General features: G+C 64.2%; 48 protein-coding genes, 1 tRNA gene and 1 rRNA gene (1 of these 50 only partly in view). 31 read left to right on the forward strand and 19 right to left on the reverse strand.

Translation table 11 applies throughout. The features are described from left to right. Positions 1 to 844, forward strand: partial view of an AraC family transcriptional regulator gene (locus ASG84_RS06585; RefSeq protein ID WP_057476185.1) — the 3' portion only. Its footprint begins 131 nt before the window's first position; 844 of the gene's 975 nt are visible here — the last part of the coding sequence; the start codon falls outside the window, past its left edge; its stop codon occupies positions 842 to 844. 16 nt (positions 845 to 860) lie between these two features. Here the strand turns inward: ASG84_RS06585 and ASG84_RS06590 are convergent, their stop codons facing one another. The 3 genes from ASG84_RS06590 to ASG84_RS06595 form a co-directional block, all read right to left on the reverse strand. After that, positions 861 to 1,592, reverse strand: coding sequence for an AAA family ATPase (locus tag ASG84_RS06590; protein ID WP_057476186.1), 732 nt, complete (start codon positions 1,590 to 1,592; stop codon positions 861 to 863). A 3-nt stretch (positions 1,593 to 1,595) separates the two neighbouring features. Then, entirely contained in the window at positions 1,596 to 1,772 is a 177-nt protein-coding gene (locus ASG84_RS27910; protein WP_200936515.1) for a hypothetical protein, read from the reverse strand. A 52-nt stretch (positions 1,773 to 1,824) separates the two neighbouring features. Beyond that, positions 1,825 to 1,901: transfer RNA gene (locus ASG84_RS06595), tRNA-Leu, on the reverse strand. Between the two features lie 120 nt (positions 1,902 to 2,021). Between ASG84_RS06595 and ASG84_RS06600 the strand changes: the two genes are divergently transcribed. Continuing rightward, on the forward strand, positions 2,022 to 2,654 hold the full coding sequence (locus ASG84_RS06600; protein WP_057476187.1) for an ANTAR domain-containing response regulator: 633 nt from the start codon (positions 2,022 to 2,024) through the stop codon (positions 2,652 to 2,654). 173 nt (positions 2,655 to 2,827) lie between these two features. Beyond that, complete coding sequence (locus tag ASG84_RS06605) at positions 2,828 to 4,162, forward strand: ABC transporter substrate-binding protein (protein ID WP_057476188.1); 1,335 nt, start codon at positions 2,828 to 2,830, stop codon at positions 4,160 to 4,162. 144 nt (positions 4,163 to 4,306) lie between these two features. Here ASG84_RS06605 and ASG84_RS06610 read toward each other — a convergent pair whose 3' ends face one another. Genes ASG84_RS06610 through ASG84_RS06625 form a run of 4 tightly spaced genes read right to left on the reverse strand, consistent with a single transcriptional unit; the run spans position 4,307 to position 8,534 of the window. Further along, on the reverse strand, positions 4,307 to 5,110 hold the full coding sequence (locus ASG84_RS06610; RefSeq protein WP_057476189.1) for an ABC transporter ATP-binding protein: 804 nt from the start codon (positions 5,108 to 5,110) through the stop codon (positions 4,307 to 4,309). Then, positions 5,110 to 6,204: an ABC transporter ATP-binding protein gene (locus ASG84_RS06615; RefSeq protein WP_235581558.1), complete on the reverse strand. Its 1,095-nt coding sequence runs from the start codon at positions 6,202 to 6,204 to the stop codon at positions 5,110 to 5,112. Before ASG84_RS06615 ends, ASG84_RS06610 begins: the two co-directional genes overlap by 1 nt. Next, on the reverse strand, positions 6,197 to 7,186 hold the full coding sequence (locus ASG84_RS06620; RefSeq protein ID WP_032404006.1) for a branched-chain amino acid ABC transporter permease: 990 nt from the start codon (positions 7,184 to 7,186) through the stop codon (positions 6,197 to 6,199). Before ASG84_RS06620 ends, ASG84_RS06615 begins: the two co-directional genes overlap by 8 nt. A 7-nt stretch (positions 7,187 to 7,193) precedes the next feature. Then, the gene (locus ASG84_RS06625) at positions 7,194 to 8,534 is read right to left on the reverse strand and encodes a branched-chain amino acid ABC transporter permease (protein WP_057476257.1); all 1,341 of its coding nucleotides are present in this window, start codon (positions 8,532 to 8,534) and stop codon (positions 7,194 to 7,196) included. A 260-nt stretch (positions 8,535 to 8,794) separates the two neighbouring features. On the opposite strand from ASG84_RS06625, the gene polA reads away from it, so the two are divergent. Further along, the gene (gene polA / locus ASG84_RS06630; RefSeq protein WP_057476258.1) at positions 8,795 to 11,536 is read left to right on the forward strand and encodes a DNA polymerase I; all 2,742 of its coding nucleotides are present in this window, start codon (positions 8,795 to 8,797) and stop codon (positions 11,534 to 11,536) included. A gap of 92 nt (positions 11,537 to 11,628) precedes the next feature. On the opposite strand, the gene trxA is transcribed toward polA, so the two are convergent. The 3 genes from trxA to ASG84_RS06645 all read right to left on the reverse strand — a co-directional run bounded on the left by trxA (position 11,629) and on the right by ASG84_RS06645 (position 13,798). Further along, positions 11,629 to 12,000, reverse strand: coding sequence for a thioredoxin (gene trxA / locus ASG84_RS06635; RefSeq protein WP_057476190.1), 372 nt, complete (start codon positions 11,998 to 12,000; stop codon positions 11,629 to 11,631). Between the two features lie 86 nt (positions 12,001 to 12,086). Then, positions 12,087 to 13,085 (reverse strand): GlxA family transcriptional regulator, encoded by a 999-nt coding sequence (locus ASG84_RS06640; RefSeq protein WP_057476191.1) that lies wholly within the window; start codon positions 13,083 to 13,085, stop codon positions 12,087 to 12,089. A gap of 206 nt (positions 13,086 to 13,291) precedes the next feature. Further along, a complete protein-coding gene (locus tag ASG84_RS06645) occupies positions 13,292 to 13,798 on the reverse strand; it encodes a 2'-5' RNA ligase family protein (RefSeq protein ID WP_057476192.1) in 507 nt (168 codons plus the stop codon). Between the two features lie 10 nt (positions 13,799 to 13,808). Between ASG84_RS06645 and ASG84_RS06650 the strand changes: the two genes are divergently transcribed. Then, a complete protein-coding gene (locus ASG84_RS06650) occupies positions 13,809 to 14,906 on the forward strand; it encodes an isocitrate/isopropylmalate dehydrogenase family protein (RefSeq protein WP_057476259.1) in 1,098 nt (365 codons plus the stop codon). A 12-nt stretch (positions 14,907 to 14,918) separates the two neighbouring features. Here ASG84_RS06650 and ASG84_RS06655 read toward each other — a convergent pair whose 3' ends face one another. Then, positions 14,919 to 15,746 (reverse strand): class I SAM-dependent methyltransferase, encoded by an 828-nt coding sequence (locus tag ASG84_RS06655; RefSeq protein ID WP_057476193.1) that lies wholly within the window; start codon positions 15,744 to 15,746, stop codon positions 14,919 to 14,921. 214 nt (positions 15,747 to 15,960) lie between these two features. Between ASG84_RS06655 and rpsA the strand changes: the two genes are divergently transcribed. Then, the gene (gene rpsA / locus ASG84_RS06660; RefSeq protein WP_027497255.1) at positions 15,961 to 17,439 is read left to right on the forward strand and encodes a 30S ribosomal protein S1; all 1,479 of its coding nucleotides are present in this window, start codon (positions 15,961 to 15,963) and stop codon (positions 17,437 to 17,439) included. Positions 17,440 to 17,601: 162 nt separating this feature from the next. On the opposite strand, the gene ASG84_RS06665 is transcribed toward rpsA, so the two are convergent. Then, entirely contained in the window at positions 17,602 to 17,811 is a 210-nt protein-coding gene (locus ASG84_RS06665) for a hypothetical protein (RefSeq protein ID WP_032378969.1), read from the reverse strand. A 130-nt stretch (positions 17,812 to 17,941) separates the two neighbouring features. Here ASG84_RS06665 and coaE point away from each other — a divergent pair, with 130 nt between their 5' ends. Then, positions 17,942 to 19,159, forward strand: a complete 1,218-nt coding sequence (gene coaE / locus ASG84_RS06670) for a dephospho-CoA kinase (RefSeq protein ID WP_057476194.1) — start codon at positions 17,942 to 17,944, stop codon at positions 19,157 to 19,159. 15 nt (positions 19,160 to 19,174) lie between these two features. On the opposite strand, the gene ASG84_RS06675 is transcribed toward coaE, so the two are convergent. After that, positions 19,175 to 19,720, reverse strand: a complete 546-nt coding sequence (locus ASG84_RS06675; protein WP_057476195.1) for a DUF402 domain-containing protein — start codon at positions 19,718 to 19,720, stop codon at positions 19,175 to 19,177. 78 nt (positions 19,721 to 19,798) lie between these two features. Between ASG84_RS06675 and uvrB the strand changes: the two genes are divergently transcribed. Together uvrB and ASG84_RS06685 are read left to right on the forward strand one after the other, a co-directional pair. Then, positions 19,799 to 21,961, forward strand: a complete 2,163-nt coding sequence (gene uvrB, locus ASG84_RS06680; RefSeq protein WP_057476196.1) for an excinuclease ABC subunit UvrB — start codon at positions 19,799 to 19,801, stop codon at positions 21,959 to 21,961. A gap of 30 nt (positions 21,962 to 21,991) precedes the next feature. Beyond that, a complete protein-coding gene (locus ASG84_RS06685; RefSeq protein ID WP_057476197.1) occupies positions 21,992 to 22,858 on the forward strand; it encodes an SCO6745 family protein in 867 nt (288 codons plus the stop codon). 6 nt (positions 22,859 to 22,864) lie between these two features. Here ASG84_RS06685 and ASG84_RS06690 read toward each other — a convergent pair whose 3' ends face one another. Then, positions 22,865 to 23,722 carry an ABC transporter permease gene (locus ASG84_RS06690; RefSeq protein WP_057476198.1) on the reverse strand — a complete coding sequence of 286 codons (858 nt, stop codon included), beginning with the start codon at positions 23,720 to 23,722 and terminating at the stop codon, positions 22,865 to 22,867. Next, positions 23,719 to 26,571: an alpha/beta fold hydrolase gene (locus ASG84_RS06695; RefSeq protein WP_057476199.1), complete on the reverse strand. Its 2,853-nt coding sequence runs from the start codon at positions 26,569 to 26,571 to the stop codon at positions 23,719 to 23,721. The genes ASG84_RS06690 and ASG84_RS06695 overlap by 4 nt, the downstream gene beginning before the upstream one ends. A gap of 182 nt (positions 26,572 to 26,753) precedes the next feature. Here ASG84_RS06695 and ASG84_RS06700 point away from each other — a divergent pair, with 182 nt between their 5' ends. Next, positions 26,754 to 27,206, forward strand: a complete 453-nt coding sequence (locus ASG84_RS06700) for a universal stress protein (protein WP_057476200.1) — start codon at positions 26,754 to 26,756, stop codon at positions 27,204 to 27,206. A 70-nt stretch (positions 27,207 to 27,276) separates the two neighbouring features. On the opposite strand, the gene ASG84_RS06705 is transcribed toward ASG84_RS06700, so the two are convergent. The 3 genes from ASG84_RS06705 to ASG84_RS06715 all read right to left on the reverse strand — a co-directional run bounded on the left by ASG84_RS06705 (position 27,277) and on the right by ASG84_RS06715 (position 31,760). Beyond that, positions 27,277 to 29,562 (reverse strand): HelD family protein, encoded by a 2,286-nt coding sequence (locus ASG84_RS06705; protein ID WP_156399410.1) that lies wholly within the window; start codon positions 29,560 to 29,562, stop codon positions 27,277 to 27,279. 184 nt (positions 29,563 to 29,746) lie between these two features. Continuing rightward, positions 29,747 to 30,937 (reverse strand): DoxX family protein, encoded by a 1,191-nt coding sequence (locus ASG84_RS06710; protein ID WP_057476202.1) that lies wholly within the window; start codon positions 30,935 to 30,937, stop codon positions 29,747 to 29,749. A gap of 133 nt (positions 30,938 to 31,070) precedes the next feature. Further along, complete coding sequence (locus ASG84_RS06715; RefSeq protein WP_057476203.1) at positions 31,071 to 31,760, reverse strand: MBL fold metallo-hydrolase; 690 nt, start codon at positions 31,758 to 31,760, stop codon at positions 31,071 to 31,073. Positions 31,761 to 32,020: 260 nt separating this feature from the next. Here ASG84_RS06715 and uvrA point away from each other — a divergent pair, with 260 nt between their 5' ends. Beyond that, the gene (gene uvrA, locus ASG84_RS06720) at positions 32,021 to 34,951 is read left to right on the forward strand and encodes an excinuclease ABC subunit UvrA (protein WP_057476260.1); all 2,931 of its coding nucleotides are present in this window, start codon (positions 32,021 to 32,023) and stop codon (positions 34,949 to 34,951) included. A 79-nt stretch (positions 34,952 to 35,030) separates the two neighbouring features. Here uvrA and ASG84_RS06725 read toward each other — a convergent pair whose 3' ends face one another. Then, the gene (locus tag ASG84_RS06725; RefSeq protein ID WP_032404077.1) at positions 35,031 to 35,417 is read right to left on the reverse strand and encodes a DUF1844 domain-containing protein; all 387 of its coding nucleotides are present in this window, start codon (positions 35,415 to 35,417) and stop codon (positions 35,031 to 35,033) included. A 381-nt stretch (positions 35,418 to 35,798) separates the two neighbouring features. Between ASG84_RS06725 and infC the strand changes: the two genes are divergently transcribed. The 20 genes from infC to ASG84_RS06825 form a co-directional block, all read left to right on the forward strand. Further along, a complete protein-coding gene (gene infC / locus ASG84_RS06730; RefSeq protein WP_052058412.1) occupies positions 35,799 to 36,539 on the forward strand; it encodes a translation initiation factor IF-3 in 741 nt (246 codons plus the stop codon). 116 nt (positions 36,540 to 36,655) lie between these two features. Then, entirely contained in the window at positions 36,656 to 36,850 is a 195-nt protein-coding gene (rpmI, locus tag ASG84_RS06735) for a 50S ribosomal protein L35 (RefSeq protein ID WP_008715923.1), read from the forward strand. A gap of 86 nt (positions 36,851 to 36,936) precedes the next feature. After that, entirely contained in the window at positions 36,937 to 37,326 is a 390-nt protein-coding gene (gene rplT, locus ASG84_RS06740) for a 50S ribosomal protein L20 (RefSeq protein ID WP_032378959.1), read from the forward strand. Positions 37,327 to 37,364: 38 nt separating this feature from the next. Beyond that, positions 37,365 to 38,171 (forward strand): TrmH family RNA methyltransferase, encoded by an 807-nt coding sequence (locus tag ASG84_RS06745; RefSeq protein ID WP_057476204.1) that lies wholly within the window; start codon positions 37,365 to 37,367, stop codon positions 38,169 to 38,171. Between the two features lie 140 nt (positions 38,172 to 38,311). Beyond that, positions 38,312 to 39,379, forward strand: a complete 1,068-nt coding sequence (gene pheS, locus ASG84_RS06750; protein WP_057476261.1) for a phenylalanine--tRNA ligase subunit alpha — start codon at positions 38,312 to 38,314, stop codon at positions 39,377 to 39,379. 54 nt (positions 39,380 to 39,433) lie between these two features. After that, a complete protein-coding gene (gene pheT, locus ASG84_RS06755; RefSeq protein ID WP_057476205.1) occupies positions 39,434 to 41,920 on the forward strand; it encodes a phenylalanine--tRNA ligase subunit beta in 2,487 nt (828 codons plus the stop codon). 68 nt (positions 41,921 to 41,988) lie between these two features. After that, positions 41,989 to 42,540: a hypothetical protein gene (locus ASG84_RS06760; protein WP_057476206.1), complete on the forward strand. Its 552-nt coding sequence runs from the start codon at positions 41,989 to 41,991 to the stop codon at positions 42,538 to 42,540. Between the two features lie 52 nt (positions 42,541 to 42,592). Continuing rightward, on the forward strand, positions 42,593 to 43,648 hold the full coding sequence (gene argC, locus ASG84_RS06765) for an N-acetyl-gamma-glutamyl-phosphate reductase (protein ID WP_057476207.1): 1,056 nt from the start codon (positions 42,593 to 42,595) through the stop codon (positions 43,646 to 43,648). Then, positions 43,645 to 44,883, forward strand: coding sequence for a bifunctional glutamate N-acetyltransferase/amino-acid acetyltransferase ArgJ (gene argJ, locus ASG84_RS06770; protein ID WP_057476208.1), 1,239 nt, complete (start codon positions 43,645 to 43,647; stop codon positions 44,881 to 44,883). Before argC ends, argJ begins: the two co-directional genes overlap by 4 nt. Beyond that, complete coding sequence (argB, locus tag ASG84_RS06775; RefSeq protein WP_057476209.1) at positions 44,880 to 45,794, forward strand: acetylglutamate kinase; 915 nt, start codon at positions 44,880 to 44,882, stop codon at positions 45,792 to 45,794. Before argJ ends, argB begins: the two co-directional genes overlap by 4 nt. Next, complete coding sequence (locus tag ASG84_RS06780; RefSeq protein WP_057476210.1) at positions 45,791 to 46,996, forward strand: acetylornithine transaminase; 1,206 nt, start codon at positions 45,791 to 45,793, stop codon at positions 46,994 to 46,996. Before argB ends, ASG84_RS06780 begins: the two co-directional genes overlap by 4 nt. Further along, positions 46,993 to 47,928, forward strand: coding sequence for an ornithine carbamoyltransferase (gene argF / locus ASG84_RS06785; RefSeq protein WP_057476211.1), 936 nt, complete (start codon positions 46,993 to 46,995; stop codon positions 47,926 to 47,928). Before ASG84_RS06780 ends, argF begins: the two co-directional genes overlap by 4 nt. Further along, positions 47,925 to 48,440 (forward strand): arginine repressor, encoded by a 516-nt coding sequence (locus ASG84_RS06790; protein ID WP_057476212.1) that lies wholly within the window; start codon positions 47,925 to 47,927, stop codon positions 48,438 to 48,440. Before argF ends, ASG84_RS06790 begins: the two co-directional genes overlap by 4 nt. Positions 48,441 to 48,491: 51 nt before the next feature. Further along, complete coding sequence (locus tag ASG84_RS06795) at positions 48,492 to 49,691, forward strand: argininosuccinate synthase (protein WP_057476213.1); 1,200 nt, start codon at positions 48,492 to 48,494, stop codon at positions 49,689 to 49,691. Then, complete coding sequence (argH, locus tag ASG84_RS06800) at positions 49,688 to 51,136, forward strand: argininosuccinate lyase (protein ID WP_057476214.1); 1,449 nt, start codon at positions 49,688 to 49,690, stop codon at positions 51,134 to 51,136. The genes ASG84_RS06795 and argH overlap by 4 nt, the downstream gene beginning before the upstream one ends. Before the next feature lie 109 nt (positions 51,137 to 51,245). Next, positions 51,246 to 54,263 (forward strand): AMP-binding protein, encoded by a 3,018-nt coding sequence (locus ASG84_RS06805; RefSeq protein ID WP_057476262.1) that lies wholly within the window; start codon positions 51,246 to 51,248, stop codon positions 54,261 to 54,263. A gap of 118 nt (positions 54,264 to 54,381) precedes the next feature. Further along, a complete protein-coding gene (locus ASG84_RS06810) occupies positions 54,382 to 54,588 on the forward strand; it encodes a Trm112 family protein (protein ID WP_032378947.1) in 207 nt (68 codons plus the stop codon). A gap of 239 nt (positions 54,589 to 54,827) precedes the next feature. Then, positions 54,828 to 55,481: a DNA-3-methyladenine glycosylase gene (locus ASG84_RS06815; protein ID WP_082520829.1), complete on the forward strand. Its 654-nt coding sequence runs from the start codon at positions 54,828 to 54,830 to the stop codon at positions 55,479 to 55,481. A gap of 38 nt (positions 55,482 to 55,519) precedes the next feature. Beyond that, positions 55,520 to 56,794, forward strand: a complete 1,275-nt coding sequence (tyrS, locus tag ASG84_RS06820; RefSeq protein ID WP_057476216.1) for a tyrosine--tRNA ligase — start codon at positions 55,520 to 55,522, stop codon at positions 56,792 to 56,794. 582 nt (positions 56,795 to 57,376) lie between these two features. After that, positions 57,377 to 57,435: ribosomal RNA gene (locus tag ASG84_RS06825) — 16S ribosomal RNA — on the forward strand; the annotation flags it as partial.

Consider the following 57,435-nt stretch of genomic DNA (forward strand, 5'->3'; position numbering starts at 1 on the left):
GGACGCGCTCTGGTTCCACACCGTCGTCAGCGGTCGATGCCGGTTGTCTGTGCCCGGCACCCCCACTCGCGATCTCGTTCCCGGTGACTTCGCACTGGTGCCGCACGGCCGCGGGCACGTGCTCGCCAGCGATGACGATGCAGCCTCGAGTGCGCCTGTCGTTTACGACCTTCCACACGACTACGTCAGTGATCGATACGCGGTCATCCGAAGCGGCAGCGGGGACGCGAGCGCGACGCTCATGTGCGGCGCAGTGCGACTGGATCATCCGGCGGCGCAGCAACTCATCGGTGTGTTGCCTGCGCTGGTCGTCATCGATGCGGATTCGGGCCCGCGGCAGTCGCGGATGCAATCGCTGTTGGCAATGGTTGCCGACGAGGCGACCTCGCTGGAGCCCGGGGGAGAAGCGGTCATCACCAGACTGTCCGACGTGTTGGTGATTCAGGCTCTGCGGTCGTGGATGGCCGACGACGAGCGGGCACGGTCCGGTTGGCTCGGCGCACTCGCGGATTCTCGGATCGGGGTCGCGCTCGCCCTCATTCATCGAAACCCGGACGCGCAGTGGACGGTTGCCGCACTGGCTACCGAGGTGAACATGTCTCGTTCGGCGTTCTCTGCGCGATTCACCGAGCTGGTGGGTGAATCGGTGATGCGCTACCTGTCGATGTGGCGGATGCAGATTGCTCACGACTGTCTCAGGTCGGGCGATGTCTCGGTGGCCGAACTGGCTCGGCGGAGCGGATATCTGTCCGAGGCGGCGTTCGGAAAGGCATTCAAACGCGAAACCGGAGTCTCCCCGGGGAGCGTGCGTCGTCGGCAGGAGGTCTCGCTGACGGCAGGCTGACCGACAGGGTTGCAGTTCAGCCGAGCAGGTGGCGGAGATAGCTGTTCGGGTCGTCGAGGTATCGACGCCAGTGCTGAACCAATTCGAGTTCGCCCCAGGTACTTCGACGCAAACCGTGTTCGCCCACTTCGACGATGTCCGCGCCCGGTGTCGACGCCAGGATCGGAGAGTGTGTGGCACAGACGATCTGGGCCCCCTCGTCGCCCAGTTCCGACATGAGCGCGACGAGCTGCAGGCTTGCGGTGAAGGACAGTGCCGACTCCGGCTCGTCCAGGACATAGAAGCCGGGTTCGGCCAACATCGCACCGAACATGGTCAGGAAGCCTTCGCCGTGACTCATCTCGGCTGTGTTCTCTTCCCAGAAACCCGGCACACCGCCGAGATTTTCGGCCATGTCGAATGCGGTCTCGGCGCGCAGAAAGAAGCCGCGCTTCTGCAATCGCGGGCCACGCAGTATCCGAGAACCTCGCGGCGTGGTGTCCAACTCGAGTACTTCGCCGAGGATGCTGGTCACCTCGTCGAGTCGACGCGATTGCTGCGCCGCCCGTCCGCCGCGGGCATCGATCCCGAATCCCTCGGCGATCGCCTCGACGATGGTCGATTTACCGGAACCGTTGTCGCCCACGAGAATTGTGACCGGTGCCAGGAATTCGAGTCCGTCGCGGGCGAGGTCGGCGACGGCAGGCACGGTGAAGGGCCACTCCGAACCGATGTCGTCGGCGTCGACGTAGGCGCGCTCTACGAACATGATTCAGGCGGTGACCAGGCGGTCGACGTAACCGGTCTCGTGGGTGGCGTCCGCGCTGCAGGTGTAGTAGACCCACTGAGCGGACCGGTCCGCCGAATCTCCGAAGCGATGGTCGACTTTTTGCGCGCACAGTTTGCCCGCGCTGGTGTCATGGCATCGAAGACTGCTGGGTATGTACATCGCTCCACTGTAGGCGCGATCGCAAGCGATATTGACCGTCGCCGTTCTGCTGTGGTGCCCTCGGTGAGACTCGAACTCACACTGGACGGGTTTTGAATCCGTTTCCTCTGCCAATTGGGATACGAGGGCTGGCGTCTTTCAAGCAACGATTGACGAGTTTAGAAGATGCGCTTTCGGCGGCGCGCACCGGTACCCTTCAGATGCTCGACAGCCCCGATGGGCGATGACTGTCAAAGGAGACCGATACAGATGAACGCTCCTGGTGCGCACGGTACTGGCAAGCCCCCGCTTCGTGTGGTGGTGGCAGAGGACGAATCCCTGATTCGACTCGACCTCGTGGAGATGCTCCGCGAGGAGGGCTACGACGTGGTCGGGGAGGCCGCGGACGGTCAGCAGGCGGTGGACCTGACCGTCGAACTGCGTCCCGATCTGGTCATCATGGACGTCAAGATGCCGCGTCGAGACGGGATCGATGCGGCATCGGAGATCGCCGAGAAACGTATCGCCCCCGTCGTCATTCTCACCGCGTTCAGTCAACGTGAGCTGGTCGAGAAGGCTCGCGATGCCGGAGCGATGGCGTATCTGGTCAAGCCGTTCAGCAAAGCAGATCTGATGCCGGCGGTGGAGTTGGCAGCGAGTCGTTTCAGCGAGATCTCTGCGCTCGAATCCGAGATCGTCGATCTGCAGGATCGACTGGAGACACGCAAGTTGATCGAGAAGGCCAAGGGCATCCTCATGGAGTCGCAATCGCTCACAGAACCGCAGGCGTTCAAGTGGATTCAACGTGCTGCGATGGATCGCAGAACGACGATGAAGGCCGTTGCCGATGTGGTGATCGAGACACTCGGTACTCCTGCGAACAAGCCTGCAGCAGAGGGCTGATGGGCTCGCGAAAGCTACGGCCACGTAAAACTTCGTCTCCGTAGGTCACAGTCAGGTCACGAGCGTCGTTCTAGGCCTTGCGAATCGACTCCGAGCATTAGCGTCTGATCCACACGTGAGCCACATGTAACTCAGGTGCGCTTCAACGACGAGCAATTTCAAGGAGAACCTAGATGGCAATTCGGACCTATGTCCGCACAGCTGCGGTGCTGAGCGTCACCTCGCTCGCACTGTTCGGCTGTTCGTCGAGCGACGACTCCGGCTCGACCGATACCACCAGTGCCAGCGGCGGCAGTGCAGCCGCGGAAACGACCGTCTCCACCGACTGCACGCCCGAGCAGGCCACCGCCGGGGCAACCCCCGATACGTCGCCTCTGGTGGTGGGAACCCTTCTCCCCGAGACCGGAACCCTGGCCTTCCTCGGCCCGCCCGAGGTTGCCGGCGTTCAGTTGGCCGTCAACGACGTCAACGGCGCAGGTGGCGTCCTCGATCAGCCCGTCACCCTCATCCCCGGTGACTCCGGCGATACGACGACCGATACCGCCAACACCACGGTCGACCGCTTGCTCGCCGGCGGCGCGAACGTCATCGTCGGTGCAGCATCGTCCTCGGTGTCCCTCAAGGTCATCGACAAGATCGCCAGCGCAGGCGTCGTGGAATTCTCGCCCGCCAACACCTCGGACCAGTTCGTCTGCTACCCGGACAAGGGACAGTACTTCCGCACCGCTCCCACCGACGTACTGCAGGCACAGGCACTCTCGCAGCTGATCGCCGAGGACGGCGCACAGCGCGTGGCCATCCTCGCTCTCAACGACCCGTACGGCACGGGTCTGGCCAAGAACACCGCGGACAACCTCGAAGAGGCCGGCATCGCGGCAGACCAGATTCAGACGACCATCTACGACCCGAACGCACAGTCGTTCAACGCCGAGGTCGACGGTGTGAAGAACTTCAACCCGGATGCCGTCGCCATCATCGGCTTCGAAGAGTCCGCGAAGATCATCACCCGCATGCACGAGATCGGCATCGGCCCGTCCGACGGCACGTTGGTCTACGGCGTCGACGGCAACATGGGTAACGCCCTGGGTGAGTCGGTAGCAGCAGGGCTGTTGGACACGATGCGCGGCACCACCCCGCTGACGGATGTCGGCACTGCATTCCAGGACCGCCTCAAGGCCGTGAACCCGGGACTGGTGGACTTCAACTACGCCGGTGAGTCCTACGACGCGGTTGTCATCTCGGCACTCGCTGCCGAGCAGGCGAAGTCGACGGCAGGCACCGATATTGCTGCCAACATCAACAGCGTCACCAAGGACGGCACAAAGTGCACCAGCTTCGCCGAGTGCCTTCCGCTCGTCAAGGCCGGAACCGATATCGACTACGACGGAATCACCGGTGCGCTGAACTTCAGCGACGCAGGTGAGCCCGCCACGGGTTCGTACGGCAACCTGGTCTTCGGGCCGGACAACACGCTGACGACGGACGGATACATCGTCGTCGGTGAGTGATCTGTAACTGCCACACACGCACTGGGCCCGAGTCCTCGATCAGGACTCGGGCCCAGTGTTGTGTGCGCACCGGCCGATATTCGTACAAAGACGAAGCCCCGGTTCGACATCCAGTCGAACCGGGGCTTCGTCGTCGAAGAAGGTCTACGTCTTCTTCTCTTTGCTACCCGCCAGTGTGCCGAGATACAACTCGATCACCTTCGGGTCGTTCATCAACGCCGGCCCGGTATCGGTGTACGCGTTGCGGCCCTGATCGAGAACGTAACCGCGGTCGCAGATCTGGAGGCAGCGACGGGCGTTCTGCTCGACCATGATGATCGAGACGCCCGCCGCGTTGATCTTCTTGCAGCGGATGAACACCTCGTCCTGGAACATCGGCGACAGTCCGGCCGACGGTTCGTCGAGCAGCAGAACCGACGGCTCCATCATCAGTGCACGTCCCATGGCGACCATCTGTCGCTCGCCACCGGACAGTGCGCCTGCCTTGACCTTCTTGCGCTCTCCGAGCAGGGGGAACAACTCACTGACGAACTCGAAACGCTCGTTGAACTTCTTGGGACGCAGGTAGATTCCCATTTCGAGGTTCTCTTCGATGGTCAGTGACGGAAACACGTTCTGGGTCTGTGGAACGTATCCGACGCCTTTCGTGACCAGCACGTGCGCCTCGGCAGAGGTGATGTTGTCCCCGCGTAGCTTCACGCTGCCCTCACGGACGGCAACGAGCCCGAAGAGCGTTTTGAGCAACGTCGACTTACCGGCCCCGTTGGGCCCGATGATGCCGACGATCTCGCCGTCGTTGAGGAAGAAGTTGCATTCGCTGAGAATGTTGACACCGGGGATGTACCCGGCCACCAAGCCGTCGGCGCGCAACAATGCACCCTCGGCCAGGCGAGCGTGCTCCTCGGGTGTGGCGGCGAATTCCGCCGGCGTCAATGTCTGTTCGCTCATCAGTTGTCCTCCTTGGCCCGGTGCGAGCCGCCCTCGGCGACGCCGGGCGTCGCTGGGCTGACGAACTCCGGTTCCGAAAGATCGCCTCCCGCTTCGAGTTCTTCCTTCTCGGCCTGTTTCAGTGCCTCCGCCAGTTCGGCGGTCGCTCCGACCGGATTGCCGTCGGCGTCGAACTCGAGAGCCTGATCGTGGTGGCTGCCGAGGTAGGCGTCGACGACTGCACCGTTGTTGGAGAGTTCCTCAGGCGTGGACTCGGCGATGATGCTGCCCTGAGCCATCACCACCACCCAATCGCTGATGTCGCGGATGACGTCCATGTCGTGTTCGACGAACACCACGGTCATACCGTCGTCACGCAGCGACTTGATGTGCCCCAGAAGTGATTGCGTGAGAGCGGGATTGACCCCGGCCATCGGCTCGTCGAGCATGACCACCGACGGATCGGTCATCAGCGCACGTGCCATCTCCAGCAGTTTGCGCTGACCGCCCGACAGCGAGCCGGCCAGGTCGTCGGCCTTGGCGTCGAGTTTGAAGCGCCCCAGCAATTCGTAGGCGCGTTCGGTGATCTGACGCTCCTGGGCCTTCCACGTCCACGGCATGAACGTGTTGATCATGCGCTCGCCGCGCTGACCCGTTGCGCCCAGCCGAACATTGTCCAGCACAGTCAGTTTCGACAGCGCCTTGGTCAACTGGAACGTGCGGACCACTCCCTTGCGGGCCACCTGGTGCGGGTGCATCCGGCCGAGCTCCTGGCCATCCATCGACCAGGTCCCGGTGTCGGGGCGATCGAATCCGGTGAGCAGGTTGAACAGTGTGGTCTTGCCCGCACCGTTCGGACCGATCAGGCCGGTGATGCAGCCCCGCTGAATCTCGAGGTGCGCCACGTCGACGGCTTTGAGCCCGCCGAAGGTACGGGAGACTCCGTCGACCACCATGGTGGCGTCGGGTTTCGGCGCCCCGGGTTCGTTGGGCACGCCGGCGAACAGCGACGCGCGTTGATCGCTCGACAACGCCTGGGCAGCGCGTGATTCGAGTGTGCTGGCTTTCTTGCTCGGTGCAGCCGTTGCAGCAGCATCCTTGCTCAGGTCAGGCATTGAGTTGAACCTCTCGCTTGTTGCCGAGAATGCCCTGAGGTCTGAACACCATCAACACGGCGATCAGGATTCCCAGGAGCACGAATCGCGTGGCACCGACCTGGGCACCGGTGAGGTTGAGCACCGGGTCGTCGCCCGAGATCAACTGCCGCAGAATCGCATCGGGAATGGACAGCAGGAACCAGAAGAGCATCGCGCCCAGTACCGGGCCGAACACTGTTGCCGCCCCACCGAGAATCAGTGCGCCGAAGGCGAAGAACGTCTGCGCGGTCGAGTAGAAATCGGGGTTGATGGACTGGGTCTGCAGTGCGTTGAACACACCGCCCATACCGCCGATGACGCCACCGAGAACCAGTGCCTGCATCTTGTAGACGAAGACGTTCTTGCCCAGTGAGCGGGCCGCGTCCTCGTCCTCACGGACGGCCTTGAGGACGCGTCCCCATGGGCTGTGCGTCAGGAGGTAGATAACTCCGCACAGGAGCAGCACCAGTGTCCAGCCGACGAGCATGGCCCACAGGTCGTTGCCCAGGAAGCGCACGCCGAGGAAGCTGTACGACTTGCCGCCCTCGAACGGGCTCATGCTGGTGAACGGGCCGGCGAAGCCGGTGATGCCGTTGGTCGACTTGGTCACCGAATCCGTTGCCGTCGAACGGAACACCAAGCGCAGAATTTCCGAGGCCGCGATGGTGACGATCGCGAGATAGTCGGCTCGCAGTCGCAGAGTAGGAATACCGAGAACGAGAGCCAGCAACCCCGCCGCGGCCAGACCGACCAGAATGCCGAGCCACAGTGGCTGTTCGTAGGTGATCGTGGTGATGCCGACGCCGTAGCCGCCGAGAAGAGCGAAGCCGATCTGGCCGAAGTTGAGCAGGCCGGCGTAGCCGAAGTGGAGGTTCAGGCCGATGGCGAGCAGAGCGTAGAAGATGGCAGACGGGCCGACCAGCTGAGCGAGTGAGATCTGAAGTGCGCCGATGATATCCATGTGGTGGTCACCCGATCCTTTGTCGCGAGCCGAGGATGCCCTGTGGTCGGACGACGAGGATGAGAATCAAGACGAGCAACCCTCCGATGTATTTGAGATCGGGATTGATGACCAGTGTCGACCACTGCACGAGCAGACCCACGATGACGCAACCGAGGAAGGCTCCGTATGCCGTTCCCAGTCCGCCGAGCGTGATGCCGGCGAACATCAGCAGCAGGAGCTTGAATCCCATCTCCCACTGGACGCGTCCGCCGAGTTCGGAGAGCCCGAACAGCACGCCACCGAGTGCGGCCAGGCCGCCACCGAGGCACCAGACGAACGTGACCACGCGCTCGACGTTGATGCCCGAGGATGCGGCGAGGTCACGGTTGTCGGCCACCGCTCGCATGGCCTTACCGATCTTGGTGCGCTGCAACATCAGTGCAACGCCGACCAGTACGACGACGCTGATGACGATGCACGCGAGGTTTACGTTGGTGATCGACAGCGGGCCCCAGTCGTTCTCGGTCTGGGCCTGGTAGTCGTCGAACGGCTCGGAGCGATCCGAGAAGAAGATGAGGATGAGGTAGCGCAATGCGATCGCAAGTCCGATCGTCACCACGAGCTGTGCGATCAGGCCGGTTCGACGCTTGCGCAGCGGTCGCCAGATCAAGGCATTGTTGAGCCAGCCGATCGCGACTCCGACGATGATGGCCAGCACCGTTGCCGGAATGAGTTGTATTCCGAGGCTCACGTTGAAGAACCACGCCGCGACCGCCCCGAGAGTGACGAGTTCACCGTGCGCGAAGTTGGTGAGGCCGGTGGTGCCGAAGATCAGGCTCAGCCCAACCGCTGCCAGAGCGATGACCAGGCCGAAACGGAAGCCGTCGACTGTGGTGCGGACGAACTTCTCGTAGAACGGAATGCTGGTGGCAGTTCTGGCTTCACCGAACGAGAAGATGACGGTGTTGGAACGCCCGGCCTGAACGTCGCGCTGGACTTCTGCCTGGACACTCACCCCGTCGGGAAGCGTTTCCTCCACTACCTGGAATGTGTATGTCCCGGGGGACAATTCGAGCGTCCACCGGCCACCGGTTTCGCTGGTGGTTCGAGCGACTTCGGCGCCGCTCGCGTCGAGCGCTGCGACATCGACGCCTTCGAGGCGTTCTCCGCCGTTGTTGAGAGATCCCGCGACGCTGACGGCGTCTGCGGGCGGTGCCTGCTCGGCACTGGTCCCCGGCGCGGCCGGGGGAGTGGGCGTAGGTTCCTGGGCCAATGCCGGCGCACTGAACAGCAGCGCGGCGATCGAGCTCAGAACGGCGAGTAGGAGTGTTCGCTGCAGGAGCCGAACGGCAGATCTTGCGCGCAACCTCGGCGGTTGCACCTTTCTGGTCCATCGAACATTTGGAGCCACGCACGTCCTCCGGACGGTTGTCGTTGAGTCACGGGTTGGGGATTCACTGCAATTGTCGGACTCTATCCGTTGGAACGACGCAAAATCGGCGACTGAGATTTCCGGAAAGTATCGGTTGTGTTTCGCGGTGCACGATGGCCGCCGTGAGTGCGATCGCGTCGTGGCTCGTGCATCCGGCTACAGGTTGTCGGACCGGCTCCCTAGACTGGTCAACCGTGAGCCCAGTAACGGAGAAAAGCGCAGCGCCCGCAGCCGAGACCGATGCGAAAGCGGGCGGGGAGCGGCCGACGCTGCTGCTCATCGACGGCCACTCGATGGCGTTCCGGGCCTTCTTCGCCTTGCCCGCGGACAACTTCAAGACCACCAGCGGTCAGTCCACCAATGCCGTCTACGGGTTCACCTCGATGTTGATCAATCTGCTGCGGGACGAGAAACCGACGCATATCGCGGCGGCGTTCGATGTTTCTCGGCAGACCTTCCGCGCAGAGCGGTTCCCCGAGTACAAGGCCAACCGCAGCAAGACCCCCGACGAGTTCGCCGGGCAGGTCGACATCACCAAGGATGTTCTCGGAGCCATGGGTATTCCCGTGATGGCAGAGGCCGGATTCGAGGCGGACGACATCATCGCCACTCTGGTGACGCAGGCAGAGGCGCTGGGCTATCGCGTGCTCGTGGTCACCGGTGACCGGGACGCTCTGCAGTTGGTCACCGACAACGTGACGGTCCTGTACCCACGCAAGGGCGTCTCGGACCTGACCCGGTTCACCCCCGAGGAGGTGGCCGGCAAATACGGGTTGACGCCTGCGCAGTATCCGGACTTCGCTGCCCTTCGTGGAGATCCGAGCGACAACCTCCCCGGCATTCCGGGAGTCGGGGAGAAGACCGCGACCAAGTGGATCATCGAATACGGTTCGCTCACCGCGCTTGTCGACAACGTGGACAAGGTCAAAGGGAAAGTCGGCGATGCGCTGCGCGCCAACCTGTCGAGTGTGGTGCTCAACCGCGAGCTCACCGAGATGGTGCGCGATGTGCCGTTGCCGTACACCCCCGATCAGCTCGAACTCGCCCCGTGGGACCGCGAGAAGATCCACGCGCTGTTCGACGATCTGGAATTTCGCATTCTTCGAGACAGACTGTTCGAGACGCTCGCGTCGGTCGAGCCGGAAGCCGAGGAAGGCTTCGACGTCCGCGGCGGCATCGTCGCTCCGGGTGAGTTGGCGGCGTGGTTGGAAGAACATGCGTCCGACGGTCGACGCAGTGGTCTCTCCGTGCTGGGACCGCGCAGGCCCTTCGACAGCGATGCAACGTCGGTGGCGATCGCTGCGGCCGACGGTGAAGGCGCGTTCGTCACGACGACGGCCCTCGACGAATCCGACGAGCGCGCACTCGCTGCCTGGCTCGCAGATTCGGCGCAACCCAAGGCTCTGCACGAGGCCAAGTGGGCGTTGCACGCGGTGCGGGGGCGTGGCTGGATTCTCGCGGGGTTGACCACCGACACTGCGCTCGCCGCGTATCTCGTGCGGCCAGGTCAACGGTCGTTCAATCTCGACGACCTGTCGCTGCGCTATCTCAAGCGAGAGCTCCGCGTCGAGGACGCAGGTGAAGGCCAGATGTCGCTCCTCGATGCCGAGGACACCGCTGATGCGGCATTCGCGGAGGGCGAGATCCTCAAGGCACGGGCCGTCATCGACCTGGCCGAGGCCCTGGACGCCGAACTCGCTGCCATCGAATCGACCACGCTGCTCTCCGAGATGGAGCTGCCGTTGCTCACGGTCTTGGCAGACGTCGAAGCGACCGGAATCGCCGTCGACAGCGACCACCTTCGCTCGCTGCAGTCCGGTTTCGCCGCGCAGGTCGACGAGGCCGCGAACTCCGCGTACGGCGTGATCGACAAGCAGATCAACCTCGGGTCACCGAAGCAGTTGCAGGTGGTGCTGTTCGAGGAACTCGACATGCCCAAGACCAAGAAGACGAAGACCGGTTACACCACCGATGCCGATGCGCTGCAGGGGTTGTTCGAGAAGACCGAGCATCCGTTCCTGAAGTTCTTGCTCGATCACCGAGACGCGACACGCATGAAGGTGACGGTCGACGGCCTGCTCAAATCCGTCGCGGACGACGGACGTATCCACACCACGTTCAACCAGACCGTTGCGGCGACCGGTCGACTGTCGTCCACCGAACCGAACCTGCAGAACATCCCGGTGCGCAACGAGGCCGGTCGGCACATCCGAGACGGCTTTGTCGTCGGTGCCGGCTACGACTCGTTGCTCACCGCCGACTACAGCCAGATCGAGATGCGCATCATGGCGCACGTGTCCGGAGACGAGGGCCTGATCGAGGCCTTCAACACCGGTGAGGACCTCCACAGCTTCGTCGGTTCCCGCGCGTTCGGGGTGCCGATCGACGAGGTCACCCCCGAACTGCGTCGTCGAGTGAAGGCGATGTCCTACGGACTGGCCTACGGGCTCAGCGCATTCGGCCTCGCCGCGCAACTCAAGATCTCCACCGAGGAGGCGAAGCAGCAGATGGAGGCGTACTTCGCGCGATTCGGCGGCGTCCGCGACTACCTGCGCAACGCCGTCGAGGAAGCGCGCAAGGTGGGGTACACCTCGACGCTGTACGGCAGGCGCCGGTACCTGCCGGATCTCAACAGCGACAACCGTCAGCGGCGAGAGGTAGCCGAGCGCGCTGCACTCAACGCCCCCATCCAGGGCACCGCCGCCGACATCATCAAGGTTGCGATGATCGATGTGCACCGCTCACTCGCCGAGTCGACCCTGAAGTCGCGCATGTTGCTGCAGGTGCACGACGAACTGGTGCTCGAGGTCGTCGACTCCGAGCGCGAGGAGGTCGAGGCTCTGGTGCGGAACAAGATGTCGTCGGCGATCGAACTCTCGGTGCCGCTCGAAGTGTCGGTCGGTACCGGCCGAAGCTGGGATGCCGCAGCTCACTGAATCGGGCCAGCTCACCGATGCAACCCGTGGCACAACGAAGGGCCGCTCACCGAACTCGGTGAGCGGCCCTTCGCGTCGTGCTGTGTGACGAGCTACTCCGCGGCGGGAGCCTGCTCGGCGATCTGCTGGCGCACTACGTCCATATCGAGTGACTTGATCTGTCCGACGAGGTCTTCGAGCGCCGGCGCAGGCAGTGCACCGGGCTGTGCGTAGACGAGAATTCCCTCGCGGAACGCCATGATGGTCGGGATGGACTGGATCTGCGCTGCCGCAGCAAGACCCTGCTCGGCCTCGGTGTCGACCTTGGCGTGTACGACGTCGGGGTGTGCGTCCGAGGACTTCTCGAATGTCGGAGCGAACTGGCGGCAGGGGCCGCACCAGGATGCCCAGAAATCGACCAACACCACGTCGTTGTTGGTGACGATGTCGTCGAAGTTCTGCTGAGTCAAAGTCTGAGTGGCCACGCGGTCCCTTTCGATTGATTGCGCTTCTGGTGTGTCTCAACGCAGGTACTCGTCGGAATCTTCCCGACTGTGTCGGAGCGCAGGTGTCAAACGGGCTGGGGCGTGGCCCGGAACGTCCTTCGATACGAGTTCGGGGTGGTGCATCGCAATCTCACGAAATGCTGCCTCAGGGCGGCGGCGTTTCCGAAGCCGACCACCTCGGCGATCGAATCCATCGGAAGGTCGGAGTTCTCCAGCAATTGTTGTGCTGCCAACACGCGTTGATCGTTGAGCCACCGCGCGGGCGTCGTTCCGGTTTCGGCCGCGAACTTGCGGGCGAAGGTTCTCGCCGACATGTTCACTCGCGCGGCGAGTCGGCCGATGGTCAGTTCTGAGTCGAGGTTCTCGGTCATCCAGTCCAGCAGCGGGGCCAGCGTCTCGGTGTGAGTGGTGGGCAGGGGACTGGTGACGAACTGGGCTTGGCCACCGTCTCGGTGTGGCGGGACGACCATTCGGCGGGCGATCCCGTTGGCCACGACGCTGCCCTGGTACTTCCGCACGATGTGCAGACACAGATCGATTCCCGCTGCGGTGCCCGCACTGGTGAGCACGTTGCCGTCGTCGACGTAGAGAACGTTCGGATCGACCTGTGCGAGAGGGTATTCCGCGGCGAGCAAGGCGGAGTGTCGCCAGTGCGTGGTGCATCGTCTGCCGTCGAGCAGCCCAGCTCTGGCGAGTACGAAGGCGCCGTTGCACAGGCTGGCGACCATGGCACCTCGGTCGACGGCCGCACGAAGCTTCGCCAGGAGTGGCTCGATGGACGAGTTGTATCCGACTCCGCAGACATAGGTCCCGTCTTCGGCGGCTTCGGTGCCACCGGCCGGAATGATGATCAGATCGGCATCGTCGAGTCGATCGAGATCGTGAGGCACGCCGATGGTGTAGCCGAAGCGTGTACGGATCGGTTCGGGTACTCCGGCGATCAGTGAGAAGTCGTAGGTAGGTAGACCCTCGTCCGAACGATCGAAACCGAACACCTCGCACGCGACGCCCATCTCGAACTGTTCGGTCAACGGCATCAACGCAACGACCACCCGTTTCAGCATGCGACCAGTATGGCAGAAAGTCGCGGATATATGACGTTACTGCCACTCGTGGGGACTCTCTGCTGGTAGGACGCTAGGAGCATGACAATTGTATTGGTAGTTGTGCTGTCCTTCTTGGCCATCGATGCCCTCGTGATCGCAGGCTTCGCTCCCGACACTCATTCGGAGGTGACTCAGTTCGGGGACTTCACCTTCTGATGCTGCGGTCAGCCGATTCGCCACTCGCGCTTGGCCTCGCCGTCCCAGCGACGTAGGGCCACGGCAGACCCCATCAGGTCCTCGATGCTGTTCGACAGCAACTGCACGGCGGCTCCTGCCTCCACGGTTGTCAACCGCCGAGCCAGTGTCACGTGCGGCGTCCAGCGTCCGGTGTCGACATTGTCGAACGATCCCGGGCCCACGGCGGCGTGCACCCTGGCGTGTAGGTCGAGCAGTTCGACGCTCGGCACGACCAGACGTGCCAGGGTTGCGCTCCGGCCGCCGAATACGACGAGGCCCCCGAGTCGCACATCGAGCGGGTCGAAACGAATCGCTGCGCCGTCGTCCACCGCGTCTGGCATCGATGCTGCCACCGCGACGGTGATGTGCGGTCGATTCGATTCACCGCGGTGCCTGTTCTGGCTCGGGAGGCCGGCATCCGACAGTGCCGCCCACTCGCGGCGAACCGAAGCATCGAGGGCGGGATCGAGTAGGAGTTCTGCAGACTGCACCATAGGGGTCATGATGTCGCAGACGAACGGCCGGAATGTAAGGGCGCTACGAATCGGAGCCATGACCGGCGACGGAATCGGTCACGAGATCGTGCCTGCGACGATCCGGGTGGTCGACGCGGCACTGGCGGCTGTCGGTGGACCGGCCGTCGACTGGGTGCACCTCCCTCTGGGGCGCGATGCCATCGACGAGCACGGCACGGCGATACCCGCGCGCACACTGCAGGAACTGGGTGAGCTCGAGTGCTGGATTCTGGGGCCCCACGACAGCGCCTCGTACCCGGAGCCGTTTCGTTCGCAGCTGACCCCGGGCGGGCGGATTCGGAAGGATTTCGACCTGTTCGCGAACATCCGGCCTGCGAGAGCCCTTGCCGGCGTGCGGGCCATGTCGCCGAACATGGACTTGATCGTGGTCCGGGAGAACACCGAGGGGTTCTATGCCGATAGAAACATGTTCGTGGGCAGCGGAGAATTCATGCCGACTCCCGACGTGGCACTCGCGGTCGGGGTGTTCACCCGCCGGGCATGCGAACGCATTGCGCGTGAGGCATTCCTGCTCGCAGACAGACGCCGCCGCACGCTCACCATCGTCCACAAGACCAACGTGCTGTCGATGACGACGGGATTGTTCCGCGATGCGTGCCGCGCCGTGGGCCAGCAGTTCCCGCACGTCGAGGTCACCGAGGAACACGTCGACGCGCTGGCCGCGCACCTGGTCCGGCGCGGTCAGGACTACGACGTCATCGTGGCCGAGAACATGTTCGGCGACATCCTGTCGGATCTGACGGGAGAGCTGTCCGGCTCGCTCGGTACCGCCCCGTCGATCAATTCCTCGCAGACCCAGGCCATGGCGCAGGCATCGCACGGATCTGCCCCGGACATCGCGGGCAAGAATCGCGCCAACCCGACGGCCCTGTTCCTGTCGGCAGCAATGCTGCTCGAGTGGCTCGCCGATCGGCACGGGAACGATCAACTCGCTGCAGCCGCCGGGCGGATCCGACACGCGGTCGACGACACCGTCGAATCCGGCGTCGCGACAGCCGACCTCGGTGGGCAGGCCTCGACCAGCGCCTTCACCGAGACTGTCGAGGCGCGGGTGCACCGGCGCTGATCGACGACGGACTCAGTCCGGTTTTCGGCTGCTGAAGATTGCGGTGCCGGGAAAGAGCTGCCCACGTAGCGGGCTCCACTGCCCCCATTCCCGGTCCAACCACTCGGGCCAATCCGGCTCGACGATGTCGCGCACCTCGAGGCCGGCGGCGACCAGTTCACGCACTCGATCACCGATCGTGCGGTGATGCTCCACGTAGTTCGGGATGCCGTCAGCGTCGTATTCGACGTACGGGGTCCGGTCGAAGTACGGAATCGTCGCGGTCAGCCCGCCGACCCCTGGATCGTCGGGGAATACCCAGCGCATCGGGTGATTGACGGCGAACACCCAGATGCCGCCCGGTCGAAGCACTCGCGCGACTTCCTTCATGACGTTGGCGGAGTCCGCGACGAACGGAACCGCGCCGAAGGCCGAGCAGACGATGTCGAATCGTTCGTCGCCGAACGGCAACGATTCGGCACTGGCCTGGACCAGCGGAACCGTCGAACCGCCCGCGGCCATGGCGTCGACGCCTCGCTGCAACATGCCCATCGAGATGTCGAGACCGACCGCACGGGCACCCTGAGCACCGAGCCAGCGTGCGCACGGTGCACTGCCGCAGCCCACTTCGAGGACGTCTTTGCCTGCGACGTCGCCCAACAGGTGCACATCGCCCTCGTGCAGTCCCTCCGGGCACCAGACAAATTCGCCGGTGTCGGTCGACACACCGAGAAACGCGCCGTGCGTACGGTGGTAGTTGTCGGCGTCGGAGTCCCACCAGAGTCTGCTGGCGCGATCGCTCGCGGCCGAATCGACACGGCCGCGGCCGGGAGTGGACGACTGCGCAGGAAGATCGCTCACACGCCGACTCTAACCGGGTTTGTGCTGGTACTGCGGCATCGCGTACCCTGATCACCGCGAGTGTGCTCATGCTGCGCTCAGGTCGGGTCCGCCCGTCCTCGGCGTTCGCGGAGGCGGCAGGAATATCGCCGTCGACTCTCGTGCTGCACATGTTCTACAAGTCCGACCGAACATCCATCAACCGATACCCAACCCGTCCGGAGCAACTCAACACATGCCCTCAACCACAACCTCACCGCAGGTGGCCGTAAACGATATCGGCTCCGCAGAGGATTTTCTCGCAGCCATCGACGCGACGATCAAGTACTTCAACGATGGTGACATCGTCGAAGGCACCATCGTCAAGGTCGATCGCGACGAGGTTCTACTCGACATCGGTTACAAGACCGAAGGCGTCATCCCTTCTCGCGAGCTCTCCATCAAGCACGACGTCGACCCCAATGAGGTCGTCTCCGTGGGAGATGAGATCGAAGCACTCGTCCTCACCAAGGAGGACAAGGAAGGCCGCCTGATCCTGTCCAAGAAGCGAGCTCAGTACGAGCGCGCTTGGGGCACGATCGAGGAGCTCAAGGAGAAGGACGAGGCCGTCAAGGGCACCGTCATCGAGGTCGTCAAGGGTGGACTCATCCTGGATATCGGTCTCCGCGGCTTCCTGCCTGCCTCGCTCGTCGAGATGCGTCGTGTCCGCGACCTCCAGCCGTACGTCGGCAAGGAGATCGAGGCCAAGATCATCGAGCTCGACAAGAACCGCAACAATGTGGTCCTGTCGCGTCGCGCATGGCTCGAGCAGACCCAGTCCGAGGTCCGCAGCGAGTTCCTGCACCAGCTCCAGAAGGGCCAGGTCCGTAAGGGCGTCGTGTCCTCCATCGTCAACTTCGGTGCCTTCGTGGACCTGGGTGGCGTCGACGGCCTGGTGCACGTCTCCGAGCTGTCCTGGAAGCACATCGATCACCCGTCCGAGGTCGTCGAGGTCGGCACCGAGGTCACCGTCGAGGTTCTCGACGTCGACCTGGACCGCGAGCGTGTGTCTCTGTCGCTCAAGGCAACTCAGGAAGATCCGTGGCGCCAGTTCGCTCGCACCCACGCGATCGGCCAGATCGTGCCCGGCAAGGTCACCAAGCTGGTTCCCTTCGGTGCATTCGTGCGCGTCGAAGAGGGCATCGAGGGCCTCGTGCACATCTCCGAGCTGGCCGAGCGCCACGTGGAGGTTCCGGACCAGGTCGTGGGTGTCGGCGACGACGCTCTCGTCAAGGTCATCGACATCGATCTCGAGCGTCGCCGGATTTCGTTGAGCCTCAAGCAGGCCAACGAGGACTACGCAGAAGAGTTCGATCCGTCCAAGTACGGCATGGCCGACTCGTACGACGAGGGTGGCAACTACATCTTCCCCGAGGGCTTCGACTCCGAGACCAACGAATGGCTCGAAGGTTACGAGAAGCAGCGTGAAGAGTGGGAAGGTCGCTACGCCGAGGCAGAGCGTCGCCACAAGATGCACACCGCTCAGATGGAGAAGACGGCCAAGGACGAAGCTGCCGAAGCCGCCAACACCAACTACTCCTCCGAGTCGGGTCAGGCCCCCGCCGACGCAGAAGGCGACGCTCCCGCAGCGTCGGCTCCGGCCTCGACCGGTGGATCGCTGGCCAGCGATGCGCAGCTTGCTGCACTTCGCGAGAAGCTGTCCGGCAACGCCTGATAGAAGTTGTCCACCCGTGAGGGTGTGACCGCAGCCCCGGTTCTCTTCGTGAGAGCCGGGGCTTTCTCGTTCGAATGCAGTCGGGCGGACACGTTCGGCTCGCGAGACGACAATGGACCCGGTTCCGATGAACCGGGCCCATGTGTGAGGGGGAAGTGCGAACTACGCGGCGGTGGCTGGACTCCACTGACCGACGCTCTCCGTGCGCTTGCGCATGCTGGCGAAGCTGTGGCGGGCGGGGGTGAGGAGATTGGTGAACCAGTTACGCCGGTGGTCGGCCAACGCCGAGGCAACTTCCGGAATGAGAACGCAATGTACGCCTGCATCCATGCCAAGGCGGTGCCGACCCGGTTGGATCTGATTGCTTCGCATGGGTGTCCTTTTCAATAGCAGTGGGTCGGCACATAGAGGTCGCGCTTGGTCGAAGATAACCGACAGACCTCCGAAACCGGTGCATTTGGGGCTGGTGTGCTTCGGCGTGTTCGAGTGTCAGACTGGGTGCATGCTGAGACTGGGACTGACCGGCGGAATAGGTGCCGGAAAATCGACCGTGGCCAAGGTGCTGACCGAGCTGGGTGGAGTTCTCGTCGACTCCGATGTGCTCGCCCGCGAAGTCGTGGAACCGGGAACGCCAGGGCTGCAACAACTGACGGATACCTTCGGAGCAGACATTCTCGCCCCCGACGGTTCGTTGGACCGTCCGGCGTTGGCGGCCGTGGCGTTCGGGAACGAGGAATCCCGGAAGAAGCTCAACGGCATCGTCCACCCGCTGGTCGGTAAGCGTACTGCCGAGATCATCGACGGTGCGGCCTCGGATGCCATTGTGGTGCAGGATATTCCGCTGCTCGTCGAAGGCTCGATGGGTCCGTTCTTCCACCTTGTCGTGGTCGTCTGGGTCGACGCCGAAGAACGAGTACGCCGGCTCACCGGGCAACGGAACATGCCCGAGGCCGACGCCCGTGCGCGAATCGCCGCGCAAGCAAGCGATGACGCACGCCGAGCCGCAGCAGACGTATGGATCGACAACACCGGTGCGCCGGGCAGCGTCGACGAGCAGGTTCGGCTCCTGTGGAACGAGCGCCTGATTCCCTTCGAGCGCAACATAAGAGAGGGCATCGTCGCCCGCACGCATCCGGAACAGGTAACGGCAGACCCGGCATGGGAGTTGCAGGCTCGCCGAATCATCGGTCGCTTGGCTCTGGCCTGTGCGGACGAAGCCGTCCGAATCGACCATGTGGGATCCACCGCCGTGCCCGGTCTCGACGCCAAGGACGTCATCGACATTCAAATCACGGTGCATTCTCTAGACGATGCGGACGCGGTCGGCGATCGGTTGCGTCTTGCCGGGTTCCCCGGAGTCGAGACCAGTAACTTCGACGATCCGAAGCCTGCATACGGAATGGGTGGCGAGGCCGACCCGGCGGTGTGGGGCAAGCGTTTTCACGGCAACGCCGATCCGGGTCGACCGGCCAATGTTCATGTTCGAGTCGACGGTTGGCCGAACCAGAAGTTCGCTCTGTTGTTCCGTGACTGGCTACGAGTGGACTCAGCGGTCGCGACGGAATACGCGGGAATCAAGCGGCGCGCCTCGGAGGCGGCTGCAGGGATTACGGACTATCGATCTGCGATCGAAGCGTACGAGAACGCCAAGGCACCGTGGTTCGACGTTGCCTACCGTCGGGCGTGGCAGTGGGCGGAGCAGACGAACTGGACGGCATGAACCGGACGGTATCCATCAGGATGGTTTGCCGTTCCACTCCGTCGGCATACCGACGGACGCGAGCCAGGCGTTCAGGTCGTAATCGTGCCGCGTCAGCCCTTCGATGGCCGTGATCGATCTGGACAGAGCGAGCTCGGCGGTCGGGGTGTCCAGGTGCTGCGCCACCCTTGCGTCGAACAACTCGTCGACGTCGAGCAGGTCGTAATCGCGGCCGGTGCGGACACTGAGGTCCAGATAATGGTCGACGGAGGTCCACTCGGTAGTGCCGGCCGTGTACTCGCCGATGTCGACGTAGTAGTCCTGGTCGCGTGCGTGCGCGGGTAGGTAGTGGAACACCGAGGCGCGGAGCCCGAGAGCAGGCAGGAGCCAGGACTCCAGGTAGTCGAAGTGGGCATGGTCCGAGGGTCTGGCCATGTACAGCCCCCACGGCTCGACGCGATATTCGTCCACGACGCGCACGAATCCTTTGGGGTCCACGTTGGTTTTGGCAACGAGGTCGAACGTCTCGTGCTTGGGGGCATGGACGACGGTGTGCGCACCGGCTGACGTGTGAGCGACCATGCCTGTAGAAGCTACCGGGAACCGACCTCAGGAGTCTGTCCTACGGAACTTGTCGGTGGTCGCGTCTACGCTTGTGTAATGGCGTTTGCATCCGAACATCCCGTCGTCGCGCACTCCGAACATCGTCCGGTGGGCGCGATCGAACGCACCGGACCGGCGTTCGAGGTCGTCAGCGAACACGTACCGGCCGGCGATCAGCCGACCGCTATCGCCGAGCTCGAACGGCGGATCAAGGCGGACGAGAAGGACGTCGTGCTTCTCGGTGCCACGGGTACCGGCAAATCGGCCACCACGGCCTGGCTGATCGAGAAGCTGCAGCGTCCCACCCTGGTGATGGCGCCGAACAAGACCCTGGCTGCGCAGTTGGCGAACGAGTTGCGAGACATGCTGCCCAACAATGCAGTCGAGTACTTCGTCTCGTACTACGACTACTACCAGCCCGAGGCGTACATCGCTCAGACCGATACCTACATCGAGAAGGACTCGTCGATCAACGACGATGTCGAGCGGCTGCGGCACTCGGCCACTGCATCTCTGCTCTCACGACGCGACGTGGTGGTGGTGGCCTCGGTGTCCTGCATCTACGGCCTCGGAACTCCGCAGTCGTACGTCGACCGGTCGATCGAGCTCGAAGTCAATGTCGAAGTCCAGCGTGATGCACTGCTGCGGCTGCTGGTGGACGTGCAGTACACCCGCAACGACATGGCGTTCACCCGCGGATCGTTCCGGGTTCGCGGCGACACCGTCGAGATCATTCCGTCGTACGAGGAACTGGCAATTCGTATCGAGTTCTTCGGCGACGAGATCGAGGCGCTCTATTATTTGCACCCGCTGACCGGGGACATCGTCCGGCAGGTCGATTCCGTACGCATCTTCCCGGCCACTCACTATGTTGCCGGGCCGGAGCGGATGGAACGAGCCGTCAAGGACATCGAAGCCGAACTCGAAGCGCGTCTGGCCGAGTTGGAGGGCAAGGGGAAGCTGCTGGAGGCACAACGGTTGCGGATGCGGACGCAATACGACCTGGAGATGATCAAGCAGGTGGGGTTCTGCTCGGGAATCGAGAACTACTCGCGCCACATCGACGGCCGCGGGGCCGGCACAGCACCGGCGACGTTGATCGACTACTTTCCCGAGGATTTCCTGCTCGTCATCGACGAGTCGCACGTCACCGTGCCCCAGATCGGAGCGATGTACGAGGGCGACATGTCGCGCAAGCGAAACCTGGTCGATTTCGGGTTCCGTCTCCCGTCGGCGACCGACAACCGTCCGCTGACGTGGGAAGAGTTCACCAAGCGGATCGGTCAGACGGTCTATCTCTCCGCCACCCCAGGAAAGTACGAGTTGGGTCAGACCGGCGGGGAATTCGTCGAGCAGGTCATCAGGCCGACCGGACTTGTCGATCCCCAGGTGGTCATCAAGCCGACCAAGGGACAGATCGACGATCTGGTGCATCAGATTCGGGAGCGCGCGGAGAAGGACGAGCGCGTGTTGGTGACCACCCTGACCAAGAAGATGTCGGAAGATCTCACCGACTACCTTCTCGAACTGGGCATTCGCGTGCGTTACCTGCATTCCGACATCGACACGCTTCGCCGAGTGGAGCTGCTCCGGCAACTTCGACTCGGCGAGTACGACGTACTGGTGGGCATCAACCTGCTGCGTGAGGGCCTCGACCTTCCGGAAGTGTCGCTCGTCGCGATTCTCGACGCCGACAAGGAAGGCTTCCTCCGCAGCGGTACGAGCCTCATCCAGACAATCGGCCGTGCCGCCCGAAATGTGTCCGGCGAAGTGCACATGTACGCCGACAAGATGACGGACTCGATGACGTACGCAATCGAGGAAACCGAACGTCGGCGCGAGAAGCAGATCGCGTACAACAAGGAGCGGGGAGTAGATCCACAGCCGTTGCGCAAGAAGATCGCCGACATCCTCGATCAGGTGTATCAGGAAGCCGAGGACACCGACAACGTCGTCGAAATCGGTGGTTCCGGCCGCAACGCCAGCCGGGGGCGACGCGCGCAGGGCGAAGCAGGGCGGTCCGTCAGCTCCGGGGTCTACGAGGGTCAAGACGTGTCGTCGATGCCGCGCGCGGAGCTGGCCGATCTGATCAAGAACATGACCGACCAGATGATGAACGCTGCCCGCGAACTGAAATTCGAGCTCGCAGGGCGGTTACGAGACGAGATTCAAGATCTGAAGAAGGAACTGCGCGGAATGGACGCGGCAGGGCTCAAATAGGGCAGGTGGGAGACGCGATACGGTTCAGCAATGGACGCAACCACCGCCGGCCGCACCTCTCGCGCGCTCGAACTGATTCACTCGATGACCTACTTCCTTCCGGAGACGCAGGACGCCTTGGTGGCGGCGGGGTTGCCGCCGCGGGCCTGTTATTTCGCGGGGCGTGCAGCGCCTCTGGGACGGGTCGGCGCAGGTGTCGTCACCGCCACGTTCTACAACTTCAACCGTGAACAGGTGGCACCGCTCATCCCGGCCGCCTGGGACATCGCATCACCCGACGAGATCATGGCGATCCGGTACGAGACTCTCGACGCTGCCTTCGGTCGACTGCTCGGCCCCGAGGTTCTGACGTCCGCGGACATGTCCGAGGCTGCCGATCTGGCATCGATCGCTGCCCGTGGGATCCCCGGTGACGACGGTCGACCCCTGTTCGCCGCATACGCCGAGCTCGACTGGCCCACAGCGCCGCACCTGGTGTTGTGGCATGCCCTGACCCTGATCCGCGAATACCGCGGCGACGGCCACATTGCGGCGCTGCAGACGGCGGGCCTGAGCGGTCTCGAAGCGCTGATCACCCACACCGCCACCGGCTACGGCTTCGAGAAGGAGTTCGCGCGCAAGCGTCGCGGATGGTCGACCGAGCAGTGGGACGGCGCGGTCGCGTCTCTGGCCGACCGAGAGCTGCTCTCGTCCGACGGTGCCCTGACTCAGGACGGGAAAGATCTCCGCACGTTGGTCGAGGACATCACCAACGACCTCGCGGTTGCGCCGTGGGCCGCCCTCGGCGAGGACGGGGCCGCTCGGCTGGTCTCGCTGGCGACGCCGTGGCGTGAGTCGATCGTCGGCCTGGGCGTCATTCCCGAGGGCGTCTTCGGACCCGCGATCAAGAAGAAGTAGGCCGCCTCAGCTGGTGATGTCCTTGGTGGCGAAACGTCGCCATGCGATCAACCCGAACACTGCCGCGTACGTGATGGCCGAGTACGATCCCACCACCATGTCGTTCCAGTCGATACTCGTTCCGAAGGCGTCGATCCACGAGTTCGCGTAGTGCCCGGGCAGATAGTTGCGAAGCGATCCCAGTGCCGTGATCTGATCGAGAATCTGCATGAGGATCGACGTCATCACCGCGCCGCCGACGGCCCCGAGCGGGGCGTCGGTCAGCACCGACAACAGCATCGCCAGGCCGGCTACCCACAGCAGGTTGATGCCGATGTAGGCAACTGCGATAAGCAACCGCACCAGTGAGGTTCCGTACGACAGTCCCTCACCGAGCGGCGTGATGAGCGACTCTGCGCCGTAGAGCACGGTGCCGATCAGCAGCGACACCCCGACGAGCACGACGATCGCCACGCTGGACAGCGTGGCGGATACCAGTGCTTTCTGCGTGAGCAGTCGGCTACGGGGCACGGGAATGGCCAGCAGGTATCTCAGACTGGACCACGAGGCCTCGCTGGCCACCGAGTCGCCGAAGAACAGCGCCACCACGACGATCAGCAGGAACCCCACCGACATGAACAGTGCGAAGACCGTGAAGTTCATGCCTCCGCGGGTACCGAGTTCGATCAGTCCACCGGCGTCCGCGTCGTCACTCGAGCTGCCGACGGTGAAGGCGATCGCGAGGATCACCGGGAGCAGGGCAAGAAAACCGATGGCCAACTGAGTTCGACGGCGACCCAGCTGCCTGCGCAACTCGGTACGGAAGGGCAAGGTGCTGCCGCCGGTGTAACCGGCAGCGCGCCCGTCTGCGTGTGCGGTGCTCATGAGCGATCCTTGCTGGCGTCGAACCCTGGGGTGTCTCGGTGGACGAGGTCGAGGAACACGTCTTCGAGGCGAGTCGATTGCGAGAATCCGCGCACCGAGACCCCTCCGGTGACGAGTTCCCTGATCACGACGGCGGAGTCGGCGTCGGTCAGGTCGACGGTCACCGTTCCGTCGTCGACGATCACCGCGCCGTCGTGGCCGGAGGCGTCGAGCACCGACCGCGCGCGGGTGGCGTCGTCGACCCTGATCTCCGTTTGCCCGCCCGCTGCGGTCAGTTCGCGGACGGTGCCGGAACTGATCACCGATCCGCGATTCATGACGACCACGTGGGTACAGGTCTGTTCGACCTCGGCGAGTAGGTGGCTCGACACCAGCACCGTTCGGCCGGTCTTCGCGTAGTTGATCAGCACGTCGCGCATCGTCCTGATCTGCGGTGGATCGAGTCCGTTGGTCGGTTCGTCGAGGACCATCAGATCCGGCAGCCCTAGCATGGCCTGGGCGATCGCGAGCCGCTGCCGCATGCCTTGGCTGTACGACTTGACCTTGCGTTCGATCGCGGTGCCGAGGTCTGCGATCTCGAGGGCTTCCTCGAGATGAGCGTCCTCGATCGGGCGGCCGGTCGCTTCCCAGTACAGCCGCAGATTCTGCGTTCCGGTCAGGTGGGGAAGGAATCCTGATCCCTCGACGAACGAGCCGAGTCTGGACAGCACCGGCGCGCCTGGAGTCACCTTGTGCCCGAAGACACGGATGTCACCGCCGGTGGGAGTGATCAGGCCCATCAGCATCCGTAGCGTGGTGGTCTTTCCGGCACCATTGGGCCCGAGGAGGCCCAGAACCTGGCCCTGCTTCACCTCGAAGCTGACACCGTCGACCGCGCGGAAGCCGTTGGAGTACGTCTTGGCCAGGTCGGTGATCACCAGGGGAGTGTCGATCAGACTCTCGTCCACTTCGGCGACCGCGCGGCGTCTGGTCCGTACGACTCCGGCCACGATTGCGCCGGCGACCGCGAACAGAACGACCCCGATGCCGACCAGCGGTGCCACCGGAACGGTGCTGTTGGCGCTCTCCTCGGCGGGGACGGTGGGCAGCGCAATGGTGTTGTCGGTCATGGCCACGCTGAACTGGGCCGGTTCGAGCGGAACGGCGTACGCCTGATCGGTGGTGGAGATGCTCAGTTCGAGGCGGTGACCCTGCTGCACGATGTAGCTGATGCCAGGCAACGCAACTGTGACGTCGACGGGATCGATGCCCTGGGTGTCGGGTAGGCGGATGGCCGAGACCGCGCCCCCGGGAAGCGTTCTCGTGCCGTTCGGTGCCACGTCGTAGAGCTTCGCGAACAGCACGGCTTGATTCGGTGAGGCCAATGACGCCACTCGTAGGTTCACTCGAGGTGCACCGGTGATCGTCTCGGAGGATTCGACGGGATCGCTGGTGAATGTGGCCGACTGGCCCGGCAGATCCGCGGTCAGCGCTGCTCCGGCCCCGGTCGATCCGAGAGTCGAGAGCACCGAGCCCAATCCGGGAACCGACGAGATCGCCGACGGCGACGCGCCGGGTGGACGAATGATCGACTGGTTCTCGGCCCGGGGAGTGAACGTGACGGATTCGGTCCGGGTGGCGTCGGAGTCGGCCGTCAGTCCTGGGTAGTCGGGAGCCGTCATCCGGCGGTTGCGGTCGCCACCGCGTTCGTCGGCGGCCCGCTGAGTCGAGTAGACGAACGGGTTCGTACCGGTGGCAGAGTCGCTGTCGCGCAACGTCGTGTCGAAGAAGTCGGCGATGGCTCGATCGCTCGTGGCGTCCGTTCCGCCGGCATCGTGGCCGCCGTCGAACCAACGCACGGTCACGTTTCCACCGGCCGCCGCGATCTGACGCGCCGTCGCATCGGCCTGATCCAGTCCGAACAGTGTGTCCTGGGTGCCCTGCACCAGCAGAGTCGGTGCCGTGATGTTCGACGCCACCGCGACGGGTGAGTGTGCGGTCAGCAGATCGAGGAGCTGTTGGCTTGGGATCCCTGTCACCGCGGATTGCGTGTAGGCGTCGCAGAACTCGGGTGCGAACCTGCCGCATGCGGACGCGCCGTCACCGGCTCCCGATGTTTCGGTGCCGGCACCTTCACCGTCGCCGGGCGGCGTGCTCGCTGCGCCCGCTCCGAAGAACACACCGGCCCAGCCACGCTTGAGCACGCCGGGTCCGCCGTACTCCGCCGCGGCAGGAGTGACCGTGTCGCGGAGGGCTTCTCGGCCCTGGGTGGAGGTGACGCCGTAGTTGGGGAACAGGGCCTGACCCAAGTCGTTCCAGGTGATCGCGGCGGCGATGGAATCGATGCGGGGGTCGGTGCCGCCTGCACTCAGTGCCAGCGCGCCGCCGTACGAACCGCCGGCGACTCCTATGTGCGGGTCGCCGGGAGCGTCGAGTTCCACTTCCGGTTGTTCGGCGAGCCAGTCGATGAGTCCGCGAGCGTCCGCGACCTCGCGATCGGGGTCGTTGATCGAGATCGAACCTGTGCTGTCGCCGAACCCGCGTGCGCTGTAGGCGAGGACGGTGTACCCGCGGGCCGCGAGGTCGCGTGCCTCACCGTCGACCGAGTCCTTGCTGCCGCCGAACCCGTGGGCGAGAAGCACCGTCGGCGCTGGTGTGAGCGCCGGGGCGTAGAGCCGTGCGTCGATGTCGACGGTGCCCGTCGACTCGGGGCTGTCCGGTAGCGTGATGCGCGCATCACGAGTGGATGTGTCGGCGCTCGAATCCTGGGGGAGGAGTACGAATGCGAGAGCGGCTACCGCCAGAACTGCAATCACAGCGGCACCGACAGTCATGGCCCGTCTCGACAGTGGCGGGCGGGGAATCGGCATGCAAACCAATGTATGTGAGTGGCGCGGATCGTGTTGTTCCCCAACTTCACGTGCCGATCGGCCGGTTCCGGCTAATGTCAGCGAATCAGTCCCCGGACCACGTCTTTCGGTTCTGTGACTTGCCCCAATCGAGTTCGACCAGAAGTGTCACATCTGTGTGTGACCGACAAATGGAGGAATGAATGAGCGCCTACCGCACCGTCGTCGTCGGGACCGATGGCTCCGAATCGTCACTGCGGGCAGTGGAGAAGGCCGCGGCTCTGGCGGGAGACGCCGATGCCACCCTGGTTATCGCTTGCGCGTACTACCCGGCCGATCCGAAGGACACGTCCGCTGCCGCCGATGCACTGCGCGAGGACGCCTACCAGATCACCGGATCGGCACCGACGCGGGAGATTCTGCGCACTGCGCGTGAGCACGCCACCAAGGCCGGTGCGAAGAACATCGAGGAGAAGGCGATCGTCGGTTCTCCCGTCGAGTCGCTGCTGGCGCTCGTGGACGAGGTGAAGGGCGATCTGCTCGTCGTCGGCAACCGCGGACTGAACTCGTTGACCGGGCGCCTGTTGGGTTCGGTTCCGTCGGACGCCGCTCGCAAGTCCACCTGCGATGTCCTGATCGTGCACACCGTCCGCTGATTTCGGCCTGAACACATCAGCGGCCCGGTTCGTCGAATCGACGGAGCGGGCCGCTGATGTGTGCGTGTCTCTAGGCTTCCGGCTCGAAAGGCTGCAACGCCGAGAGTTCCTTCGGCAACGCGTCGGCGTGCACCACGCCGAGTCTCTGGGTGGCTCGGGTCAGTGCCACGTAGAGGTCGTTCATTCCCTTGGCCGACTCGGCCACGATGGCACTCGGCTCGACGATGAGAACCGAGTCGAACTCGAGCCCTTTCGCGTCCTTGACCGAGGACACGGTCACCACGTCCGATGCCAGATGTCGGAAGTCCGAGACGCGACCGGCCGGAACGAGCACTGCGCTCAGTCCAGGTCGCGGGTGCTCTGCGACTCGCTTCTCCACTGCGGAGAACACGTCTGCCTCCAGCACCTGTTGCGCCCACGGTCTGACGCCGGTGCTGCGGATGGAACGGGGCTCGGACTGCTCGGGATCGATCGCGGCCAGCACGTCGTGCGCCACCACCATGATCTCCGACGGCGTCCGGTAGTTGACCGTCAGTTCGGTCCGCTTCCAGCGCTGTGCCACATAGGGTTCGAGTACCGAACTCCAGGAGGACGTTCCGGCGGGATCGCCGGTCTGTGCAGTATCACCCACCAGTGTCATCCACCGATTCGGTATGCGTCGCATCACCATTCGCCACGCCATGGTCGACAGCTCCTGAGCCTCGTCGACTATCACGTGCCCGTAAGTCCAGGTTCGGTCGCCGGCTGCCCGTTCGGCGGTGGTGAGGCGTTGACCCGAATTCTGTCGCCGCGCAAGCTGATCGGCATCGATCAAGTCGTAGGCCATCAGAATCTCCGGATCGAGTTCGTCCTCGAGGTCCTGTGGTGCCGAGCCGGTCAGGATGTCCAGAGCGCCCTGGGCATCGGCGATCTGGCCACGCCACTGACGTTGAGCCTGCTCACGCTCGGCCGCATCGTCCACGCCGAGCAACTCGGCCAACTCGTCGAGCAGGGGAGCGTCGGCCGCGGAGAAACCCCGACCCGCACGGAGAAGCGAGGCGCGCTCGTCCGCGTCCAGTTCCGGTGCGGCCGAGGCGATCTTTTCGGGCGAGGCGAACAGGTCGTGGAGAACCTGTTGGGGAGACAGGTCCGGCCACAGTTCGTCGACAGCGGCCATGACGTCGTGGTCTTCGCGCATCTCGTCGCGCATGTCAGCGATGTCGTCTGCGCTGAGCAGGCTGGATCCGTCGACCAGGTTCTGGCCCAACTTCGCTGCCAGTTGATTGGCCAGTTGGTCGATCACCGATGATACGAACAACGGCCGAGCGAGGTTGTGCGGTCGACGCGACGATCGGGCGCGTCCGCGGGCTCGGGTGACGATCTTGCGGTCGAGGGTGATGTCGTAGGTGTCGAATGTCAGCCGACGCGGCTGTGCAGGAACTTCCTGCCGGTCGCGTACCGCTCGGGTCAGTACCTCGACCATCGACAATCTGCCCTTGACCTCGGTGGCCAGGGCCGAATCCTCGCGTCGCGCACGGACTCCCGGGTAGAGGTCACCGATCGTGGACAACAGCACACCCGTCTCGCCGAGCGAGGGCAGCACCTGTCCGATGTAGTCGAGGAACGTCGCGTTGGGTCCGATGATGAGCACGCCGCTCTTGCCCAGCTGCTGACGGTAGGTGTAGAGCAGGTACGCGGCGCGGTGCAGCGCGACGGCGGTCTTACCTGTGCCCGGCCCGCCCTGAACGACCAGCACACTGCGATGTTGCGACCGGATGATCGCGTCCTGCTCGCTCTGGATCGTTTCCACGATGTCGTTCATCTGGCCGGTACGCGCAGCATCCAAGGCCGAGAGCAACGCACCTTCGCTTGCGACTCCGCCTGCTACGGCAGCATCGCTCGACGTTCGAGCAGATTTCAGGTCCAGGAATTCGTCGGCGATCGACGTCACGCGGCGGCCACGGGTGCGAATGTGCCTGCGTCGCAACACGTTTTCCGGTGCGGCCGGCGTTGCCAGGTAGAACGGCCGGGCCATGGGTGCCCGCCAGTCCAGCAGCAGTGTTTCGTAGTCGTTCTTGTCGTCGAGGATTCCGACGCGGCCGATGTAGCGTTCGGGACGGTCGTCGACCTTGGGATCGAGAGAATCCGGATCGAGGTCGATGCGTCCGAAGCACAACCCGTTCTCCGCGGCGTCGTATTTGGCGATGTCTTCGGTGTACATCTGGTTGAACGATTCGCGTTCGCTTCGCGCCTGCGGTGTTCCGCCGGTCTCCAACAGCACGGCCCGCAGTCGGTTCGCCGCGTATTCGCGCAACGCGTCGAGCTGCGTATACAGCCTCGTCAGATGCGCTTGCTCGAAGTCTTCTTCGATCGGCATGTCGGAGCCGTTCGATGTGTGGCCGTCGTCCGGCAAAGGGTCTCCTCGGGAGTTCGGCCGAGGCGAAGATATCGCCTCGAAATAAGCCAGAGCAGTCTACGCCGCACAACGGCCCCGCCGCAGAACCGCTGGTTCCGGGGCAGGGCCGCTGTGCGCGAACGTGCGTTCGTTCTCTCGGCGAGGACTACTTGGCGTACTGCTGGATCTTCTTGTCCAGGTTCTTCTGAGCCTTGGCGACTCGCTTCTCGAGCTTGGCGCGAGCCTGCTCGGTCACCTTCTCGAGCTCCTTGCTCTGCTTCTCGGCGCGCTTGCGAGCGCGCTTGCCGAGTGTCTCCACCCGATCGGACGCCAGATCGGCCCACGTGACTCCACGCTTCTGCGCCTCGTCGGCGAGGACGGAGCCCTTCTCGGAAGCCAGGTCGGCGAGCTTGGATGCCCGCTTCTGTGCAACGCCTGCCAGCTCGACGCGACGATCGGCGGCGACGTCGACGAGCTTCGAGCCGCGCTTCTGCGCCAGCTCGGCCAGGTCGGTTCCGCGATGCGCTGCCTTGTCGGCCAACTTGGATCCGCGCTTCTGGGCTTCGTCGGCCAAGTCGCTGCCGCGGTCGGCGGCGAGTTCGGCCAGTTTGGATCCGCGCTTCTGCGCTTCTTCGGCCAGTTCGGAACCCTTGTCGGCTGCGATGTGGGCCCAACGGTTCAGAGCCGGCTGAGCGACGTCGGCCAGCTCCGAGCCCTTCTCGGTGGCGATGTCGGCGAGCTTGGCCAACTTCGGCTGGGCTGCATCGGCGAACTTGGCAAGTTTGGGCTGAGCTGCATCGGCGAGATCGGCACTGCGGCTCGCAGCGATGGATGCGATTTCCTTGACACGCTCGCCGGCGTCGTGGGTGGTGTGCCCGGGCAGCGCCGAGACAACCGACTCCTGCGCGCGACGGGCTGCCCGACGGCTACGCCATGCCACGGACGGCTTGCCCTCGGTGTCGACGGCCGCAATGAGGAGTCCGCCGAGGAGGCTCAGGTTCTTGAAGAAGTGGATGCGCTGTGCAGCCTTGGTCTCCGGGTCGGTTTCGTTCCAGAAGGCATGACCGGCCAGCGTCGTCGGAACGAGGCTTCCGGCCAACGCGATCGATGCGATGCGCGGTGCCTTGCCGGTTGCCAACAGAATGCCGCCCGCAACCTGGATGCCGCCGTTGATACGAACAAGCGTCTCCGGGTCCTCGGGCACATTCGCGGTGACCTCGTTCGGCAGTGCGTCCTTGCCCTGCTCGATCAGTGGAGTGGCGACCTTCGCCTTGCCACTGGGGTTACGGAGTGCGTCGACGCCCCCGGCGATGAAGATCGTAGACATCAACGGACGGGCGATACGGCGGACCAGCATTGACAGCCTCCTGCGTAGTTTCTCGTGTCTTCGGCGTTAGGACATCGCACATCGGTCGGTGAAACCAACCGGGGTGCGTCCTTTTGTCACACTATTCATACCCCGTGTTCGACGGTCTCAAGCGCGCCGATCGTCACCAGCCCCGTTCGCGCCATTCGGCCAGGTGAGGGCGCTCGGCACCGAGTGTGGTGTCCTTTCCGTGGCCCGGGTAGACCACGGTGTCGTCGCCGAATCGGTCGAACAGTTTTGCCGTGACGTCGTCGAGAAGGTGGGTGAAATCCTCGGGGCTTCCAGTTTTTCCGACGCCCCCGGGGAACAGTGAATCTCCGGTGAAGAGGTGGGTGCGGGTGCCGTCGGTGTCGGTCAGCGCGAGTGCGATCGAACCGGGAGTGTGTCCGGTCAGGTGCACCACGTCGAACGTGAGCTCTCCCACCGTCACCGTGTCCTCATCGGCCAGCAGGCGGTCCGGAGCGACCGGCAGCGGTTCGGCGTCGAGAGCGTGGGCGGCCGTCGGCGACTCGGTACCGCCCGCGATGTCTGCCAGCGCCTGCCAGTGGTCTGCGTGCTGATGCGTCGTCACGATGAGCGAGAGCGTCGGAGCGTTCTCGTCGATGAGCAGAGAGATGCGTTCGGCCTCGTTGGCGGCGTCGATCAGCACCGAATGACCCGTTGCGGAACAGACGACCAGGTAGGTGTTGTTGTCCATGGGGCCGACCGACATCTTCGTGATCGTCGCGCCGGGAATCGTGCGCCGCTGCGGCTGCGAACCCTGAGAGACGACGCCGGTGTAGTTGTCGTCGATGACCATGAGGTGCTCGTCCATTTCGAGGACGCTACCGTCGGCGGCCCGACGAGGGGCGGCTGGGTCGCGCACGTGGAAAAGTGTGTCGGTGCCTGGATCTACCATTGCTACTGCGTGAGGTTCGTCCCTCACCGAAACAGGTTTTCGACGTGGGGTCCTCGGTTACACGACGCGTAACCGGTGCATCGGCACCACACGTCATCACGCGACTCGACAGTTGCGCAGTGCTGCATCGAGCAGCGACTCGACTGGACGGGCTCGTTCGGAAAGAAGGGAACACAGTGGCGGATCGCCTGATAGTGCGAGGTGCACGGGAGCACAATCTGCGGGGAGTCGACATCGACCTGCCTCGCGATGCGCTGATCGTGTTCACAGGTCTGTCCGGCTCGGGCAAATCGTCTCTCGCCTTCGACACGATCTTCGCCGAAGGTCAGCGTCGCTACGTGGAGTCGCTGTCCGCGTACGCGCGGCAGTTCCTCGGCCAGATGGACAAGCCGGACGTCGATTTTATCGAGGGGCTCTCGCCTGCGGTCTCCATCGATCAGAAGTCGACCAACCGCAACCCGCGGTCGACCGTCGGCACCATCACCGAGGTCTACGACTACCTCCGATTGCTGTACGCCCGCGCCGGCACGGCGCACTGCCCGGTGTGTGGTGAACAGATCGCGAAGCAGACTCCGCAGCAGATCGTCGATCAGGTGCTGGACATGGAAGAAGGCCTGAAGTTTCAGGTCCTCGCTCCGGTGGTCCGTACCCGCAAGGGTGAATTCGTCGACCTGTTCGACTCGCTCAACACGCAGGGTTACTCCCGTGTGCGCGTGGACGGCGTCGTGCATCAGCTCACCAGTCCTCCTGTTCTCAAGAAGCAGGAAAAGCACGACATCGAGGTCGTCGTCGACCGACTGACCGTCAAGTCCAGCTCGAAGCAGAGATTGACGGATTCGGTCGAAACGGCCCTGCGACTGGCGGACGGCATCGTCGTTCTGGACTTCGTCGACCGCGACGAGAACGCTCCGGACCGCGAGCGCCGATTCTCCGAGAAGCTCGCGTGCCCCAACGGTCACCCGTTGTCCATCGACGATCTCGAACCGCGGTCCTTCTCGTTCAACTCGCCGTACGGTGCCTGCCCCGACTGCGTCGGACTCGGTGTGCGCAAGGAGGTCGACCCGGAGCTGGTCGTTCCCGACGGCGATCTCAGCCTCGCCGACGGAGCCATCGCACCGTGGTCGATGGGCCAGACCTCGGAGTACTTCGGCCGCCTGCTGTCCGGGCTCGCCGACGCGATGGGGTTCGACCTCAATGCACCGTGGAACAAGTTGCCCGCCAAGGTCAAGCGAGCGGTCCTCGAAGGCAGCGACCACCAGGTGCACGTGAAGTACAAGAACCGCTACGGCCGAACGCGCTCGTACTACGCCGAGTTCGAGGGTGTGATGCCGTTCCTGCACCGTCGTCTCGAGCAGACCGAGTCGGAGCAGATGAAGGAACGCTACGACGGGTACATGCGCGACGTACCGTGCCCCACCTGCAACGGCGCCAGGCTGCGGCCGGAGATCCTGTCGGTCACGATCGCGGCGGGCGACTTCGGGCCGAAGTCGATCGCCGAGGTGTGTGAGCTGTCGATCGCCGATACCGCAAACTTCCTGAACAGCCTGACGTTGGGTCGCCGTGAGGAGGCGATTGCGGGTCAGGTGCTCAAGGAGGTGCAGGCGCGCCTCGGGTTCCTACTCGACGTCGGTCTGGAATACCTGTCCCTTGCTCGAACGGCCGGCTCCCTGTCCGGCGGCGAGGCCCAGCGCATCCGGCTCGCCACCCAGATCGGATCGGGCCTCGTCGGCGTTCTCTATGTCCTCGACGAGCCCTCGATCGGTCTGCACCAGCGAGACAACCGTCGGTTGATCGACACGCTGACCCGGCTCCGCGACCTCGGAAACACACTGATCGTCGTGGAGCACGACGAGGACACCATCCGTACCTCGGATTGGATCGTCGACATCGGTCCGTTGGCCGGTGAGCACGGCGGCCGCGTCGTGCACAGCGGTTCGTACGAGGACCTGTTGACCAACGAGGAATCGCTGACCGGCGCGTACCTCTCCGGGCGGATGGAGATTCCGCTGCCGGATACCCGTCGCGTCGTCGACAAGAAGCGTCTGGTGACCGTCGTGGGTGCCCGCGAACACAACCTGCGAAGTGTCGACGTGAGCTTCCCGCTCGGTGTGCTGACCTCGGTGACCGGGGTTTCCGGTTCGGGTAAGTCCACCTTGGTCAACGACATCCTCGCGACCGTGATGGCCAACAAGCTCAACGGTGCTCGGCAGGTTCCAGGACGACACACCCGGATCAACGGACTCGACCAACTCGACAAACTCGTCCGCGTCGACCAGTCGCCCATCGGCCGCACACCGCGGTCCAATGCTGCGACCTACACCGGCGTCTTCGACAAGATTCGGACGTTGTTCGCAGCGACCACCGAGGCCAAGGTGCGCGGCTATCAGCCCGGTCGATTCTCGTTCAACGTCAAGGGCGGCCGGTGCGAGGCATGCTCGGGCGACGGCACGCTCAAGATCGAGATGAACTTCCTGCCCGACGTCTACGTTCCGTGCGAGGTCTGTGAAGGTGCGCGGTACAACCGCGAGACACTCGAAGTCCATTACAAGGGCAAGACCATCGCCGAGGTCCTGGATATGCCGATCGAGGAGGCCGCGGACTTCTTCGAAGCGATCACGTCGATCCACCGATACCTCAAGACGCTCGTCGAGGTCGGTCTCGGGTACGTGCGGCTCGGCCAGCCGGCAACCACGTTGTCCGGAGGTGAGGCGCAACGCGTCAAGTTGGCGGCGGAATTGCAGAAGCGGTCCACCGGACGCACGGTCTACATTCTCGACGAGCCGACCACCGGCTTGCACTTCGAGGACATTCGGAAGCTGCTGGGCGTGGTGAACGGCCTCGTGGACAAGGGCAACACGGTGATCGTCATCGAGCACAACCTCGATGTCATCAAGGTTTCCGACTGGGTGATCGACATGGGCCCCGAGGGTGGCTCCGGCGGCGGAATGGTTGTGGCGCAGGGTGACCCAGAGGCCGTAGCGGCTGTGCCGGAAAGCTACACGGGTAAGTTCCTGCAGGAAGCGCTCACTCGTGAGTCGGTTGTCTCGCAGCCGGTGAAAGCCGCCCCGAAGAAGCGCAAGCCACGGAAGGTCGCCGCGGTCCGGTAGCGCCCGTCTACTCAGAACGCCGCATCCGGTAGTGCACCGGATGCGGCGTTCGTGTTCGGGGTGTCGTCGTTGCTCTCGCTCAGTGCACCGGGCCGGTGTACTTCTCGCCGGGGCCCTTTCCTGGCTCGTCCGGGTGGGCCGATGCCTCCCGAAATGCGCGCTGCAGTGCCTGCAGTCCATCGCGAATGGGTCCGGCATGGGGGCCGAGGTATTCGACCGACGCGGTGACCAGGCCTGCCAGTGCGGTGATGACGCGTCGTGCCTCGTCGAGGTCCAGGTACGGGCTCTCGGCAGGATCCGGCTCGGAGAGTCCCAACTTCTCGGCTGCGGAACTCATCAGCATGACCGCAGCGCGGCTGATGACCTCGACCGCGGGGACCTCGGCGAGTTCACGGACTTCGGGCTCGGTGCCGACTGGGTCGACACCCGCGGGATCGCCATCGGCGGGAGTGGGGGAGCTGGTCATGCCTACGAGAATCCCACGCCGCCTGCGGCCGGGGGAATCGGGTGCCGACGAGTTCGGGGGCGATCGGGCTCGATTGTGGGTTTGTCGAATCGGCTGGTACTGTGACCCGACGACCGTCTTCGGCGTGCGCTCCTCGATGGAGTTCACCGCACGGAGGCAGCAAGTGGAGCCCGACTCCCACCGGCACGTAGCCTTCAACAAGCTACTTCCGGTCCGGTCGCACGACGGAGATCGTCATAGGTCTTCGAGGTGCTTCCTCCCAGTGAGGAGACTGTACGACGCCAGTTGTCGTGCGGGTCGACCGGTCGACATCGGGCCCTGCTATCGGTTCACGCCGAGAGCGGGGTTTTTTCTTTGTAGCGGTTCGCATCGCTGCGGGGAATGTCGAGGATCGACGGCAACGGGCTGTGCCAGTGGCAGGCGGTCGGGTTACACACCACACCGCACTACCTAGGAGGCCCCATCAGCACTGAGACCCGCATCAACGATCGCATCCGAGTTCCCGAGGTCCGGCTTGTCGGACCGGGCGGTGAACAGGTGGGGATCGTGCGTGTTGAAGATGCACTCCGCTTGGCTCTCGAAGCCGACCTCGATCTTGTCGAGGTAGCTCCCGACGCACGTCCGCCGGTCTGCAAGATCATGGACTACGGGAAGTTCAAGTACGAGGCTGCGCAGAAGGCGCGCGAATCGCGCAAGAACCAGACGCTCACCGTCATCAAGGAGCAGAAGCTCCGCCCCAAGATCGACGCGCACGACTACGAGACCAAGAAGCGCAACGTCGTTCGCTTCCTCGAAGCCGGCTCGAAGGTCAAGGTCACCATCATGTTCCGCGGTCGCGAGCAGTCGCGACCCGAACTCGGTTTCCGTCTGCTGCAGCGCTTGGGCGCGGACGTCGCGGAGCTCGGCTTCGTGGAGACCTCGGCCAAGCAGGACGGCCGCAACATGACGATGGTGCTGGCACCGCACAAGGGTGCCAAGACTCGCGTCAAGGCACAGGAGAGCGCAGCGGCACCGCCCGCGCAACGCGCACCGGCTCCCGCGCCGGAACAGCCCGCCGATGCAGCCCCGGCTGCCGAGGCACCGGCCGCAGCAGCTCCGGCTACTCCGGCGCAGACCAACTGAGCTTCGTGCTCTACCAGTAAGACAGCCCTACAACTGCTTCGGTGCACAGGTTTTCCGTGGCGCTGTACGGCTGTGCCAAGCAACACCGAAGAGCTATTACAGAAGAAGAGGATTTCATGCCCAAGCAGAAGACCCACAGTGGTGCCAAGAAGCGATTCAAGGTGTCCGGCAGCGGCAAGATCCTGCGCCAGAAGGCCGGCCGTCGCCACCTGCTCGAGCACAAGCCCACCAAGGTGACTCGTCGCCTCGATGGTGTCGCCGTTGTCAAGAAGGCCGACGTGCCGCGGATCAAGCGCCTTCTCGGTATCTGATCCGGCCCGCCGCCGACTGATCTCGGTCGGCTTCATCCCTTACCATTCGGGGTTTACACACACCCCCAGATCGACAGGATTCACCAGTGGCACGCGTAAAAAGGGCCGTCAACGCCCAGAAGAAGCGCCGTTCGATTCTCGAAGCGTCCAAGGGCTACCGCGGACAGCGCTCACGTCTGTACACCAAGGCCAAGGAGCAGCAGCTCCACTCGCTCACCTACGCGTACCGGGACCGCCGCGCGCGCAAGGGTGATTTTCGCAAGCTGTGGATCACGCGTATCAACGCTGCAGCACGGGCCAACGACATCACGTACAACCGCTTCGTCCAGGGCCTGAAGGCCGCGGGCGTCGAGGTCGACCGCAAGATCCTCGCTGAGCTCGCTGTGTCGGATGCCGCGGCATTCGCAAGCCTGGTCGCCATCGCCAAGGCTGCATTGCCTGCCGATGTCAACGCTCCTGCCGGAGAAGCAGCCTGAGCGAGTCGCCGTACGACGATTCAACTTCGAAACGACCCGTGGATTCGCTGACCGAGCGAACACCGCGGGTCGTTTCGGCCGTCAAGCTTGCGCGCGCCGCGGAGCGCAAGAAGACCGGGCAGTTCCTCGCCGAGGGATTCAACGCGGTCTCCGAGGCCGCGAAGTCCGGGCTGGTCCGCGAGTTGTTCTTCACCTCGGATGCCTTCGAGCGGCACCACGCCTTGATCATGTCCGTCGAGGCCGGCGGCGCCCGGGTCTTCCCGATCACCGACCGAGCCGCGAAGGCGCTGTCCGACACCGTCACACCCCAGGGGCTCGTCGCAGTCACCGGACTGATCGACGTCTCGCTCGATCGCGCGCTGGCCGACAGCCCGCGCCTGGTAGCGGTACCGGTCGAGGTCGCGGAACCGGGCAATGCTGGAACTGTCATTCGCGTCGCCGACGCGGCCGGCGCGGATTCGGTCGTGTTGCTGGGCGATTCGGTGGACCCCCACAACGGCAAATGCGTCCGCGCGTCGGCAGGCAGTGTCTTCCATCTGCCGATCGCTCGGGAACGTTCGATCGAATCCGGCATCGAGGCGTTACGTGGTGCGGGTCTGTCGATCGTGGCTACGGCTGCCGACGGAGAGGTCGACCTCGACGATGCCGACCGTCTACTCGAGCAACCGACCGCGTGGTTGTTCGGCAACGAGGCGCACGGACTGCCCGAGTCGGTGGCTCGCGACGCCGATCATCGGATTCGGATTCCTATCCATGGTCGCGCCGAGAGCCTCAATTTGGCAACGGCCGCAGCGATCTGCCTGTATGCGAGCGCTCGCGCGCAGCGACGCTCCGGGATTTCCTGAGCGCCTCTCGCCTAGGATCGATACCTGTCTGCTTCGCGCAGGAGTGAAGCCTGCGCAACGACCCTTGTTGCGCAGGAGTGAAGCCTGCGCAACGACCCTTCGTGGCAGACACCGACTATTACTCGAGGAGTGCAGCTGTCGTGGCGAAGAAAGAAGCCGGACCCGAGCCGGTAGATCCGAGCGTTTTGGAGGAATCTGCGCTCGGATCCGCAGTGGACTCGGCGGAGCAGGCGTTCGCCGACGCAACGAATCTCGATGCCTTGACCAAGGTCAAGATCGACCATGTGGGCGGCAAAGCCCCGCTGGCACTCGCGCAGCGCGCTCTCGGTGCGCTGCCGGGTGAGCAGAAAGCTGATGCGGGTAAACGCGTCAAAGCAGCGCGCGACCGGGTGCAAAAAGCCTTCGACGAGCGACGTGCCGTTCTTTCGGCCGAGCGGGACGCGGCAATCCTGGTGGCTGAAACCATCGATGTGACACTGCCGACCGGCCGGGCTCCGGTCGGTGCTCGACACCCCATCACGATCATCGCCGAACAAGTTGCGGACGTGTTCGTCGCAATGGGCTGGGAGGTCGAAGAAGGCCCCGAGGTCGAGACCGAACACTTCAACTTCGACGCGCTCAACTTCCTGCCCGACCACCCCGCTCGCACGATGCAGGACACGTTCCACATCGCGCCCGAGGGATCGCGGCAGGTGCTGCGCACTCACACCTCGCCGGTGCAGGTGCGGTCGATGCTCTCGCGTGAGCTTCCGATCTACGTGGTCTGCCCGGGGCGAACATTCCGCACGGACGAACTCGATACGACGCACACTCCGGTCTTCCATCAGGTCGAGGGTCTCGCCATCGACAAGGGTCTGACCATGGCGCACCTGCGCGGAACACTGGATGCGTTCGCCAAAGCGTTGTTCGGCAACGACACCCGCACTCGGATGCGACCTAACTACTTCCCGTTCACCGAGCCGTCGGCCGAGGTCGATGTGTGGTTCCCCAAGAAGAAGGGCGGGGCCGGTTGGGTCGAGTGGGGTGGCTGCGGGATGGTCAACCCGAAGGTATTGCAGGCCAGCGGCATCGACCCTGAGGTGTACACCGGATTCGCTTTCGGAATGGGCCTCGAACGCACGCTTCAGTTCCGTAATGACATCCCGGACATGCGCGACATCGTCGAAGGCGACATCAGATTCACGCTGCCCTTCGGTGTTCGGGCCTGACGCCGCTTCACACCGCCCCACTTCTTCTCGGATACAAGAAAGAGCTGAGCACACGTGCGAGTCCCACAATCCTGGCTGACCGAGGTCCTGCACGCGGGGACTCCCGACTGGGCCGTGTCCCCCGAGGAGCTCGACGCCGGTTTCGTGCGGGTCGGTTTCGAGGTCGAAGAACTCGAGTCGCTGGACAACGTGACCGGACCACTGGTTGTGGGCCGGGTGAGCTCTATCGAGGAACTGACCGAGTTCAAGAAGCCGATTCGATTCTGCCTGGTGGACGTCGGCGCCGATGAGCCACAGGAAATCGTCTGTGGTGCACGAAATTTTGCCGAAGGTGATCTGATCGTCGCCGCTCTGCCGGGCAGCGTTCTGCCCGGCGGATTCGCCATCGCATCGCGCAAGACGTACGGCCGCAACTCCAACGGCATGATCTGCTCGACGCTCGAGCTCGGACTCGGCCGAGACCACTCCGGCATTCTCGTGCTGCCTGCGGATACAGCCGCACCGGGAGACGACGCCAAAGAGGTTCTGGGGCTGAAGGACTCGGTCATCGAGCTGAACGTGACCCCGGATCGCGGTTACGCCTTCTCGGTCCGCGGCCTCGCCCGTGAACTGGCGTGCAGCTTCGACTTGCCCTATGTGGACCCGGCACGGACGATGCCCACCGAGGTCACCGGCGAGGCATGGTCGGTTACCGTCGAATCGAACTCGGGCGCATCACGATTCGCGTTGCGCAAGGTCGTCGGCATCGATCCCACCGCGACCACTCCGTGGTGGATGCAGCGTCGCCTGCTTCTGGCCGGCGTGCGCCCGATCTCGGCTGCTGTCGACGTCACCAACTACGTGCTGCACGAACTCGGCCAGCCGCTGCATGCGTTCGATGCGGCCAAGCTGAACGGCGATCTCGTCGTCCGCCGCGCGAATGCGGGGGAGAAGCTGACGACACTGGACGGAGTCGAGCGCTCACTCGATCCTGAGGACGTCGTGATCGCCGACGGGTCGGGAGCCGTTTCGTTGGCCGGCGTCATGGGCGGAGCGTCCACCGAAGTGGACGACGCGACCACCGAGGTCGTACTCGAAGCAGCGTCGTTCGATCCGCTCGCGGTGTTCCGAACCGGCCGCCGCCACAAGCTGTCCAGTGAGGCGAGCAAGCGTTTCGAGCGAACCGTCGACTCTGCTCTTCCGGTCGCCGCGCTCGATCGTGCGGCACAGTTGCTGGTCGAGATCGCCGGTGGCCGAATCGAGCCGGTTTTGACCGACATCGGCGGGGCCGCCGAGTACCCGGCAGTCACGATGGACTTCGATCTACCCGACCGAATCGCCGGCGTGCAGTACCCCAACGGAACCGCTGCCCGACGGTTGACGCAGATCGGCTGCAGAGTCGACGTGTCGGTCGACGATGCCGGGCACGGTCAACTGACGGTGACGCCGCCGTCGTGGCGACCGGACCTAGTGCAACGTGCCGACCTGGTGGAAGAGGTGCTGCGACTCGAGGGGCTGGAGAAGATCCCGTCGGTACTGCCGTCGGCCCCCGGCGGTCGTGGCCTCACCGCTGAGCAGAAGCGCAGACGAGCGGTCGGCAAGGCGCTCGCGTTCTCCGGATACGTCGAGGTATTGCCCCCGGTGTTCCTGCCCAAGGGCGTCTTCGATACCTGGGGTCTGGACAAGGACGATCCACGCCGCGCCACCACCTCGGTCCTCAATCCGCTCGAGGCCGATCGCCCCGAGCTCGCGACCACGGTGCTGCCGGGACTGCTCGAGATGCTGAGCCGAAACATCGCCCGCGGTCAGCGTGACGTGTCGCTGTTCGGAATTGCTCAGGTGGTGCTTCGGCACGACGCCACTGCTGCGGTGGACGCGCTGCCGGTGGATCGTCGTCCTACTGATGACCAGATCGCCATGCTTCGGGGGTCGTTGCCTGCGCAGCCAGTACATGTGGGCGTGGTGCTCACCGGTCAACGTGAGCTGTCGGGGCCGTGGGGCCCCGGCCGCGCCGCCGAAGCAGCTGACGCCTTCGCTGCGGTACGCACGGTGACGGAGGCGGCCGGTGTTCACGTCGATCTTCGTGCTGCGCAGCACCTTCCGTGGCATCCCGGTCGGTGTGCCGAGGTGTTGCTCGACGGTGAGGTCGTGGGATACGCAGGCGAACTGCACCCGGCGGTCCTCGAGCGGGCAGGCTTGCCGCCGCGTACCTGCGCCGTGGAGCTGAGCTTGAGTGCTCTGCCTGTTGTCGAATCACTCCCGGCTCCCGAGGTGTCGCCGTATCCGGCGGTGCTCCAGGACGTGGCTGTTGTGGTCGATGCCTCCGTGCCTGCGGGGTCCGTCGAGGCGGCGCTGACGATCGGCGGCGGCGATCTACTCGAATCGATCCGGTTGTTCGACGTCTACGAGGGCGAACAAGTCGGGCAAGGTCGCAAGTCTCTGGCGTTCGCGCTGCGGTTCCGCGGGACCGACGGCACGTTGACCGAGGATCAGGCCACTGCTGCGCGCGACGCTGCGGTCGACGCTGCAGCCAAAGCCGTCGGAGCCGAGCTGCGTAGCTGATCCGACGGCGGCCGGACCGTCGGTTCCGTAGCGTGGAGTCACGAACGCCCACGGTGACGGGAGAACGAATGAGTGAATCCGGAGCAGACGGCACGGCGTCCGATCTGCAGGTTGTGAACGACGTCCTCGCGGCGGTGGCGGGTCGGCCGCGGCTGGCCCCGGTAGCGGCTGCGGCCGCCGCATTGGCCGCGGAGTTGGGCACCGTCGAGCCCGAACCCACTGGACCCGATCGCGGTGCGCCACCGGGAACGGTGCCCGATGTCGACGTTCCTCAGGTCACGAGGCCCCGGATCGATCAGCCGCTCGGGGATCCGCCGCCCGGGGCTCCGCTGGGCGGCACGGTGCCGGGCATCATCGATGCCGAATTGGTCGACGATATGCCCGTCGGGGCAGGCGGTGGATATACAGGCGGTGCCGTCGGCGGCTTCACCGAATCAGGAGTGCCCACCTGGGACGGTGTCCGCGAGAAGGTGGACCATCGCTCGGGAACGGCCGTCGGAGCCGAGGAGTTGGACCGGGAGTCCCGGGCCGGTCAGGATCTGAACAAGCAGTGGAACGACCGTCAGGAAGCCGGCCGCAAGAAGCTCGACGAGATCCGCAAGTCCATGGGTGGAAGCTGACACACCGGACCCGTTCATGAATGAGCTTGCATGATGCTGCATAATAAACCGCATGACTATTTCGGAGGCCGTGCCGAGGCGCATTGCGGTAGCGGGCGCAAGTGGGTACGCAGGCGGTGAAATTCTTCGGCTTCTGCTCGGACACCCGGCAGTGCGCGACGGTTCGCTGGTCATCGGTTCGCTGACGGCCGGCGGCAATGCCGGCTCCACGCTCGGAGAGTTTCATCCGCATCTGTTGCCGCTGTCGGACCGAGTTCTCGGTCCGACCACCGTCGACGAGCTGGCCGGCCATGATGTCGTGTTCCTCGGACTCCCGCACGGCAAGTCCGCCGAGCTTGCACTCGAGCTGCCCGAGTCGGTGGTGATCATCGACTGCGGCGCGGACTTCCGCCTCACCGACGGTGCGGCCTGGGAGAAGTACTACAAGAGTCCGCATGCGGGCAGCTGGCCGTACGGGTTGCCGGAGCTGCCGGGCCTTCGCGAGCGTTTGGTCGGTGCGACTCGCATCGCGGTTCCCGGCTGCTATCCGACGGTGTCATCTCTCGCGCTCGCGCCGGCCGTCGCCGCCGGCATCATCGAGCCGCGGGTCAATATCGTTGCCGTAAGCGGTACATCGGGTGCCGGTCGAGCTCCCAAGGCCGACCTCCTCGGCTCGGAGGTGATGGGTTCGGTTCGGGCGTACGCAATAGCGGGTGCCCACCGACACACGCCGGAGATCGTGCAGAATCTGTCGGCCGTAGCCGGGAGCGCGGTTGCGGTGTCGTTCACGCCGGTTCTCGCGCCGATGCCCCGCGGCATTCTGGCCACCTGTACCGCAATCACCACTGCCACTGCGGAGCAGGCGGTCGAGGTGTACGAAAAGGCTTACTCTGCAGAGCCCTTCGTGCACGTGCTTCCCGCCGGCCGCCTTCCGCAGACAGGTTCGGTGATCGGGTCGAACGCCGTACAGATGAGCGTGTCGGTCGATGCCGACGCAGGCCTGCTCGTCGTCATCGCGGCCATCGACAACCTGGCCAAGGGAACGGCGGGAGCCGCCGTTCAATCCATGAATCTTGCACTGGGAATCACCGAGACCGATGGTCTCTCTACCGTAGGAGTAGCGCCATGAGCAGCGTTCGGAGTGAGGCGGAGACCGTCGGCACGGTCGCGGGGAAGCTGGTCCGCACTCAAGGTGTCACTGCTCCCGCCGGGTTCCGCGCGGCCGGAATTCCTGCCGGTATCAAGGTGAGTGGCAGGTCGGATCTCGCTCTGGTATTCAACGAAGGACCCGACTTCGCGGCAGCGGGTGTGTTCACCCGCAACAAGGTCAAGGCCGCTCCGGTGCTGTGGTCGCAGCAGGTGCTCTCCACCGGGCGGTTGCGTGCGGTGATTCTGAACTCCGGTGGTGCCAACGCCTGTACGGGTGCGCCCGGGTTCCAGGATGCGCATCGCACGGCAGAGGAAGTGGCGTCCGCACTGAGCAATTGGGGTTCGGAGACCGGGGCCATCGAGGTTGCCGTGTGCTCGACGGGTCTGATCGGCGATCGGCTGCCGATGGACAAGCTGCTGCCCGGTGTGACCGAAGTGGTGCACGAACTCGCAGGCGGTATTTCGGGTGGTACCGACGCGGCATACGCGATCATGACCACCGACACCGTGCCGAAGCAGGCGGCGATCCATCACGCCGACAAGTGGAACGTCGGCGGTATGGCCAAGGGCGCCGGCATGCTGGCACCCTCGCTGGCCACGATGCTCAGCGTCATCACCACCGATGCCGTCGCCACCGCGGAACAGCTCGACAAGGCCCTGCGTGCGGCCACTCGGCTGTCCTACGATCGGCTCGATGTCGACGGCGCGTCCTCGACCAACGACACGGTGCTCCTGCTGTCGTCCGGGGCCAGTGGAGTGGCACCGTCTCAGGACGACCTCGACGCCGCAGTCCTGGCGGTGTGCGACGACTTGGCCGATCAGATGATGGCCGACGCGGAGGGCGTGACCAAGCGAGTCAAGATCACCGTGTCGGGTGCGATGTCGGAGGACGAGGCCCTGATCGGCGCACGGACTGTTGCCAGGGACAGTTTGACCAAGACGGCTCTGTTCGGTTCGGACCCGAACTGGGGACGGGTGCTCGCTGCGATCGGTATCGCGCCGATCGAACTAGATCCCGACCGAATTTCTGTGTCGTTCAACGGCAATCCCGTGTGCATCGACGGCGTCGGCGCGCCGGGTGCTCGTGAGGTCGACCTGTCCGGTGTCGATATCGCCGTGACCATAGACCTCGGTCTCGGTGCCGGTTCGGCCACCATTCGAACCACCGACCTGTCGCACGCATACGTCGAAGAGAATTCGGCGTATTCGTCATGACCTCGGCAGCCCTGCAGTTGACGGCCGCGCAGAAGGCGTTCACTCTCGCCGAGGCTCTGCCCTGGTTGCAACGTTTCTCGGGAAAGACCGTCGTGGTGAAGTACGGCGGAAACGCCATGATCGACGATGACCTCAAACGGGCGTTCGCCGCCGACATGGTGTTCCTGCGTACCGTCGGAATCCATCCCGTCGTCGTACACGGTGGTGGCCCGCAGATTTCGGCGATGCTCACCCGGCTCGGGTTGACGGGCGAGTTTCGCGGCGGATTCCGCGTCACGACGCCCGAGGTCATGGACGTCGTGAGAATGGTGCTGTTCGGGCAGGTCGGCCGTGAACTCGTCGGTTTGATCAACAGTCACGGGCCGTATGCCGTCGGCATCTCGGGCGAGGACGCGCACCTGTTCACGGCGACCCGGCGAACCGTGCTCGTCGACGGCGACCAGACCGACATCGGTCTGGTGGGCGACGTCACCTCGGTGGATCCGAAGGCGATCTTCGATCTCATTGCGGCCGGACGTATTCCGGTGGTGTCCACCATCGCTCCCGACCGCGACGGCGTCGTGCACAACATCAACGCCGACACCGCCGCGGCCGCACTGGCGAGTGCCATCGGTGCCGAAAAACTGGTCGTACTCACCGACGTCGAGGGTCTGTACACCGCGTGGCCCGATCGCACCTCGCTGACGTCCGAGATCGATGCGTCCGCGCTCGATGCGTTGCTGCCCTCGCTCGACGCGGGGATGGTGCCGAAGATGGAAGCGTGCCTGCGCGCCGTTCGAGCAGGTGTGCCGACTGCACACGTCATCGACGGGCGCGTCGAACATTCGGTTCTGGTGGAACTGTTCACCGGCCAGGGGATCGGCACCATGGTCACCCCCGATCACTCTTCTACGTCAGGAGTCACGCCATGACCGGCACGGAGTCCACCCTCGATCTTCAACAGCGGTGGTCGAATTCGCTGATGGACAACTACGGTGTGCCGCGTGTGGCGCTCGTGCGCGGTGACGGTGCAGTAGTGACCGATGCCGACGGCAAGCAGTACCTCGACCTTCTCGCCGGTATTGCCGTGAACATCCTGGGCCACGCCCATCCGGCGGTGATCGAGGCGGTCAACACGCAGCTGTCCACTCTGGGACACACCTCGAATCTGTATGCGACAGAACCCGCGATCGCGTTGGCCGAGCAGTTGCTCGCGCACCTCGGTGCCGGGGCCACCGGGCGAGTGTTCCTGTGCAACTCGGGAACCGAGGCCAACGAGGCAGCGTTCAAGATCGCTCGCCTGACCGGTCGTCCCAACATCGTGGCAGCCGAGAAGTCCTTCCACGGGCGGACGATGGGCGCTCTTGCGCTCACCGGACAACCCGACAAGCGCACTCCGTTCGAGCCTATGCCTGCTGGTGTGCAGCACGTCCCCTACGGGGACGTGGCCGCACTCGAAGCCGCCGTCGATTCCGATACCGCCGCAGTGTTTCTCGAACCCATCATGGGTGAGGGCGGTGTGGTGGTTCCGCCCGAGGGATACCTCCTCGCTGCGCGCGAGATCACCGCGAAACACGGTGCACTGCTGGTGCTCGACGAGGTGCAGACCGGAATCGGTCGAACCGGGTGGTTCTACGCCCATCAGTCTGTCGGCATCGTGCCCGACGTGATCACGCTCGCGAAGGGCCTGGGCGGCGGGTTGCCCATCGGTGCGTGCATCGGTATCGGAGCCGCGGGGGAACTGCTGCATCCGGGTAAGCACGGCACCACTTTCGGTGGTAATCCCGTGTGTGCCGCTGCCGCGCTTGCGGTGTTGCGCACCATCGCCGACGAGGATCTCCTCTCCCGTGCCGACAGCATCGGCAAGACCATCGCTCACTCCATCGAGGCCCTCGAACACCCTCTCGTCAGCCATGTCCGAGGATCGGGGCTCCTTCTGGGAGTTGTGCTCACCGCTGCGATCGCGCCGGCGGCAGAAGCGGCCGCGCGCGACGCAGGCTTTCTTCTCAACGCCGCGCAGCCGGACGTGCTCCGACTCGCACCACCACTGATCATCACCGAAGAGCAAGCCGCGTCGTTCGTGACGGCATTACCGGCAATTCTCGACGCAGCACAGGAGGCTCATCAGCCATGACCGTTCAGCACTTTCTCCGCGACGACGACGTCACCCCACAGCAGCAGGGCGAGATCCTCGCTCTGGCAGCCGAACTCAAGCACGCACCGTTCTCGAAGCGCCCGCTCGAGGGTCCGAAGGGTATCGGCGTCATCTTCGAGAAGAACTCCACCCGTACTCGCTTCTCCTTCGAGCTGGGCATCGCGCAACTGGGCGGGCATGCCGTCGTGGTCACCGGAAGCGATACCCAACTCGGTCGCGAAGAGACGCTGCAGGACACCGGCCGGGTGCTCTCGCGCTACGTCGAGGCAGTCGTGTGGCGGACTTTCGGGCAGAAGCGGCTCGAGCAGATGGCAACCGGCGCAACGATTCCCATCGTCAACGCCCTGTCGAACGAATTTCACCCGTGCCAGGTACTCGCCGATCTGCAGACCCTGATCGAGCACAAGGGCAACCTGAAGGGGCGCACGTTGGCCTATTTCGGTGACGGTGCCAACAACATGGCGCACTCGCTGCTCATCGGCGGGGTGACAGCAGGGCTGAACCTCAGGATCGCCGCACCCAAGGAATTCGCGCCGCTCGGGTATGTTCTCGACGCCGCCCGTGCGCGCGCCGAAGAAACCGGGGCCACCATCACCATCACCGAAGATCCGGACGAGGCCGCTGCCGGTGCCGATGCGCTGGTCACCGATACCTGGACGTCGATGGGCCAGGAGAACGACGGTCTCGATCGTGTCGCGCCGTTCCGGCCGTATCGAATCGACTCCGATCTCCTGTCCAAGGCCCAGTCCGACGCTGTGGTGCTGCACTGCCTCCCCGCACATCGGGGCGAGGAGATCACCGACGAGGTTCTCGACGGTCCGCAGAGTGTCGTGTGGGACGAGGCCGAGAACCGTCTGCACGCGCAGAAGGCTCTGCTGGTCTGGCTGCTCGAACAGGCCCGGCGACCATGAGCGAGGACGTCAGTGCGATGCCGTTGACCGCGTCGACCCGGGCGGGCAGGCAGGCGCGGATCATCGCGTTGCTGGCCACGCATCAGGTACGCAGTCAACCGCAGCTGGCGTCGTTGCTCGCAGCCGAGGGGATCGACACCACTCAGGCCACACTCTCGCGGGATCTCGAGGAATTGGGCGCGGTGAAACTGCGCGCCCCGGACGGCGGAGTGGGCGTGTACGTCGTGCCCGAGGACGGCAGCCCGGTCCGCGGGGTGTCCGGCGGCACCGACCGCCTCCTGAAGTTGCTGGGGGAGTTGTTGGTGTCCACCGATCACAGCGGTAACCAGGCCGTGCTCCGAACACCGCCCGGCGCGGCGCACTACCTGGCCAGCGCTCTGGATCGTGCTGCGATGCCCGAGATCGTCGGGACCATTGCAGGTGACGACACGATTCTGTTGATAGCCCGCGAGCCACACACCGGTGGCGAGGTCGCGGACAAGATCGAAAAGCTTGCTCGACGCGGAAACTGAGATCCAGTTTCCCATCATGCGCACCAAGAACAACGAAGGAGCTTGAACACCATGGCCGAACGCGTCATCCTCGCCTATTCCGGCGGACTCGACACCTCCGTCGCCATCAGCTGGATCGGGAGGGAGACCGGCAAGGAGGTCGTCGCTGTCGCCATCGATCTCGGTCAGGGCGGCGAGGACATGGACGTCGTGCGTCAGCGTGCACTGGATTGCGGTGCAGTCGAATCCGTCGTTGTCGATGCTAGGGACGAGTTCGCGGAGGAGTACTGCCTGCCGACTGTGCAGTCCAACGCGCTGTACATGGATCGGTACCCGTTGGTTTCGGCTATCAGCCGACCGTTGATCGTCAAGCACCTCGTCGAGAGCGCGCGGGCGCACGGCGGAACCGTTGTCGCACACGGGTGCACAGGTAAGGGCAACGATCAGGTTCGGTTCGAGGTCGGCTTCAACACTCTCGCCCCCGAGCTCGAGGTGCTGGCGCCGGTCCGCGATTATGCGTGGACCCGAGAGAAGGCGATCAAATTTGCCGAAGAGAACGACATCCCGATCAACGTGACCACCAAGTCGCCGTTCTCGATCGACCAGAACGTCTGGGGCCGTGCGGTCGAAACCGGATTCCTCGAAGATCTGTGGAACGCGCCGACCAAGGACGTCTACGACTACACCGAGGATCCGACGGTCAACTTCCAGGCCCCGGACGAACTGATCGTCTCCTTCGACAAAGGTCGTCCAGTCGCGATCGACGGCCGTCCGGTTTCGGTACTCGAAGCGATCCAAGAGCTCAACACTCGCGCGGGCGCGCAGGGTGTCGGCCGCCTCGATGTCGTCGAGGATCGACTCGTCGGCATCAAGAGTCGTGAGATCTACGAGGCACCGGGAGCCATGGTGCTCATCCGCGCGCACGAGGAGCTCGAGCACGTGACCCTCGAGCGCGAACTGGGCCGCTACAAGCGCCACACCGATCAGAAGTGGGCCGAGCTGGTGTACGACGGATTGTGGTACTCGCCGCTCAAGGGCGCTCTCGACACGTTCGTCCAGCACACGCAGGAGCACGTGTCCGGCGACATCCGTCTGGTTCTGCATGCAGGAGGCATCATCGTCAACGGGCGTCGTAGTGGCGAGTCGCTGTACGACTTCAATCTCGCGACCTACGACGAGGGCGACACGTTCGACCAGTCCGCGGCCAAGGGATTCGTTCAGCTGCACGGCCTGTCCTCGAAGATCGCAGCGAAGCGGGACCTGGGCCTGTGACAACTTCGGACAGCGCACACGGAACCAACGAAGGCTCGCTCTGGGGCGGCAGGTTCGCATCCGGGCCGGCCGCGGCGATGGCGGCTCTGAGCAAGTCGACGCACTTCGACTGGGTACTTGCGCCCTACGACATCCGAGCATCGATGGCGCATGCGCGCGTGCTGAACGGTGCCGGACTGCTCACCCCACAGGATCTCGAGACCATGCTCGACGGTCTGCAACGCCTCGCAGACGATGTCGACTCGGGTGCATTCGCAGCAGCGGAGACCGACGAAGACGTGCACGGTGCTCTCGAGCGCGGGCTCATCGACCGTGTCGGACCCGAGGTCGGTGGACGGCTGCGTGCAGGCCGATCGCGAAACGACCAGGTGGCGACGCTGTTCCGAATGTGGCTGCGCGACGCGGTTCGCCGGGTCTCCGTCGGCGTTCTCGATGTGGTCGATGCCCTGGCAACTCAGGCTGCGGCGCACCCGACGGCGGTCATGCCGGGCAAGACTCATTCGCAGGCAGCCCAGCCGGTGCTGCTCGCGCATCATCTGCTCGCGCACACTCATCCGCTGTTGCGGGACGTGCAGAGGTTCGCCGACTTCGACAAGCGAGCGGCGGTGTCGCCCTACGGTTCCGGTGCGCTCGCGGGTTCGTCTCTGGGCCTGAGTCCGGAGAAGATCGCGGCCGAGCTGGGATTCGAGTCGTCCGCCGAGAACTCGATCGACGCCACGTCCTCGCGTGACTTCGCTGCGGAGGCCGCATTCGTGCTGGCGATGACGGCGGTGGATCTGTCTCGGTTCGCCGAGGAGGTCATCTCGTGGAGCACCCCCGAATACGGATACGTGACCTTGGCCGACGCATGGTCGACGGGCAGCTCCATCATGCCGCAGAAGAAGAATCCCGACGTTGCCGAACTGACCCGCGGAAAGACCGGCCGTTTGATCGGAAACCTGACCGGCCTGCTGGCCACGTTGAAGGCGCAGCCCCTGGCCTACAACCGCGATCTTCAGGAAGACAAGGAGCCGGTGTTCGATTCGGTGGCGCAACTCGAGCTCTTGCTCCCGGCGCTCACCGGATTGACGGCGACGCTGGAGTTCCACACCGAACGCATGGCCGAGTTGGCACCGGCCGGATTCACGCTGGCCACCGACATCGCCGAATGGATGGTGCGGCAGGGTATTGCCTTCCGCGTTGCCCACGAGGCGGCTGGAGCGTGCGTTCGGGCGGCGGAAGCGCGGGGCGTGGGTCTGGTCGATCTGACCGATGACGAGCTGGCCGCGATCGATCCAGCACTGACTCCGAATGTTCGCGAGGTGCTCACGGTGGAGGGTTCCATTTCGTCGCGTGATGCTCGCGGCGGCACGGCCGCGGTGCAGGTGGCCCATCAGCTCGGTGGTGTGCGGGCGACCGCTTCGACGCTGCGTGCGTGGGCCGAGGAACCCGTGTTGCAACACTAGGTGAGCAAGGGACATCCACGCCGGTTGACTCGAATGTGATGTGAGAAGCTTTCGTCACGTGAAGACCGATGCCGGTCGTTCCGTCGGGGCCGAACGCAGGAGTGTAGTTGTGGGACTGAATGCAGACGCCGTACGTGGTCCACTGCGCCGTGCCATTGCCACGGCCCAGAACGGTCTCGAGGTCATTCGTCTCGGTGGTCTCGAAACCGAGGTGGACCCGTCGCCGTTCCGGGTGATGGACCGGGAGCCCATGTATCGGTTGCGGCGATACTTCCCCGACGACGTGCCTGCGGATAGTCCTCCGGTGGTGCTCATTCCGCCGATGATGGTGTCCGCCGACGTTTACGACGTCACGACCGATCAGGGTGCGGCCGGGATTCTGCACGGGATGGGCCTGGATCCATGGGTGGTCGATTTCGGTTCGCCGGATACCGAAGAGGGTGGGTGGAGCCGTACTCTCGCCGATCACGTCGTGGCGATCAGTGAGGTCGTCGACAAGGTGCACGAGTACACCGGCCGAGACGTTCACCTCGGTGGCTACTCGCAGGGCGGTATGTTCTGCTACCAAGCTGCTGCCTATCGAGGGGGCCGAAACCTGGCCAGCCTCATCACGTTCGGAGCGCCGGTCGACACGCTGGCCGGGTTGCCGCTGGGAATTCCGGCCGGCGTTGCCACTCGGGGCGCAGAGTTTCTCGCCGACCACGTCTTCACCCGGCTGGCTGTCTCGGGATGGATGGCGCGGACGGGATTTCAGCTCCTCGATCCAGCGAAAACCGTCCGATCCCGCCTGGATTTCCTGCGGCAGTTGCACGACCGTGAAGCGTTGTTGCCGCGAGAACCGCAGCGACGCTTTCTGGCGATGGACGGGTGGGTGGCATGGTCCGGCCCAGCCGTGGCGGAGCTGTTGAAGCAGTTCGTCGTGCACAACCGCATGATGACCGGCGGGTTCGTCATCAAGGACAGATTGTTGACTCTGGCCGAACTGACGGTGCCGGTGCTGGCCTTCGTCGGCGAGGTCGACGACATCGGTCAGCCATTGGCCGTACGCGGAATCCAGCGAGCAGCACCGCGCGCGCAGGTATTCGAGACGACTTTGCGCGCAGGCCATTTCGGCCTCGTCGTCGGCAGTACGGCAGCTGCACAGACGTGGCCGACGACGGGCAACTGGATTCGGTGGCGTGAGGATCTCGGACCGAAGCCCGAGGCTGTCCGTGTGATGGAGCGCGAGGACCACGGAGATTCCGACAGCGGTGTGTCGATCACCAATCGACTGATCCACACGGCGGCCTCGATTGCCGAGGTCGGCGTCGGCGTCGGCCGGGGGCTGGCATCGGCCGCGACCGGCGCGGTACGAGGCACTCGTGAAATTTCGTCCGAGGCCGTGCGGACGTTGCCTCGACTTGCGCGGCTCGGCCAGATGCAGCCGCACAGCCGAGTGTCGTTGGGGCGCTTGATCGCCGAGCAGGGGCGCAAGTCCCCGAACGGCGAGTGCTTCCTGTTCGACGACCGCGTGCACACCTACGACGCGGTCAACGTTCGTATCGACAATGTGGTGCGCGGTCTGATCAGTGTCGGGGTGCGGCCCGCGTCGCGCATCGGTGTTCTGATGGAGACCCGTCCCAGTGCTTTGGCCGCCATGGCGGCCCTGTCCCGAATCGGGGCGGTGCCGGTTCTGTTGCAGCCGGGCAGCGACCTGACTGCCGCACTCCGGACGGTCGACGTCGATACGGTGATCGCCGATCCCGAGAACGTATCGGCCGCAGTACCGGTGACACCGAATGTTCTGGTACTGGGTGGTGGCGAGACCCGCCGACTCGAGATTCCTACGGGGTACGAGGTGATCGATCTCGAGTCCATCGATCCCGACTCGGTGCGCTTACCTCAGTGGTACGAGCCCGATCCTGGCCGCGCTCGTGAACTGGCGATGATCCTGTTCACGACGACCGATCGTGGACTGGAACCCCGATACATCACCAATCACCGCTGGGCGCTCTCGGCATTCGGTACGGCGACCACGGCTGCGCTCGGTCCTGGCGATACCGTGTACTGCCTTGCACCGCTGCACCATTCGGCGGGAATTCTGGTCACGATCGGGGGCGCGCTCGCGGGTGGGTCTCGGATTGCGCTCTCCCGCGGTCTCGACCCCGAGCGATTCAGCGAAGAGGTCTACCGCTACGGCGTGACCGTTGTCAGTTACACGTGGACGATGATGCGGCAGATTCTGGACGACGGTCGTTTCCCGGTCGATTCCGGCCACCCGGTTCGCCTGTTCATCGGCTCGGGCATGCCGGTCGGACTGTGGCGCCGCACGCTCGCTCGGTTCAGCCCGGCTCGGGTGCTCGAGTTCTACGCATCGACAGAGAACGACGTCATTCTTGCCAACGTTGCTGGATCGAAGATCGGCTCGAAAGGTCGCCCCCTGCCCGGCAGTGCCCGGGTTGCCCTTGCGGCCTACGACCCGATCACGGGCAGACTCGAAGAGGACGACGACGGTTTCGTTCGGCAGTGCCGTGACAACGAGATCGGGCTTCTCTTGGGTCGACCGAGTGGCGAGGGCGAGGCGACCAGCCATGTGATGCGTGGTGTTTTCGAGCCTACGGACGCGTGGATTCCCACCGAGAATCTGTTCCGACGCGATTCCGACGGAGATTACTGGTTGATCGACCGCAAGGACACCGTCGTACGGTCGTCGTGCGGTCCGGTCTACACCCAGCCCATCGTCGATGCTGTCGGCGATCTCGACCAGGTCGATTCGGCTGTGGTGTACGGCGTACACGTCACCGGAGATCGCCCGCGGTCGGTTCGTGCCGACGCTGCGGCCACCGAAGTCGCTGTCTGCGCCATCTCGCTGCAGCACGAAGCTGTGATCACCGCTCGTGCGTTGACGGACGCGCTCGGCGTGCTGCTCCCGGCCGAGCGTCCGGCGATCGTGCACGTGGTCTCCGAGATCCCGGTGGGCCGCGCGTACCGACCCAATGCGACGGCGCTGAAGGAAGCGGGCATCCCGACGCCCAGTGCCCGGTCGTGGTTCTACGACTCGGAGTCCAACAGTTACCGCCGTTTGACCAAAGCTGTTGTCGCCGAACATTTTGTGGGTAGGGGCGAGTCCGCCGAAAAGTCCTCCTAGGAGTCGAGCCTGCAGGAGCGGCTCGAAGATCAGGAGTGGAGCCTGCAGGGAAAGGCTCGTTCGGTAGCGTGGTCGAGTACATCACTCCGGCTCGATCGGAGCAGAACGAAGGACACTTGTGGCAATCGATTCGACACTGCTTTCCATTCTCGCGTGCCCGGTGGACAAGGGTTCGCTGTTGCTGGTCGAGGGCGAACTGCTCTACAACCCGCGACTGCGTCGCGCATATCCGATAGAGAACGGCATCCCGGTCCTGCTCGCCGACGACGCGCGCGATGTGGACGACGCCGAGCACGAGTCGATTCTGGCCCGGGCCACCTCGTAAAACTCCTGCTTGCTCGCGGGATCGAGCGGCGTAGTGACGAGTCCGATCCGGTCAGGGTGGCAGCGGTGAACTTCAGGTGTTCGCACAGAACCGGCTGAGGGACCACGACGACCGGCACGAACCGGACGGCTTCATTTTCGGTGCGAGCCAATGCGCCGTACTCCCGACGGGCCTGCAAGTTTCCATCGGATGCCGTAGTCATGGCCCCGTCGGCGCGTTGTCGTCGAGGGCGCAGCATCATGGGTCGGGTGAACGTCGCTGACTTGGAAAGAGCAGGGCCGGACGACGCAGCCCAACGCATTCTCGGGGCAACCGTCCACGCAGGCGAAGTGTCTCTGCGCATCGTGGAGGTAGAGGCATACGGAGGTCCACTGGATGGTCCGTGGCCCGACCCGGCGGCGCACTCCTTTCGTGGTTCGACACCTCGAAACGAGGTGATGTTCGGGCCGGCGGGCCGGCTGTACGTGTACCTGAGTTACGGCATGCACCTATGCATGAACGTCAGCTGCGGTCCGGACGGGACGGCCGCCGCCGTGTTACTCCGTGCGGGTGAAGTCGTGGCCGGTCACGACATCGTCGACAGCAGGCGCGCCGGCCGCAGTCCACGGTCTGCGCGGGTGGAGGCCGGCTGGGCCCGCGGGCCGGGCAATCTCGGTCGAGCCTTGGGCGTCTCGCTGGCGGACAACGGAACGGAACTGTTCGACGCCTCGTCCGCTGTCACCCTCCAGCTACTCCCGCGCCCGATGCCGGAGCAGGCTGTCGCGTCCGGCCCACGTGTCGGGGTGAGTCTGGCAGCTGACCGACCGTGGCGCTTCTGGATTCGTGGATCTTCGGCGGTATCGAGCTACAAACGCAGTCCCCGGGCCGCGGTGCCCGGTGGCCTGGAGGCCTGACCGACGGGTCGATGCGTCGATGCGGGAGGATCGACGTCGTGAGTGAGAACATCATCGACGAAATGACCTGGCGCGGACTGATCGCGCAGTCCACCGATGTGGACGCGCTGAGGAAGGCGACGTCCGAGGGTCCGATCACGCTGTATTCCGGTTTCGATCCGACCGGTCCGTCGCTGCACGCCGGGCACTTGGTGCCGTTGCTCGCTCTCAAGCGGTTTCAGCGGGCCGGACATCGGCCGATCATTCTTGCCGGCGGAGCGACGGGACTGATCGGTGACCCTCGCGACGTGGGGGAGCGGACCATGAATTCTCCCGAGGTCGTCACCGAGTGGGCAACGCGAATTCGAGGTCAGCTGGAGCGTTTCGTCGACTTGGACGACAGCCCCACGGGTGCGGTGGTGGTGAACAATTTGTCGTGGACGGGCGAGCTGTCCGCCATCGATTTTCTGCGCAATATCGGCAAGCATTTCTCGATCAACGTGATGCTCGCCCGCGAGACGGTCAAGAACAGGCTCGAGAGCGACGGAATGTCGTACACCGAGTTCAGCTACATGCTGTTGCAGGCCAACGACTACGTACAGCTTCGCCGTGAGTACGGCTGCAGTCTTCAGATCGGTGGCTCCGATCAGTGGGGCAACATCATTGCCGGTGTGGAACTGAACAGACGCCAGGATGCCGAGTCGGTCCACGCAATGACCGTTCCCCTGGTCACCTCTGCCGACGGCAAGAAGTTCGGCAAATCCACCGGTGGCGGCAGCCTGTGGCTCGACCCGGAGATGACGAGCCCGTATGCCTGGTACCAGTACTTCGTCAATACCGGTGACGCGGACGTCGTGAAGTACCTGCGTTGGTTCACATTCCTTTCGAAAGAGGAGTTGGCCGAACTCGAAGTCGCCACTTCGGAGCGTCCGCACGCGCGCGAAGCACAAAAGCGTCTCGCCGCGGAAATGACCACCCTCGTACACGGGGAAGAGTCGACTCGATCGGTCGAACTCGCCAGTCAGGCACTTTTCGGACGTGCAGAACTGGCAGAACTCGACGAGAAGACTCTCGCCGCCGCGTTGCAGGAAGCATCTGTGGCCGACATCGAAGTCGGTGCTCCGAAGACCATTGTGGATCTGCTTGTCGCCACGGGACTGAGCGACAGCAAAGGCGCGGCTCGGCGTGCGGTCAAGGAGGGCGGCGCATCGGTCAACAACGTCAAGATTTCCGACGAGGACTGGACGCCCACCGCAGACGATCTACTGCACGGACGGTGGCTGGTGGTTCGACGCGGAAAACGGAACTTCGCCGGCGCGCGGATCTCGAGCTAGCTTCGCGCGTTGTCAGTGGCCGGAGTCACATCCATGTAATTTGGTTACGACGCCTGTCAGGTGGGTAATTGGACAGTTGCGACCAGGCTGTTCACACGATTCGCGTGTGGACGACCTGGGGATTTGACGCGTTGTTATCCGGGGCGTAACTTTGTCCAGGTCAGAGCGACACGGACGCCAGCCCAGACCGCAAGGCCTGAGCGAAGCGGAGTTCGCTTTCGACGACATGGAGAGTGGAGCCGCAAGGTTCGACTTCCCTGGATGAGAAGCCAGTTTGACTGTGCTCGATCATCTGATCTAAGCTGGAACGGTTGCCCCGGACATCTACGAGCATCTGCTCGTTGGTGAATGGTGTGTGCGTGTTCTTTGAGAACTCAACAGTGTGTCGATGAATGTCAGTGCCGAAATTTTTGTTTTGGTGAAAGCATTCGATGTATCAGCCATCCGCTTGTGGTGGTTGTTGTCGGGTGTTGTTCGAAAATGCTAGTTGAGTTTTTTTGCTAGTGATTTGACTTGATGTCTTTGACTGATTCGCAATGTCCTGCCTCTTTTCTGGGGTGGGTGTTGTTGTTTCGCAGGTCTTTTACGGAGAGTTTGATCCTGGCTCAGGACGAACGCTGGCGGCGTGCTTAACACATGCA

It is taken from the genome of Rhodococcus sp. Leaf278, assembly GCF_001426085.1.
In the GTDB taxonomy this organism is placed as follows: Bacteria; Actinomycetota; Actinomycetes; order Mycobacteriales; family Mycobacteriaceae; genus Rhodococcoides.

What these genes read in the sequence shown, in the direction of transcription:
- rpsA (WP_027497255.1), top strand. Translation starts at nt 15,961, where the DNA reads ATGCCCTCAACCACAACCTCACCGCAGGTGGCCGTAAACGATATCGGC.
- rpmI (WP_008715923.1), top strand. Translation starts at nt 36,656, where the DNA reads ATGCCCAAGCAGAAGACCCACAGTGGTGCCAAGAAGCGATTCAAGGTG.
- ASG84_RS06650 (WP_057476259.1), top strand. Translation starts at nt 13,809, where the DNA reads ATGTCGCAGACGAACGGCCGGAATGTAAGGGCGCTACGAATCGGAGCC.
- ASG84_RS06685 (WP_057476197.1), top strand. Translation starts at nt 21,992, where the DNA reads ATGGACGCAACCACCGCCGGCCGCACCTCTCGCGCGCTCGAACTGATT.
- ASG84_RS06615 (WP_235581558.1), bottom strand. Translation starts at nt 6,204, where the DNA reads ATGCCTGACCTGAGCAAGGATGCTGCTGCAACGGCTGCACCGAGCAAG.
- ASG84_RS06675 (WP_057476195.1), bottom strand. Translation starts at nt 19,720, where the DNA reads ATGGTCGCTCACACGTCAGCCGGTGCGCACACCGTCGTCCATGCCCCC.
- ASG84_RS06600 (WP_057476187.1), top strand. Translation starts at nt 2,022, where the DNA reads ATGAACGCTCCTGGTGCGCACGGTACTGGCAAGCCCCCGCTTCGTGTG.
- ASG84_RS06760 (WP_057476206.1), top strand. Translation starts at nt 41,989, where the DNA reads ATGAGTGAATCCGGAGCAGACGGCACGGCGTCCGATCTGCAGGTTGTG.
- ASG84_RS06695 (WP_057476199.1), bottom strand. Translation starts at nt 26,571, where the DNA reads ATGCCGATTCCCCGCCCGCCACTGTCGAGACGGGCCATGACTGTCGGT.
- argF (WP_057476211.1), top strand. Translation starts at nt 46,993, where the DNA reads ATGACCGTTCAGCACTTTCTCCGCGACGACGACGTCACCCCACAGCAG.
- uvrB (WP_057476196.1), top strand. Translation starts at nt 19,799, where the DNA reads ATGGCGTTTGCATCCGAACATCCCGTCGTCGCGCACTCCGAACATCGT.
- argC (WP_057476207.1), top strand. Translation starts at nt 42,593, where the DNA reads ATGACTATTTCGGAGGCCGTGCCGAGGCGCATTGCGGTAGCGGGCGCA.
- ASG84_RS06790 (WP_057476212.1), top strand. Translation starts at nt 47,925, where the DNA reads ATGAGCGAGGACGTCAGTGCGATGCCGTTGACCGCGTCGACCCGGGCG.
- ASG84_RS06705 (WP_156399410.1), bottom strand. Translation starts at nt 29,562, where the DNA reads ATGCCGATCGAAGAAGACTTCGAGCAAGCGCATCTGACGAGGCTGTAT.
- ASG84_RS06710 (WP_057476202.1), bottom strand. Translation starts at nt 30,937, where the DNA reads ATGCTGGTCCGCCGTATCGCCCGTCCGTTGATGTCTACGATCTTCATC.
- argJ (WP_057476208.1), top strand. Translation starts at nt 43,645, where the DNA reads ATGAGCAGCGTTCGGAGTGAGGCGGAGACCGTCGGCACGGTCGCGGGG.
- ASG84_RS06690 (WP_057476198.1), bottom strand. Translation starts at nt 23,722, where the DNA reads ATGAGCACCGCACACGCAGACGGGCGCGCTGCCGGTTACACCGGCGGC.
- ASG84_RS06795 (WP_057476213.1), top strand. Translation starts at nt 48,492, where the DNA reads ATGGCCGAACGCGTCATCCTCGCCTATTCCGGCGGACTCGACACCTCC.
- coaE (WP_057476194.1), top strand. Translation starts at nt 17,942, where the DNA reads ATGCTGAGACTGGGACTGACCGGCGGAATAGGTGCCGGAAAATCGACC.
- ASG84_RS06725 (WP_032404077.1), bottom strand. Translation starts at nt 35,417, where the DNA reads ATGACCAGCTCCCCCACTCCCGCCGATGGCGATCCCGCGGGTGTCGAC.
- ASG84_RS27910 (WP_200936515.1), bottom strand. Translation starts at nt 1,772, where the DNA reads ATGTACATACCCAGCAGTCTTCGATGCCATGACACCAGCGCGGGCAAA.
- ASG84_RS06715 (WP_057476203.1), bottom strand. Translation starts at nt 31,760, where the DNA reads ATGGACGAGCACCTCATGGTCATCGACGACAACTACACCGGCGTCGTC.
- ASG84_RS06815 (WP_082520829.1), top strand. Translation starts at nt 54,828, where the DNA reads ATGGGTCGGGTGAACGTCGCTGACTTGGAAAGAGCAGGGCCGGACGAC.
- ASG84_RS06610 (WP_057476189.1), bottom strand. Translation starts at nt 5,110, where the DNA reads ATGAGCGAACAGACATTGACGCCGGCGGAATTCGCCGCCACACCCGAG.
- ASG84_RS06605 (WP_057476188.1), top strand. Translation starts at nt 2,828, where the DNA reads ATGGCAATTCGGACCTATGTCCGCACAGCTGCGGTGCTGAGCGTCACC.
- infC (WP_052058412.1), top strand. Translation starts at nt 35,799, where the DNA reads ATGTCGAGGATCGACGGCAACGGGCTGTGCCAGTGGCAGGCGGTCGGG.
- ASG84_RS06645 (WP_057476192.1), bottom strand. Translation starts at nt 13,798, where the DNA reads ATGGTGCAGTCTGCAGAACTCCTACTCGATCCCGCCCTCGATGCTTCG.
- argB (WP_057476209.1), top strand. Translation starts at nt 44,880, where the DNA reads ATGACCTCGGCAGCCCTGCAGTTGACGGCCGCGCAGAAGGCGTTCACT.
- ASG84_RS06640 (WP_057476191.1), bottom strand. Translation starts at nt 13,085, where the DNA reads ATGCTGAAACGGGTGGTCGTTGCGTTGATGCCGTTGACCGAACAGTTC.
- ASG84_RS06620 (WP_032404006.1), bottom strand. Translation starts at nt 7,186, where the DNA reads ATGGATATCATCGGCGCACTTCAGATCTCACTCGCTCAGCTGGTCGGC.
- ASG84_RS06780 (WP_057476210.1), top strand. Translation starts at nt 45,791, where the DNA reads ATGACCGGCACGGAGTCCACCCTCGATCTTCAACAGCGGTGGTCGAAT.
- ASG84_RS06665 (WP_032378969.1), bottom strand. Translation starts at nt 17,811, where the DNA reads ATGCGAAGCAATCAGATCCAACCGGGTCGGCACCGCCTTGGCATGGAT.
- ASG84_RS06700 (WP_057476200.1), top strand. Translation starts at nt 26,754, where the DNA reads ATGAGCGCCTACCGCACCGTCGTCGTCGGGACCGATGGCTCCGAATCG.
- ASG84_RS06590 (WP_057476186.1), bottom strand. Translation starts at nt 1,592, where the DNA reads ATGTTCGTAGAGCGCGCCTACGTCGACGCCGACGACATCGGTTCGGAG.